A 57,671-nucleotide genomic window follows, 5' to 3' on the forward strand; every position below is an offset into this window, starting at 1 on the left:
AGCGCTCCGACCAGACTGCCACGTTTGCGGTCGTACTGGATCGTCAGGATGCCCTTGCCGCCTCGGCCCTGAACCGTGTACTCGTCGATCGCGGTGCGCTTGGCGTAGCCGCCAGCGGTCGCGACCAGCAGGTACGTGTCCGGTTGGACCACATTGAGGGACAGCAACCGGTCATCCTCGTTGAACCGCATACCCTGCACGCCGGAGGTCGCGCGACCCATCGGACGCAGCGCCTCGTCGGTTGCAGAGAACCGGATCGACTGGCCGTTGGCGCTCACCAGCAGCAGGTCGTCGTCGGCCGAGCACAGCACCGCGCCGACCAGTTCGTCACCTTCGCGCAGGTTGACCGCCACGATGCCGCCGGAGCGGTTCGAATCGAAGTCGACCAGCCTCGACTTCTTCACCAGACCGTTGCGGGTGGCCAGCACCAGGTACGGCGCATCTTCGTAGCTCTTGATCTGGATGACCTGGGCGATGCGCTCCTCCGGCTGGAAGGCCAGCAGGTTCGCCACGTGCTGGCCACGCGCGGTGCGCGAGGTCTCGGGCAGCTCGTAAGCCTTGGCCCGGTACACCCGGCCCTGCGTGGTGAAGAACAGGATCCAGTCGTGGGTGGAGCAGACGAAGAAGTGGTTGACGATGTCGTCGGCCTTGAGCCCCGCACCCTGCACACCCTTGCCGCCGCGCTTCTGGGAGCGGTACAGGTCGGTCTTGGTCCGCTTGGCATACCCGGTCTCGGTGATCGTGACGACCACGTCCTCGCGGGCGATCAGGTCCTCGTCGCTGACCTCACCGTCGGCCGGCATGATGCGGGTCCGACGGTCATCGCCGTGCTTCTCCGCGATCTCGGCGAGCTCGTCACGGACGATCGCGCGCTGTCGTTCCGGTTTGGCCAGAATGTCCTCGAGATCGGCGATCTCGGCTTCGATCTTGGCCAGATCGTCGACGATCTTCTGCCGCTCGAGGGCGGCCAGCCGGCGCAGCTGCATGTCCAGGATGGCCTGGGCCTGGATTTCGTCGATATCGAGCAGCTCGATCAGGCCGGCCCGGGCGATCTCGACCGTCTGCGACGCCCGGATCAAGGCGATCACCTCGTCGAGCGCGTCGAGCGCCTTCACCAAGCCGCGCAGGATGTGGGCCCGCTCATTGGCCTTGCGCAACCGGTAGCGGGTGCGCCGCACGATGACATCGAGTTGGTGTGCGACGTAATGGCGGATCATCTGGTCGAGCCGCAGCGTGCGCGGCACCCCGTCGACGATCGACAGCATGTTGGCGCCGAAGCTGGTCTGCAGCTGGGTGTGCTTGTAGAGGTTGTTCAGCACGACCTTGGCGACGGCATCGCGCTTGAGCTCCACCACAATTCGCAGACCGACGCGGTCGCTGGACTGGTCCTCGATGTTGGAGATGCCGGCCAGCTTGCCGTCGCGCACCTGCTCGGCGATCGAGGTGATGAAATTGTCGTGGTTGACCTGGTACGGCAGTTCGGTGATGACGATGCCGGTACGGCCCCGGCTGTCCTCTTCGATCTCGACCACGCCGCGCATCCGGATGGAACCGCGACCGGTGGTGTAGGCGTCGTGGATGCCCTGTGATCCGACGATCAGGCCGTGGGTGGGGAAATCGGGGCCCTTGACCCGCTCGCAGACCGCGGCCAGCGTGGCCTCTTCATCGGCCTCGTGGTTCTCCAGGCACCAGTACACCGCCTCGGCCAACTCGCGCAGGTTGTGCGGCGGGATGTTGGTGGCCATGCCGACGGCGATACCGCCCGAACCGTTGGCCAGCAGGTTGGGGAACCGGCTCGGCAACACCGTGGGTTCCTGCACCCGGCCGTCGTAGTTGGGGATGAATTCGACTGTCTCCTCGTCGATTTCACGCAACATTTCCATTGCCAGCGGAGTCAGCCGGGCTTCGGTATATCTCATGGCCGCCGCGGGGTCGTTACCCGGCGAACCGAAGTTGCCCTGGCCGTCGACCAGTGGGTAACGCAGTGACCACGGCTGGGCCATCCGGACCAGGGTGTCGTAGATCGAGGAGTCACCGTGGGGGTGATAGTTGCCCATCGTCTCGGCCACCGAACGTGCCGACTTCGCGTGGCTGCGGTCCGGGCGGAAACCGGAGTCGTACATCGCATAGAGCACCCGGCGGTGCACCGGCTTGAGCCCGTCACGCACCTCGGGTAGCGCCCGGCCGACGATGACGCTCATGGCGTAATCGATGTAGCTGCGCTGCATCTCGTGCTGGATGTCGACCGGTTCGATGCGGTCGGAGGCTCCGTCGCCAGGCGGCAGGGTGGTGTCAGTCATGTGATCCTCGGTTGTTTATCTAGCCGGTGGATGTGCTAAACGTCCAGGAACCGAACGTCTTTGGCGTTGCGCGTGATGAAACTGCGGCGGGCTTCGACGTCCTCACCCATCAGAATGGAGAACAGTTCGTCGGCCGCGGCGGCGTCATCGAGCGTCACCTGACGTAAGACCCGCACCGACGGATCCATGGTGGTCTCCCACAGTTCCTTGGCGTCCATCTCGCCCAGACCCTTGTAACGCTGGATACCGTCGTCGACATTGATCCGCTTGCCGGCTGCCTTACCCGCCTCGAGCAAGCCGTCGCGCTCACGGTCGGAGTAGGCGAACTCCGGTTCCTGACGCTGCCACTTGAGTTTGTACAGCGGCGGCTGGGCCAGGAAGATGTGGCCATGTTCGACCAGCGGTTTCATGAAGCGGAACAGCAGGGTCAGCAGCAGGGTGGAGATGTGCTGGCCGTCGACGTCGGCGTCGGCCATCAACACGATCTTGTGATAGCGCAGCTTGCTGATGTCGAACTCGTCGTGAATGCCGGTACCCAGGGCCGTGATGATGGCCTGGACTTCGGTGTTCTTCAAAACCCGGTCGATACGGGCCTTTTCGACGTTGATGATCTTGCCGCGCAGCGGCAGGATCGCCTGGAACATCGAGTCGCGGCCACTCTTGGCCGAACCGCCGGCCGAATCGCCCTCCACCACATACAGTTCGGACTTCGTCGGATCCGTAGAGCGGCAGTCCGCGAGCTTGCCGGGCAGGCCACCGATGTCGGTGGCGCTCTTGCGCCGGACCAGCTCGCGCGCCTTGCGGGCGGCGATACGCGCCTGCGCCGATGAAACTGCTTTGTTCACCACGGTTTTGGCCTCGGCGGGGTTCGCCTCGAACCAGTGGGTCAGCTGCTCGTTGCAGATCTTCTGCACGAACGACTTCACCTCGGTGTTACCGAGCTTGGTCTTGGTCTGGCCTTCGAACTGCGGTTGGGCCACCTTCACCGAGATGACCGCGGCCAGGCCTTCACGGATGTCGTCGCCGGTGAGGTTCGGATCCTTGTCCTTGAGGAGCTTCTTGTCCTTGGCGTACTTGTTCACCACGGTGGTCAGTGCCGAGCGGAAACCCTCTTCGTGGGTACCGCCCTCGTGCGTGTTGATCGTGTTGGCGAACGTGTGGACCGACTCGGAGTAACCGGCATTCCACTGCATCGCGATCTCGACCTCGTGACCGGGGCCCTTGCCGTCGAAATCGATCACGCTGGGCTGGATCGCAGTCTTGGTGCGGTTGATGTGCTTGACGAAGTCGACCAGACCGCCCGGGTAGTGGAAGGTCCGGTGCTTCACCTTGTGGGGCGCGGCGGCCTCGGCCGCCGTCTCCTCCGCGGATTTCGGGGCGGCGGCGGTGTCGGCGACCACCTCGTCGACGACCTCCTCCTGGGACACCCGCTCGTCGGTGAGGTCGATCGTCAGGCCCTTGTTGAGGAAGGCCATCTCCTGCAGACGACGGGCAATGGTCTCGAAGTCGTACACCGTGGTCTCGAAGACATTCGGGTCAGCCCAGAACCGGATGGTGGTACCGGTCTTGGTTGTCTTGTCACCCTGCTTGAGGGTTCCCGGCACCGAGTTGTCGTAGGTCTGGAACCACTCGTAACCGTCCTTGTAGATGTCGGCCTCGAGCCGGGTCGACAGGGCGTTCACCACGGACACACCCACGCCGTGCAGACCGCCGGATACCTGGTAGGCACCTTCTTCGAACTTGCCGCCGGCGTGCAGGACGGTCATCACGACATCAACGGTCGGGATACCGGTCGCGTGCATGGCCACCGGAATACCGCGGCCGTCGTCGGTGACCTGAACGCCGCCATCCTCGAGGATCCGCACGTCGACCTTGCTGGCGAACCCGGCCATCGCCTCGTCTACCGCGTTGTCGACGACCTCCCACACCAGGTGGTGCAGACCCCGCTCACCGGTGGAACCGATGTACATGCCCGGACGTTTACGAACGGCCTCCAGTCCTTCGAGCACCTTGATCGAATCGGCGCCGTACTCGGTTGGAGCATTCTTCTTCTGGGCAGCCACGTCGGACGCGTCTCCTTGGGGTTCGCGGGAAGCGGTTGCGTCGCCGCCCTGCAGATCTCGCCACAGTCTACCGGTCCAGACGGACAGGGCCGACTCTGTAGCGGCGTTTTCACCTACCTAACTGCGCCGTGCGCGGAATTTCGCGGGTCTCGGTGCCTTCGGACGCTTCAGAAGATCGCTTTCGGCCGTCTCGACGCTCTCAGCGCAATACCGCCCGGGCTAGCCGTAGGTATCGCGGGGACCTCGGCCCGGCACGTGATACCGACCTTTCCGCCACGACGGGCCGACCGGACCCACGATCTTCAAGGAGGTCACCACTCCATCCCCGACCGCGGCCGCGATCTTGGCCAGCAGCTGGGACTGCACCATCCGAAGTTGGGTGGCCCACGCAGTCGACTCTGCCGACACGGTCAACACACCCTCGTTCAAGGCCGTCGGATTGGCATGGTCGGCGATCTGGTCACCCACCACGGTCCGCCACCGACCGAATACCGAACCCTCGGCCACCCTCGAGCCCCAGCCTCGAACCTTCGCCAGATCCTGGGTCGCGGACCCGAGCAATTGCGGATCACGGACATCGGGACCCGGACCGGACCAGCTGCGACGCCGGCCGGTGTTTCCTGCCGTCCGCCGGACCGGGGTTCTGCGGCCGCGGCCGACATCCTTACCTTGACTGCGGGCCGCCCCGCGCGCCTCCTCGAGAGTCCGCCGCACCAGGTCCATGCCGCGCATGCGGCTCAGGTCCTCGGGAGAGACGGCGGGGGAGGGGATGGCCGACTGGTCGGTTTCTGCGGGATCGTCCGTCATGACTGCACCACCGATATCCGCCCCTGGTCCCCTTCGGTCATCCTGATCTCGACGCGGTTGACCGCCCAGTCCGGCGGGATGTCCTCACCCACCGCCGCGGTGACCAGAACCTGTTCGGCCTCACCGGCCACCGCGGCCAGCGCCTGCCTCCTCGAGGTGTCGAGTTCGGCGAAGACATCGTCGAGCAGTAGCACCGGATCCACCCCGTCGGAACGCAACAGCTCGTAGGCGCCGAGCCGCAGAGCCAACGCCATCGACCACGATTCACCATGGCTGGCAAAGCCTTTGGCGGGTTGGTCGCCGAGCCACAGCTCGAGATCGTCACGGTGTGGGCCGACCAGACAGACTCCGCGGTCCAACTCTGCATCACGCCGGCGGCTCAGCGCGTCCAAGAGCGCGGCCTCGTAGAACTCGACGGACTCGAGGCCAGGCGCGTTCGCGATGGCCTCCACCCCGGAGCGGTACCGGATTGTCGCGGGGCGGCTCGAGGGCGCCAACAATTGATAGGCCTTCTGCACCTCGGGGTGCAGCTGCTCGACCAGCGCGATGCGTGCGGCAGTCAACGCCGCACCATGGGCGGCCAGGTGCCCATCCCACACATCGAGGGTGTCCAGCACGCTGCGATCACCCCGATAGCGGGCTCCCGCAGCGGTTTTCAACAGCGCGGTGCGCTGCCGGACCACTTTGTCGTAGTCGGCACGGATACCTGCGACGGTCGGCCGGCGGGTGGTCGCCAACTCGTCCAGATAACGCCGCCGGTCTCCTGGATCACCACGGACCAGTGCAAGGTCTTCCGGGCTGAACAGCACGGCCCGTAAGACCCCGAGGATTTCGCGCGGGGACCGCACCGGCGACCGGTTCAACCGGGCCTTGTTCGCCCGGCCATTGGTGATCTCGAGGTCGACCGCGAGTTCCCGGCCTTCGTTGACGACGATGCTCGAGACGATCGCACGTTGCTCGCCGGCCCGGATCAACGGCGCATCAGAAGCCACCCGATGGGAACCCAAAGTGGCGCAATACCACAGTGCCTCAACGAGATTCGTTTTACCGAAGCCGTTCGGTCCGACGAATACGGTCCGGCCGGGCTCCAGCTCGAGCTCGATCTGTGCCCAGGACCGGTAGTCGGTCAGCCCCAGGTGACGGACATACATCGGAATCGCCTAACCGGACTCACTGATCCGGTGCACAGCATGGCCACCGAACTGGTTGCGCAGCGCCGACACTGCCTTCATGGTGGGGGAATCCTCTTGCCTCGAGGCGAACCGGGCGAACAATGATGCGGCGATGACCGGCATCGGAACCCGATGGCTGATGGCCTCTTCCACGGTCCAGCGACCTTCCCCGGAATCCTCGGTGTATCCGCTGATCGCCGCGAATCCGGGGTCTTCCTTGAGCGCTTTCGCCAGCAGCTGCTGCAGCCACGACCGCACCACCGTGCCATTCGTCCAGGCCTGGATCACTGCCTGGGGATCGGTGATCAGGTCTTCGGCCGACAGCAGCTCGTAACCCTCGGCGTAGGCGTGCATCAGGCCGTATTCGATGCCGTTGTGCACCATCTTGGCGTAATGACCGGCGCCCACGGGACCGGCGTGCACGAAGCCGTCGGCCACATCACCCGGCGGACGCAGCGTGTCGAAGATCGGCATGGCTCGAGCCACGTCGGCGTCACTGCCGCCGACCATCAGCCCGTACCCTTCCTTCAGACCCCAGACACCGCCCGATACGCCGGCGTCGATGAAGTTGATTCCCTTGTCGCCCAACAACGTTGCGTGCGGTCCGTCCTCGGTGTACCGAGAGTTTCCGCCGTCGATCACAAGGTCGCCTGCACCCAGCACATCGGCCAGCGCGACAATAGTCTGGTGCGTCACCGTGCCGGACGGGACCATCACCCAGACCACCCGCGGCGCCTCGAGCGCGCCGGCCAGATCGGCCAGGCTCGCCACGTCGCTGACCTCAGGACGTGGGTCGTAGCCGACCACCTCGTGGCCACCGGTGCGCAGGCGCTCGCGCATGTTGAAGCCCATCTTGCCCAGGCCGACCAACCCCAGTTGCATGTGCGCCCTTTCTCGACCGCGCCGGTCAGCCAGGAAGGCGAACCGGCATCAACAGATAGACGTAATCGGTCTTGGCGGCCGGGAACGGGCCCGAACCACCGCCGGTACCACCATCCTCGCTCGTGGGCCGCAACACGGCAGGACGACTCGGCGTGGTGAATCCGAACGTCACCCGGTCCGAGTGCAGCGAGCTCAACCCGTCGGTCAGGTAGGTCGGGTTGAACGCGATGGTCAGCGGGTCGCCGGCGAACTCGACCGGCAGGTCTTCCTCGGCGCGACCCACATCGTCTGCGCCGGCCGAGAGCCGCAGGACGTCATCGCCGAACTCCATGCGGATCTGGGCTCCCCGGTCGGCCACGAGTGCCACGCGCTTGATGGCCTCGGTGAGCTCGGCCACGCCGATGGTCGCCACTGCGGTGTGCTCGTTCGGCAGCAGCTGACGGAACTTCGGGAACTCCGCGTCCAGCAGCCGGGTGGTGCTGCGCTTGCCGTTACTGCGGATACCGAGCAGGCCGTCCTTGCCGACCGATTCGCCGGAACCCAGCGACAGATGCACCTGGTTGCCGTCGGTGCCGGCCTTGGCCGCCTCGGCCAGAGTCTTCGCCGGTACCAGGACCGCGGCCTCCACGTCGGTGGCACTGGTTTCCCAGGTCAGCTCACGCACGGCCAGCCGGAAGCGGTCGGTAGCAGCCAAAACCACTGATTCACCGGAGATCTCGACGCGGATACCGGTCAGCATCGGCAAAGTGTCGTCACGGCCGGCGGCGACGGCGACCTGACCGATGGCCTCGGCGAACAGGTCGGACGACACCACACCCGTCTCGTCGGGCAGCGTCGGCAGCGCGGGGTAATCCTCGACTGCCAGGGTCGGCAGCGAGAACCGGGCGCTGCCACAGGTCAGTGCCACCCGGGTGCCCTCGACGCTGAGCTCCACCGGCTTGGCCGGCAATGCCTTGGTGATGTCCGACAGCAACCGTCCGGATACCAAAACGCTTCCAGGAGACGCGATTTCGGCACTGACACGCACCTCGGCGGAAACTTCGTAGTCGAAGCCGGAGATGGTCAGACCGTCATCCGTGCCGGTCAGCAGGACCCCGGCCAGAACCGGGATGGTGGGCCGGGTCGGCAGATTGCGGGCCACCCAGGCCACCGCGTCCGCGAAGTCCTCACGCACCACGCGGAACTTCAAGTCGGTCAGCCCAGCCGTCGTCGTCGCCACGTGCTATGCGCCCCTTCGATGATCCCCATAACGAGCTCTACCAGCGTCTTCCCAGAACACCGCCACGCAGCATCGCGCTGAATGACAAAGCTGGAACCGCTGTCGTTGAACCACCGTAGAGCTTTCCGCATCAACTTGAAAGCTAATCCACCGGGGTGACACGGGGGCTTGCATGTGCTTCTCGAGCCAGGGCAGAGCCGAGGTTTCGTCCGGTGTCCCCAAGCCCCTTCTTCTAGAAAGAACTCTTAGAAGATATTTGAGTAACAGTATTAGGGACTGTGAAAACTGGGGATGAACGGGTGTTTGCCCAGTACTCCAGGTGTGTCGGAATGTGAGTCGGCTGTGGAGACCGGTGGACGGACCGGCCGCCGAGTGTGGACAAATGACATCGTGTGGATGATTTTGTCATTCATCCCGTGGTTTGCCCGCAGGTTGTCCACAGCCGTATCCACAGCGGTCGGCTGTGACATGTGATGCCTCGCGGGGCGAAAGTTGTTACAAGATTTTTCGCCGGACGGGCCCACGGTGACCACGATGTGAGACGGCGGATACCCCACCACGGCAGCGCTAAACCCCCTCGGAGGTCATCTCGAGGGGGTGGCGGGGAGAGGTTTCAGCGCTTGGCGCGCTGACGAATGCGGGTGGTGAGTTCCTTGACGTGGTCGAAAACCTCACGTCGCTCAGCCATCTCGCCGCGGATTTTCTTCTCCGCATACATGACAGTGGTGTGGTCACGCCCGAACGCCTGGCCGATCTTCGGCAGGGACAGATCGGTGAGCTCACGGCACAGGTACATGGCGATCTGACGGGACTGCGCCAGTGCCCGGGTCTTGCCGGGCCCACGCAGCTCCTCGACCGTGGTCTCGAAGTACTCGGCGGTGGCCGCCATGATCGCTGCGGTACTGATCTGCATGGTTGTGGCGTCGGCGATCAGATCCCGCAACACGACTTCGGCCAGCGCCTTGTCGATCCGGGTCTTGTTGAGCGAGGCGAAGGCCGTCACCCGGATCAACGCACCCTCGAGTTCGCGAATGTTGCGCTCGATGCTGCTGGCGATGAGCTCGAGCACGTCGTCGGGCACGTCCAGGCGATCCATCTGCGCCTTCTTACGCAGGATCGCGATGCGCGTCTCCAGCTCGGGCGGCTGCACATCGGTGATGAGGCCCCACTCGAAACGGGTCCGCAGCCGATCCTCGAGGGTGGCGAGCTGCTTGGGCGGCCGGTCCGACGAGATCACGATCTGCTTGTTGGCGTTGTGCAGGGTGTTGAAGGTATGGAAGAACTCTTCCTGGATACCTTCCTTGCCCTCGATGAACTGGATGTCGTCGACGAGCAGGATGTCGATGTCGCGGTAACTGCGCTTGAACGAGGCCTTGCGGTCGTCACGCAGTGAGTTGATGAAGTCGTTCGTGAATTCCTCGGTGGAGACGTACTTCACGCGCATGCCCGGGAAGAGACGTTGCGCATAGTTCCCCGCGGCGTGCAGCAGATGGGTCTTGCCCAGACCGGATTCACCCCAGATGAACAACGGGTTGTAGGCCCGCGCCGGCGCCTCGGCGATCGCCAGGGTCGCGGCGTGGGCGAAGCGGTTGGACGCACCGATGACGAAGGTGTCGAAGGTATAGCGCCGGTTCAGATTGACCGCGTTGTCGTCGCTGATGGTGGAGTCGCGCTGCGGGCTGCTGAAGTAGCCCGGCCAACTTTCCTCGGCACTGACCTTGGCGGCGCGGTCGTCGTCGATCTCGTCGACGTCGGCGGGCGAGGCAGAAGCGGCCGTGTCGTCCCGGTCGTCGGTGGTGGACCCGGAATCCGACGCGGTGGGGGAGTCCTCGGATTCCTCGGGCGGGGTGGCGATGCGCACGCCCAGCTCGACCCGCTGACCCAGCTTGCGGCTGAGCGCGTTGATGATCGGTTCGCGGAGGTGCCGTTCGATCTCGTTCTGGACGAACGGTGTGGGAACCGACAGCAGAGCAAACCCCTCGGCGATGACGAGGGGTTTCACCAGCTTGAGCCATGCTCTTTGCTGAGGAGTCAGCGGGAGGAGAGCTGGATCGGAGTTTGCGTCCCGGTCGCCGTTGAGTTCGGCGACGACGCTGTTCCAGACTGCGACGAACGGTGGATCGGGGTCAGCTGGCAACGACTGTTCCCCCTTAGAGGTGCATCGAGGTCGACCCGGTGACGACCAAAAAGAACGATGACGAACTGTCCACATATTTATCCACAGCTTGTGGAGAAAGGACAGTCGTCGTCGCTCTGTTGTCTGTTGTGAGAGCGTCGTAGCCGGATACGTCGCATGCTGCGAGGGTGTGCCGCGCCGCGAGCTCTCGTTTCATTTTCCGGGGCCGATCCAGGCTCGGAACGGCATTGCCAGAAGCTAACAGTTTTCTCTCGATGTGCCAACAGTTCTGCAACATCCGATACGCACCATGTAGGCGGGTCGGCGCAGGTTTGACCGAGGGAAATCTCATCAGTACCCTCGAGCAGTCGCCCGCACGTGGCGATACGGCTGCGCCCGGGAGGTTTCCGGAGAACGCGCCGGTTAGTAAAGCACGACGGACGAGCTTAAACAGAGCTTGCAACGGCAACTGTTTTCGGCGGCACTTCGGTGTCGGTGGATGCGGGTGCCAAACGGAACAAGGAGAGATTGCCGTGGCCAAGGGCAAGCGGACCTACCAGCCCAACAACCGCCGCCGTGCGCGCGTGCATGGGTTCCGGCTGCGGATGCGGACGCGCGCCGGCCGCGCCATCGTCGCCAACCGTCGTGGCAAGGGCCGTCGCGCACTCACTGCGTGATACTGCGGCTCTCAGGCAGGATCTAGCGCGGTGCTTCCGGCTCGATACCGGATGAGGCGGTCCGCGGAGTTCAGTGCCACCGTCAGTCGTGGCGTGCGTGCAGTGCAACCTGATGTTGTCGTGCACGCACTCCACGAGGGAACGGACGCAACCGGCCCGCGGGTCGGTCTGATCGTGTCCAAAGCCGTCGGGAATGCCGTGGAGCGTCATCGGGTATCCCGGCGGCTGCGTCATGCCGCCCGTACCGTCATACCGAAACTGGATGCCACGGACCTTGTGGTGATCCGAGCTCGCGCCGGCAGCAGTGAAGCGCCGTCGCCGCGGTTGGAGCAACAGTTGCAGCGCGCTCTCGAGCGCCTGGAGGCACGGCGCAGGACGTCACCATGATCCGCAGGGCGGGTGCCGGTGCAGCCCGCGGTGTGATCTTCCTGATTCAGCTCTACCGCCACACCATCTCTCCGCTTCGACTGCCGTCGTGCCGATTCATGCCGACCTGCAGTCAATACGCGGTCGACGCCCTCACCGAATACGGCTTGTTCCGCGGTGCGTGGCTGACGTTGATCCGACTGCTGAAATGCGGACCATGGCACCCGGGGGGATGGGATCCCATCCCGGACCGGTGCCCACACGATCACGAGTCCGTCAGTTCTGATGAGACCGTTTCTGGCGAGATCGCCGCCGCCGAAAACCTTGTCTGGGATACCCCAGCGAAGCGAGGGGAGAGCAAGTCGCGTGTTTAATTGGTTCAGCCTGGACATCATCTATTACCCGGTGTCGGCGATCATGTGGGTTTGGTACAAGGCATTCGCCTTCCTGCTCGGCCCCGAGAACTTCTTCGCCTGGGCGCTGTCGGTGATGTTCCTGGTCTTCACCCTGCGCGCGATCCTCTACAAGCCCTTCGTCAAGCAGATCCGCACCACGCGGCAGATGCAGGAGTTGCAGCCACAGATCAAGGCGCTGCAGAAGAAGTACGGCAAGGACCGCCAGCGGATGGCGCTGGAGATGCAGAAGCTGCAGCGCGAGCACGGCTTCAACCCGATCCTCGGCTGCCTGCCGATGCTGGCGCAGGTGCCGGTGTTCCTCGGTCTGTACCACGTGTTGATGTCGTTCAACCGGACCCAGACCGGCATCGGCCGGCTGGGGTTGTCGGTGGAGGAGAACCGCAGCCTCGCGAACTATGTGTTCAGCGCGACCGACGTGAGTCACTTCCTCGACGCGAACCTGTTCGGTGCACCGCTGGGCGCGACGATGGTTCAGCAGCACGGCCTCGAGGCGTTCACCGAATTCAACCGGTTGTCCGTGGTCCTGGTCGGCGTTCCGATCATGATCCTGGCCGGTATCGCCACGCACTTCAACAGCCGCGCCTCGGTCGCCCGCCAGAGTGTGGAGGCCGCCGCCAACCCGCAGACCGCGATGATGAACAAGCTCGCGCTCTACGTGTTCCCGCTCGGCGTGGTCGTCGGTGGGCCGTTCCTGCCCCTGGCCGTGATCATCTACTGGCTGTCCAACAACATCTGGACCTACGGTCAGCAGCACTATGTGTTCGGGATGATCGAGAAGGAAGAAGAGGCCAAGAAGGCCGAGGCGATCGAACGACGTTCGGCCAACGCACCGGCACCCGGGGCGAAACCGAACCGCGCGCGTAAGGCCGAAGCCGCGAGTGCGGCGGCCGCTACGGAAGACGCTGAACCTGAGTCGGATGCGGCGCAGACCAAAGACCAGAAGGACGCGGCAGGTGAATCGGCAGCCCCGAGCGTGAACCGCACGCCCAAGCCCGGTGCACGCCCCAAGAAGCGGAAACGGTGACCAGTTCTCACGCTGGCTACAAGTAGGGAGAAGACGGATATGACGGACGCACAGACGACCGAGCCCGGCGCGGAGCTGGAGGAGGACATCCAGTCCGCGCCCAAGAGCGAGGACGACCTGGAGGAGCGATTGGTCGCGGAAGGCGAGATCGCCGGCGACTACCTCGAGGAGTTGCTCGACCTGCTGGACTTCGACGGCGATATCGATCTCGATGTCGAAGGCGATCGGGCAGTGGTGAGCATCGACGGCGGGGGCGATCTGAGCAAGCTGGTCGGGCGCAAGGGTGAGGTGCTCGACGCTCTCCAGGAGTTGACCCGACTGGCCGTGCACCAGAAGACCGGCGAGCGCAGCCGGCTGATGCTGGACATCGCGCGGTGGCGCCGCCGTCGCCGCGACGAGCTGGCGGCGCTGGGCGACAAGGTGGCCCGACGGGTGCTGGAGTCGGGTGAGCGTGAGGAGCTGGCTCCCATGACGCCGTTCGAGCGCAAGATCGTGCACGACGCTGTAGCCGCGGTCGATGGTGTCCGCAGCGAGAGCGAGGGCGTGGAGCCGTCGCGACGCGTCGTCGTTCTGCTTGGCTGAGTTCTAGTTACAAGGGTGTAGTTCGTTTTGCGGCGACGGTGCCGTAGGGAGTGCGGAGGATGTTTCACGTGAAACATGGACCGGTCCCCGCGGCACCGGACGCCGCGGCGGAGGTCTTCGGAGAGCGTCTGGAGACCGCCGAACGGTACGCGGCGATTCTTGCCGGTGCCGGTGTCGAGTGGGGTCTGATCGGTCCGCGAGAAGTGGACCGGCTCTGGGATCGACACATTCTCAACAGCTCGGCTCTCGGAGAGCTTCTGGCTCCCGATGAGCGCGTCGCCGACATCGGCAGCGGCGCCGGCCTCCCGGGTATCCCGTTGGCCCTGGCGCGCCCCGATGTTCATGTCACGTTGATCGAGCCGCTGCTGCGCCGCAGCGAGTTCCTCCGTGAGGCGGTCGACGAATTGGGACTCGACATCGCGGTGGTCCGTGGTCGGGCCGAAGACTCAGACGTTCGTAAATCGGTGGGCGAGTTGGATGTGGTGACTTCCCGTGCGGTCGCCTCACTGGACAAGTTGACGCGGTGGAGCATGCCGCTCCTTCGCGTCGACGGAAGGATGCTCGCCCTCAAAGGTGAGCGCGCTGAGGCTGAGATCGAAGAGCACCGGCGTGGGATGGCTTCCCTGGGTGCAGTCGATGCCAGGGTGGTGAAATGTGGCGTGAACTATTTGAACCCGCCCGTAACCGTCGTCGCCGTGCGACGCGTGGCGGTAAGACCGGGCACCCGGTCAACGGGCAGAGCCTCCGGGTCGCGGGGGAGATCGGGCAGGAGATGAGGATGGGTTCTGATCGGCAAGCAACCGCTGGCGCGGGTGCTACGCCCGCCGTTTCACGTGAAACGGTTTCACGTGAAACATGGAACAACAGTGGCGGCGCCGCGTGGTCCACGGACGCCAGCATGGACACCCCGATAGCGGCAGAGGCGGAGCAGGCGACCCGCGTGCTCCACACCTCGCATGGACAGCTTCCCCGGCCATCGCGTCAGCGGGTGTTCACCATCGCGAATCAGAAGGGGGGCGTCGGTAAGACGACGACTGCGGTGAATGTCGCGGCCGCGCTCGCACTGCAGGGGTTGCGCACGTTGGTGATCGACCTCGATCCCCAGGGCAATGCCAGCACCGCGCTGGGCATCGAACACCGCCCCGGAACCCCGTCGTCGTATGAGGTCCTCATCGGAGACATTCCGGTGGAGGAGGCCCTGCAGCAGAGCCCGCACAGCGACCGGTTGTTCTGCATTCCCGCGACGATCGACCTGGCCGGCGCAGAGATCGAGTTGGTCAGCATGGTGGCTCGTGAGGGGCGGCTGCGGTCGGCGCTCGCCGCACTCGCCAACCACAACTTCGACTACGTGTTCATCGACTGCCCACCGTCTCTCGGACTGCTGACGATCAACGCTTTGGTGGCGGCCCCCGAGGTGCTCATCCCGATCCAGTGCGAGTACTACGCGCTGGAGGGTGTGGGACAGCTGCTGCGCAACATCGAGATGGTGAAGGCGCATCTCAACCCGGAGCTGTCGGTGTCCACCGTGATACTGACGATGTACGACGGGCGGACCAAGCTGGCGGATCAGGTGGCCGAGGATGTGCGCGAGCACTTCGGCGACAAGGTGTTGCGCACGGTCATCCCGCGGAGCGTGAAGGTGTCGGAAGCCCCGGGCTACGGGATGACGATTCTCGATTACGATCCGGGTTCCCGTGGTGCGTTGAGCTACCTCGACGCGAGCCGCGAGATCGCCGAGCGCGGGGCACCGCCCCGCGCCCAGTAGGCGCTAGCACCACGCCAGTGACCACCCAGTAGACAGACAGCGGACGGCAGCGATGAGCAGGAGACGACCATGAATCAGCCGGCACGGAAGCGGAGTGGTTTGGGCAGGGGACTGGCAGCCCTCATTCCGACCGGTCCCGCTGAGGACGGTACCGACGTCCTGAGCCCCAAGATCGGCGCAACGGCGGCCGACGTTCTGCTCGGCCCGTCGTCCGGCTCGGGAGACGCGGGGACGACGGCTCCGACGTCCGCTGCACCCGATGGGTCCGACCCGGTCCTCGCCAGCGATGTGGGCGCCACCTATCGGGAGATCGATCCCAGCCTGATCCAGCCCAATCCCCGTCAGCCCCGCCAGGTGTTCGACGAGGAGGCGCTGAGCGAGCTGGTGCACTCGATCCGTGAATTCGGACTGATGCAGCCGATCGTCGTCCGCGCTGTCGAGGAGAACGGTGAATCCCGCTACCAGTTGGTGATGGGGGAGCGGCGTTGGCGGGCCGCCCAGGAAGCCGGCCTGGAAGCCATCCCGGCGATCGTCCGCGAGACCGGTGACGACAGCATGCTGCGTGACGCACTGCTGGAGAACATCCACCGGGTACAGCTCAACCCGCTGGAGGAGGCCGCCGCCTACCAACAGCTGCTCGACGAATTCGAAGTCACCCACGATGAACTCGCCGCGCGCATCGGCCGCTCGCGGCCACTGATCTCCAACATGATCCGTCTGTTGCGCCTGCCGATCGCCGTGCAGCGCCGCGTCGCGGCCGGAGTGCTGTCCGCGGGGCACGCACGTGCACTGCTCGCCCTGGAAGGGGGAGCGGAGAAGCAGGAAGAACTGGCCGCGCGCATCATCGCCGAGGGCATGTCGGTGCGCGCCACCGAGGAGGCCGTGACGCTGGCCAACCGCGACGGCAACACCACGCCACCGGCGCCGCGACGCAAGCCGATCCAGATGCCGGGCTTGCAAGACGTTGCTGAACGGCTCTCGTCAGCGTTCGATACCCGGGTCACCGTGAGCCTTGGCAAACGAAAAGGCAAGATTGTGGTCGAGTTCGGATCGGTGGATGATCTCCAGCGCATTGTCGAAATTATGAGCGCCGAAGACCACTGAGAACCCACGACCTACGACACCAGGTTGTTCCGTCACTGTGACACATCAGTGATCAGAGCCTGCAGTCGCGAGCGCCACATGGCGCAAAGCTTCTGTGCGGCATAGGATTTCACTTCGGAGGCGGAACTCGATGAGATTTTCAGGGCGCAGTGGTCCGACTCCGGCGGACTCTCCTATCCTTGAGGGGCAGCCACGCACACAGTGTGAAAGCCAGGGACCTCAGTGACCGCACGAATAACGCCGCTTCGGCTCGAGGGCTTCGAGCAGCTGCCCAAGCATGCGCGGCGCTGTGTGTTCTGGGAAGTCGATCCGTCGACCGTCGGTGACGACCACCTGACCGATCCCGAATTCGAGAAAGAAGCGTGGCTTTCGATGGTCATGCTCGAGTGGGGGTCGTGCGGCCAACTGGCCGTGACAGCTCGCGCGGACGGACCGGACCAGGATCCAGGTGCTGGGTCAGATGCCGGTTCCGCTACCGCGTTCGATTTGGTGATACCCGCCGATGCAGCAGACTTGGTGGTGCCGGCGGGGGAGGACTGGTCGGCTCCGGCTGTCGTGGACGATCCGTGTCTGGGCTTCGCGTTCTATGCGCCTCCCGGCGCCGTTCCGCGGGCCCGGCTTTTTCCGACCGCTCCCGTCAGCGCTGATGCGATTCTGTTGACGGCGATCGGCGTGGAGTGTGCCGAAGACCGCGGGCTGTTGTCGCAGAGTCTGCTGGCTGCGGTGGTCAATGATCTGGTGCGGCGCGGTGTTCGGGCCCTCGAGGCGTTCGGTTACACCTCGGCCATGACCGAATTGGCCGACGGCGGCAAGCTTCCCGATGAGTTGTCTCCGGTAGTTGCGGTGCTGGGGGACTGTTCCGTCGACGACTGCATGCTGACGTCGGACTTCCTCGAAGACGTCGGCTTCACCGTCGTAGCGCCGCACCCGTACTTCCCCCGGCTGCGCTTGGAACTCGACAAGGGACTCGGTTGGAAGGCTGAAGTAGAGGCCGCCCTCGAGCGCCTCTTGGAGAACGCGCGGATCGAGCTGCCGATCGGCGCCGGGATGTCCGGAGCCGGCATCGGGGCGAAAAGTGTTGTCCGACAGGACAGTCTGACGTAGACCGCCAACTGCAGACCATGCCGCCGGCCTCAGCTAGCTCGGCGGTCGGCGGCGCGGGCAGCTCGAGCACTGGCAACACGGATCGCGATTGCGACGAGGAGCTGGCTGCCAGGAATAACGGTGGAGAAGCTGATCTCCGTGGAGATCCGGCTTCCACCGTCGTGGGGCTCGACGGTGATCTGACCGGTGTAACCACGGAACGGTAGCCCGGAGAGCAGTTCATATCGCAGGGTCGTCGGGACGTCGAACGTCGTAATGCGTTCGCGGATAACCGTTCCGAACGAATGAATGGCGCGGATCGCGCCCACTCCGTCCCGATCAGGACTGCCGGCCGCCTCGAGGATGACCTTGCGTGCAGGCATCCACTCCGCCATCCGGTCGTGATCGGTCAGCACTTGCCAGGCGACGAGGGGGTCGACGGCCACTTCGCGGCTGTCGGTGTAACGGTAATGCCGGGCCATCTCGTCAGGTAAGCACGCCGTGGCCCTGACGTCGAGAGGTCTCGACCCAATCCGCGCGATGACGAGACGTATCCGGCTCGCCGGCGACTGTCGGGCCTCGGACAACCGAGTGGTCGATCTGACCACTCAGATTTCACCAGATATGTGGTGTCACATGACGAAACGACCATCGCATGGCCCGGTGGTCAGTTGCAGGGCTGAATTGGCGCTCACGCGCTCAAGCTGAACTGGCGCTCACGCGCTCAAGTCAATCGGCGCTCACGCGCCGCGGCTCGCCTGTTCCACCGAAAGCTCATGCGCCAACAACTCGGCAAAGGTGAATGTCCCTGTCGGCCGGTCGTTCTTGCCCAGCAGATACAGTCGCTTGACCGCCGCGAGGATGCCCTCGGCGATCGCGTCGCGGGTTTGGGTGGACAGCAGCAGACCGCGATCATGGGGATTGGTGATGTAGCCGATGTCCACCTCGACGGTGGGCATCCGGGTCAGCCGGAGCAGATCCCAGGTGCGGCCGTGGGACCGGCAGTCACGTAATCCGGTGCGGGCCACCACTTCCCGCTGTATGAAGTCGGCGAGGTTACGACCGATGGTCGACACCGACCCATGAGAATTCCCGAAGTGGAACGAGGCCACACCGTTTGCGGAGGGGGAGCGCTGACTCTCACAACGCAGGCTGATCATCAGATCCGCACCGACGCGGTTGGCGGTCGCGGCACGTTCGGCGTCCAGCGGGCTGCGGTTGGCCGGCCGTGAGATGAATGTCTCCATGCCGATCGCCGTCATCCGGCCCTCCAGCCGACTTGCCAAGTCCCACAGGATGTCTGCTTCGCTGATCGGGCCGTCGGGCCCGTTCATGATCATCCCGTGATCGGATCCGCCGCGGCCCGGGTCGATGATGACGTGTTTACCGGAGAGCTGCGGACCTGAGCGCCGTACCAGCTCTTCTTCGCGGATCGCGTGCGGAGACCCACCGGTCACCCGCGAACCCAGGAAGTACAACGAGCGCAACGTTTCCGGGCCACAGATACCGTCGGGGTACAGCCCGTACTCACGCTGGTAGGACGACAACGCGTTGTGGGTCTGCAGGCCGAAATGCCCGTCGACCATGCCGGTATAGAAGCCGAGGTCCTGCAGGCGGGCCTGCAGGGTGGCCACGTCGTCGCCGTACATCGGCGCACCGAACTGGTGGGTCAGGGTGCGGGCACCGAGCCGGTAGGAGGCCTCACGCAGGGCGCGATAGGTGGCCTCCCCGACGATGCCGTCCACCAACAGGCCCCGGTGCTGCTGAAATGCCCGGACGGCGCTGTCGAGCTCGTCATCGAATGCGTCGAGCGCAACATGTCTGCCGGTGCTCAGGTCGGCGTCAGGGTTGTCGATCAGACCTAACGCGGCCAAGGCTGCCCGGATCTCGGTGACTGCTCCGCCACGATCACCGCGACGCAGACTCGACATTCGGCCCCTCCATGCTGGTTTCCGGCGATCTGCCAGGCTAGCTAGCCAGCATTGTCTCAGATTTCGGCCACAATCCGGAAAACGCCAGGCGTATCCGGGGTGTGTGGGGTGTGAGTGAACTCAGAGTGCGTCGGCAAGTTCCCGCAGCAGCGCGGCCTTGCCCTTGGCGCCGACGATGCGCTTGACCGGTGCGCCGTCCTTGAACAGGATCAGCGTCGGGATCGACACCACCTGGAAGTCACGCGCAGTGGCTGGGTTGGCGTCCACGTCGATCTTGGCGACCCGCAACTCGCCGGCCTTCTCGCTCGCGATCTCCTCGAGCACCGGGGCCACCATCTTGCACGGGCCGCACCAGGTGGCCCAGAAATCAACCAATACCGGTGTGCTGCTGGTCAGGACGTCGTTGGAGAACGAATCGTCGGTGACCGTTACTGTTGCGCTGTCCGCACTCATGGAGCTCTCCTGTCGGGTCGAAATCTGTTGAGGGTCAGTCGTTGTCGGCGAGCCAGCGCTCGGTGTCGATGGCAGCCGAACAGCCGCTGCCCGCGGCGGTGATGGCCTGGCGGTACGTGTGGTCGACGAGATCGCCCGCGGCGAACACCCCGTCGAGCGTGGTCGCGGTGGTGCGGCCGGCGACCTTCACGTAACCCTCGTCGTCGAGATCGATCTGGCCGCGCACGAGTTCCGAGCGCGGGTCGTGACCGATCGCCACGAACACGCCGGTGACCTGGAGCTTGGACTCCTCGCCGGTGACGGTGTCGCGCAGGCGCACGCCGGTGACCTTCGGATCGCCCTCGATCTGGGTGATCTCGGTGTTGGTCAGGAACGTGATCTTTTCGTTGGCCCGGGCGCGTTCCAGCATGATCCTGGAGGCGCGGAACTCGTTGCGGCGGTGGATCAGGGTGACCGAACGCGCGAACCGGGTGAGGAACGTCGCTTCTTCCATCGCCGAATCGCCGCCGCCGACCACGATGATGTCCTCGTCGCGGAAGAAGAAGCCGTCGCAGGTGGCGCAGGTGCTCACACCCATGCCGGTCAGTGCTTCCTCACCGGGCACGCCGAGGTGGCGCGCGGCGGCACCCATGGCCAGGATGACCGAGCGCGCCTGGTGGGTCTCGTCGCCGACGGTGACCGTCTTCACGGGACCGGTGAGGTCGACGGCGTCGACGTCCTCCATGCGGAGATCCGCACCGAAGCGCAGGGCCTGCTCACGCATCTCGTCCATGAGTTCGGGGCCGGTGATGCCCTCACGGAACCCGGGGTAGTTCTCCACCTCGGTGGTGGTCATCAGCGCGCCGCCGAACTGCGTTCCCTCGAACACCAGCGGCTTGAGCTGGGCGCGGGCAGCGTAGATGGCTGCGGTATATCCGGCGGGGCCGGAACCGATGATGATGACGTCGTGGACCGTCGCTGAGGAGGACATGTAGGCCTTTCTGCCGTACTCGGCACGGGTTGCAACGTCAGCCTAGGCCGGATGTGTTCCCACCTGGCTCGCAGGACACATTACGGACGTTTCACCGGGTGTTTGACCACGGTGTCTGCCAACGATCCGGCATGAGTGGCGTCGCAGTCCGCGGGGACCACGACCCCGACGACGGAGTCCGGGTCGGTGGGGGCATTCGGTGGCATCAACAACAGCACTCCGTGGCGACCCGCCACGTCCATCGGGCGAGCGCCGACAACCTCGACGCCGGCGGGGTAGCCCAGTGCGGACAGGCACGCGTTGCGTCGTTGCGGGTCGGTCAGCGGACCCAGATCGGGCGGGACCGACAGCAGCCCTTGGATCTGGGTTTCGGAAAGACCGATCGCTCCACGCGGCGGTGTCACGGTGATCCGGCCGAAGCTGGTCAGTGTCGACGGCGCCTGGCCCGCCGGGCGCATCAGCACCACCCCGCCCACCACTGCGGCGGCCACGGCGGCGCTCGCCCCGGTGACGGCGGCGATCGCCTTCCAGCGTCGGCCGGGCGCCGCCGGGGCAGGCTCGGCCCGCAACACTTCGGAAAGCCGGTCACTCACCTCGGCAGGCACCGGGGGAGCAGTGGAGGGGTCCTGGCCGAGCTGGGCCAGATCGCGACGCACCCGATCGAGGGCCGCCAGGGTGTTCCTGGCATCCGGTCCGGCGATCGGGTCGGTGCGTACCCGTCGGCGAAGCTGTGCGGCCGTGTCATCGTCGAGCAACCCGGCCTGCAGATCGGCGAGCAGCTCAGCAGGAATCGGGCCGTCCGACGGCACTGGGGGTGTGCTGCCGTTCATCGCCTTCAAAGTACTGGAGCAGGCCTGCGAGCTTGTTCCTGGCGCGCGAGCACCGGCTCTTCACGGTGCCCTCCGCCACCCCGAGGAGCAGTGCGGTCTCGGCCACCGAATAGCCCTGCATGTCGACGGCCACCACGGCGGCGCGCTGCTCGAGCGGAAGCTGCATGAGTGCCCGCTCCACCACGATCGCGGTGGCAACCCGGGGCGCTGGGTCGCCGGCCGGGTCGCGCAGGTGCAGCAGGTGGTCGAGCTCCTGTTCGGACGAGGTGGGCTGGTGGCGTGACCGGCGGACCCGGTCCAGGCAGGCATTCACCACGATCCGGTACAGCCAGCTGCTGACCGCCGAATCGTGGCGGAACGACGCGGCCGTGCGATGGGCCGACAACAACGCATCCTGCACGGCGTCGTCGGCGTCTTCGTGGTGATGGCTGGTCAGAAACGCCAACCGGCGCAGCTGACCGTGGTGCCGGTGAACGAGTTCCTCGAACGCGTAGCGATCCCCGGCGACGTGGGCGGCCAGCAGTTCGGCATCAGTACGCGTGGCGGTGTCATGCCCCCGCAGCTGCGTCGTCGCCGGCTTCCTGGTCCCCCCGAACCTTCCCACACGCTGAACTTAAACGCTGTCCGGGAGCCGCCCGGACACTTGTTTGCCCGGAACGGCGTTACGCCAGGTCAAGAAGCCATCGCTGTTGTGGATGACGTCTCAGGAGGCCGCTTTGAGGGTGATCTCGGAGATGTCGGTGCGGCTCTTGCCGTCCACGGTGCCCAGCGTCGAGATCCACACCAGCACGTAGGAGGTGGACGACGCCTTGTTCACCGAAATGGTGTTGGAGCCGGGCTTCAGCGGGGTCGTGGGCGTCAGCTCGGTGGTGTCGGACAGGGATGACGGGTTGGCCGACTGCGACGACCGGATCTGCACCGAGGTGCCGGTGCTGGTCACGTTGAGGGTGACCGCGCCGATCGTGGTGGGCTGCGGCAGTTGCAGCATCAGGCCGACGCCGTTCTTGAAGCCGGGGAACGGGGCCGGGTCCGAATACGTGTCGGTGGACCAGGCCGTGCTGGTGTTGCCGTCGATGGCCTGCCCGGCCGTTGCCGGCGAATCGGCTTCACCTTCGGGTGAGAACACAGTTGCCCGAACGGGTTTCACCGTGCTGCCGGTGGCGGCCGACGAATTGTCCTGGGTTTGTTCGCTGTTCTCCGACGGGGCGTTCAGGCCGAGCTCGTCGCGGTTGAGGCCGCCACCGACGTCGCCGAAGATGCTGTTGAGGACGGAAGCCAGCACCAGCAGTGCCACCAGGATGATGGCAGCACCCACGCTGACCCCGATGATGACGCCCTTGCGGCGCCGGGCCTCGGCGGCTTCGTGTTCTTCGGGGGTCTCGTGCGCGCGGACGGGAGCTGCCGGGGCGGGCGTCTCCTCGACCGAACCCGCCATCAGCTCGGTCCGATCGGCGATGGCGGTGGCCTGTTGTAGCAGGTTCAAAAGGGTTGGAGCGCTTCGGATCCCGCCACCGGGCTGGACGGCACGGGCGGCCGCTGCCGAGATCTGGAACGGAATATCGCGGTCGACGGCGCGCGGTTCGACCGGCTGTCCGGCCGGGTCCAGGGCGGCGGGCTCCAGCCCGCTGCGCGATCCGGATTCCGGCAGCGGCCAGCGGTTGATCAGCAGCGCGTAGAGCGCCGCGCCGATGCCGCGGATGTCGTCGTCAGGCGTGGCGTCGGGCATGGTGGCCGGGAACGCCAGCGCCACATCACCTTCGATGCTCACTCGCACCCGGCTGGGATGGTCGATCGACAGTGCCACTCCGGCGCGGTGGGCCGCCTCGGCGGCGGCGGCCAGCGACTGGATGGCGCGAGCCCCGCCGATCGGGGACGGCGAGGTATCGGCGACCTCGGCCAGCGAGCCGCCGCGAATCCACTCCGAGACGATCAGGCCGCCCGATCCGCTGTGCGCCACGTCGAGCACCCGGGCGATACCGGGAACGTCGAGGCGGCTGAGTTTGAGGGTGCGAGAGAGGATCTCCTGCACCTGCGCGTCGGGCATGGTGGCGTCCGGGTCGACGAAGGTCAGCGCCACCTGACGGTCCAGCGCCGTGTCGAGGGCCTGCCAGAACTGCAGGTGCGGCGGACCACCGTGGGGGACCAGGAGCCGGTAGCGGCCGTCCGCGATGGTCGCCCCGGGGATGAGGTGCACATCGTCGTCCGCCGATTCCAACGCGGCATCGTGCGGCGGTGCGAACGAGATCGGCTCACGGGTCGGGTCACCGCCGTAGTCGGTGAGCGGACGCGTCGCCCCGTTCGACCGGCTCGCGGCGGGTTCGCCGGAACCGGTGCCTTCGTCCGACGGGATGGTTGCCGAACCGGCAGGCGCCACATCCGGTTGGAACTCGTCGGCGGCCGGACGCGGCAACTTCGTCGTATCCGTTGTCATCCCGGAACTCGAGGTGGCGTCCAGTGCCGCGTCGTCCGCAGATTCGTCGGTCACCGGTGATCCTTTCCACATCCCCGCTCCGGCAACGTGTGCCGGAGTCCCGCCTCCGGCGGCTGCCGGGCTTGACGGCCACCCAGTGGGAGAAGAATTCCTCTGATCAGGGTACGTGACGGGCGCTGCAGGTTGAGGCCCGACGGGCGGCGCAATTGTTTGCATGGCTACCTGTCCGGCCCCCGGTACCGGGGCGGGACGCCCTCGCCCGAGCCGGCGGCGGACCATTGCCAGCGCCGACTGCGCCTCCGGAACCCGGGCGGCGATCATCACCCCGGCGATGATCGGGACCATGATCACGCCGAGGGCGAGCAGTCGCAGCAGCGAACCCGCGGCGCCCGCGTGCTCGGTCAGTGAGTCCAGGCCCAGCAGCCGGTCGGCGGTATGGGCCACCAGGCTTGCCACCAACGACGCCGCGATGGTGACCAGAATGGTGCGGATCACCGTGTCGCGCAGTAACCGGCCGCCGCGCGGACGCAGGTTGGACTTCAGGAGCACGTAACCCATGACGGCCCCGGCGACGAAGCCCAAGCCGTTGGCCAGCCCCAGGTAGCCGGCCACCATGTTGGGGTCGTCGGTCAGGTGCGGGGCGATGATCGAGCCGATGATCTTGACGGCGGTGATCACGATGATGATGGCGATCGGCGTCCAGGGCTTCTCGCGCGCGTAGAACACCCGCAGCTGCAGCAGCACCAGCGCGTAAGGGATGAGCGTGAAGGCCGACAGGGTGATCGCCATGCCGAGGTAGCCGGCGTCGGAGGCGCTGAAGTTGCCGTACGCGAACAGTGCGCTGCCGATGGCGGGCCCGCCGACGGTCATCATCGCTACCACCGGGATGAGCGTCACCATGGTGAGCCGGGTGGCCAGGGAGTAGTCGTCGAGCACGGCCGGAATGTTGTCGGCGGCCGCGTTGCGGCTCAGGCGCGGCATCACCACGGTGAGCACCGTGACGCCGATCATCCCGAACGGCAGCATCAACACAAGCCAGGTGTAGTTGTAGATCGCGGGCCCGGTGTCGGCCGCCCCGCTGGCGATCTGATTGCCGACGATCAGGCCGATCTGGCTGATCAGCACGTACAGCACCATGGCGGCGGCCATGGTGCCGAATTTCTTGAGCCGGTCGTCGATGCCCCACAGTGGCCGCAGGCTGACTCGCTCGGCGCGGATCGCCACGAGCAGCACGGCAGCCTGCGCAACCACGCCCAGGGTGGTGCCGATTCCCAGGACCAGCAGCTTGGCCGTGCCCATGTGGGGCGGATCGATCGAGAATTCACCGGGCACCAGGACGAACACGCCCAGCGTCACGATCGCCACCACGTTGTTGACGACGGGGGCCCAGGCCGGCGGACCGAAGACGTTGCGGGTGTTGAGGATTGCCATGAAGACAGACGAGAGCCCGTAGAACAGCACCTGCGGCAACAACAGGTACGCGAACGCGGTGGTCAGCGGATTGTTGACCTTCGGATCACTGCCCAGCATCAGTCGCACCAGCAGTGGCGCGCACAGCACCGAGAGCACTGTGGTGACCAGCAGCAGCGTCGTGGCCAGGGTCACCAGCCGCCGCACGAACGCGGTGCCGCCATCGGCGTCGTCGCGTTCGGCACGGGCCAGGACCGGCACGAAGATCGCCGTGAAGGTGGCCTCCAGCACCAGTGCGGCCACCATGTTGGGCAGCTGGTTGGCCACGGAGAACGAACTGGTCAACGCGCCGCCGAGCATGGCCATGAGGAGCACGAACCGGAAGAACCCGGTGATGCGCGAGATCAGTGTCGCGAAGGCCATCCCCCACGAGCGCGAGACGACCGCGGCATCGGAAAGCTCGGCACGCCCGGCGGGCCGGATCGGGCCGGTGGCATGCGGAATCCTCGGCGGACCCGGTGGGCGGGCCGCTGGTTGGTCGGGCGAGGTCATCGGGGTCGGTCCGGACTCGTCGCAGGCGCCGGCGGGGACGGCGGGGTGGCAGGCGTCTTGTCAGCCTCGTCAGCGCCGGCGTCGTTGTTGAACGCCATCGCGACGTCGAGCGGGTCGGGATGCTCGCCCGGCGGGATGAGGTCGGCACGGTCGGGTTGGCCGCGGAAGCGGTGCCACAACCGGCGTCCGGCGAGCGCCACCAGCACGGCCCCGGCCGACAGGGTGATGAAGAACAGGACCTTGCCGTAGGCATTGGAGTGCACCGACAACCGGACTGGCTCACCGAGTGTCAGTCCCTCGGTGGTCTGCAGGCTGACGTCGACGGCGACCCGCTGGGTGAAGTGCACCTCGATCGGCACCCGCAGCGGCAGATAGCCGGGCGGCAGTTCGATCTCGCCCATGTCGGTCACGGTCATCCCGGGCGGTGCGTCGACGTGCAGCCGGACCCTGACCGGAACCGGCAGGTCGTTGCGCAGGGCCAGGGGCAGCGGACTGCGCTCGGTGGCCAGTGTGTAGGCCCCGCCGGGGTTGACGATCGTGACCGCGCCGAACATGTCGTTCACACTGCGGCCGACGGTCTGCAACCGCTGCTCGGCCAACCCTTCGCGGGCCTCCGGCGGCACCGACTGGCTCAGCGCCCGCAGCATGTCCTCCCGCAGCGGCGCGGTGTACTGCATGCCGGTCAGCCCGGTGCGCTCATCGGTGGTCAGCGCCGCGGTCAGTCCCCACAGCCGGCTGACCGCCGCCGCGATGCCGCTGCTGATGTTCTCGTCGATGGCGCTGCGCGGGTTGCCGAGGGAATCCGGCGGCGGGGGTTGCACGGGTTCGGGCGGCGCGGCGTTGCCCTCGGCGATCACCATGGGCAGAGGGCGCGGTACGGCCAGCCCGGCGTGGATCGTGGTGGCCACCGAGGTCAGGATGGCCTGCGCATCGTCGGCGTCGAGCGACCACACGAGCGGCGGCATCAGGATCTGGGTCCGGGGCTCCTCGGTGGGGGTGAGGCCCCGCCACAGCAGCGCGCCCAGCGCGTCCTGGCGCCGCGCGGTCTGCGAGTCGTGACGAACCGGGATCTCCAGCGACGGATCCAGGTAGGACGGCGCCACCGGATCGGTACCCGCACCGGCCAGGGCGGCACCGACCGCCGGGTCGAATCCGGCCGCGACGACCTCCGGCCGGTACCGCTGCGGGGTCACGTCGGCGGTCTCGGGGGCGCCGGTCGCCGAATCCTGGGCGGCGATCTGGGTGGCCGAGATGGCGACCGTCTGACCCTGGGCTGCCAGCAGGTCCAGCGCGGGGCGGGTGAGCGGACCGTCACCCAGGATGCTGGCACCCCGGACCGAGGTGACACCCAGGATCTGATCGACGATGTCGCCGGCGCCGTTGGTCGCGATCGCGCTCAAACCCGGATCGCCGACCCGTTGCAGTGCGGTCAGATCGGCCTGCGCGTAGTTGGTCGGTGCCACGCAGAGCCGCCCGGCCAGCCCGCGCAATCGGTTCAGCCAGTTGACGGCGGCTTCCTGGCCGGCGCCGGGTCGCGTCGGGGTGGCTGCCCCGGCGTCGGGACCGTCGTTGACGACGTAGCCGCCAGTCATCGCGTTGACCGTGACGAGCAGGTCCGGGTCGACGGCAAGGCACAAGGTGGCGCGCAGCTGGCCACCGGAGTCGACGGTCGGCCCGGTCGCGAAGTCGGCTGCCGACAGCAGGGTGTCGAGGCGCCCGCCGGGGGCCAGGGACGCGGCGAGGCTGTCGTCGACCAACCGCACCGGCGTGGTGCCGCCGGGGGCTCCGGGGGCCAGTCGTGGCCGGTCGGCCAGCGGCCAGAGCATGGTCATTCGCACCGGGTGGGAGGTGTCGGGCGGCACCACCGAGTTGAGGGTGTCGGCGGCCGACATCGATTCGGGTGCGTTGTCGGCGGCCTGGTCGGGCGGCACCCCGAGGACCGGCAACAGGAAGCGGGCGTCGTCGAGTTTGGCCGGGGCACCGTAATCCGGTGTCCCGTTGACGTTGATCAGGACGGGGTAGACGCCGGGTTCGCTGATGTGCAGTGACCCGGGGCCTTCGGAGCGCAAGGGATAGGAGAGGGTGAAGCCCACCGACTGGCCGCGATCCATCTCGGGTGCCACGGTGACGAAGTCGGCTACCGGCTCGAACCGGTCGACATCTCCGGTGAGGTCGGTGCGCAGCTGGCTCGATGAGGTCACCGCGCGCGCGTGCTCCATCCGGATGTCCACATCGCGCACCGGCCGGTCTCCGACGTTCAGCACGGCCCCGGTCACCGTCAGCACCGATTCACTCGTGGTGGTGACGACGTTGGGGGTGACGCGGTCGATGCGGATCTGGAGAAACGGCATCGCTCCCGGTTCACTGGCGCTCGCGCGCGGCAGCAGCACCGGCAGCGCGGCGGTGGACCACACCGAGAACAACAACACCACCGCCACAAGCACCACTGTGTGCGCCAGGAGGGAGAACCCTCGGCGCACCGCCGGGGCGGCGGTCACGGCCCCTGTCCGCATCCGTTCGTGCGCCGGCGGGGCTGGGGTTGGGGTTGGGCAGAGTCGTCGCGGCGGTGGGTGCGGGCGTGCGAGTGGGTCTGGGGACGCCGCCGGGGCGCGCTGCGGGGCAGTGGCGGCAGGGCGCCCGGCCCGTCGGTGTGCAGCTTGTCGATCAGCTCTCCGGCCACCTCGGCGAGCTTGCGCTCGTCGGCGTAGGCCAGCCGGGACGCCAGATCCCGCAGCGGGACCCAGGCGACCTCCGTCACCTCGACGTCGTCGTCGGACAGTTCGCCGCCCTGGAAGCGCAGGAGGTAGTGGTGCACGGTCTTGTGCACCCGGCGGCCCTCGGTGACGAACCAGTAGTCGATGCTGCCGAGCGCGGCCAGCACGTCGCCGCGGATACCGGTCTCTTCGGCGACCTCGCGGATCGCGGTCTGTTCGGCCGTCTCGCCGAGCTCGATGTGCCCCTTGGGCAGGGACCACAGCATCCGGCCGCGCCGGTCGACCCGGCCGATCAACGCCGCCACCTGGGTGTCCTTTGGTCCGTCGATTCCGTCGATGACCAGGCCGCCTGCCGACGTCTCGTGGACGGTGCGCAGCCGTTCCGGTGGTCGACGAGGACGCGACTTGCGTTGCTTGGACTGGTCACGCGGGGTCGGGGCGGAATTTGCGGTGCTGACGGGAGCTTCGCCCGGGCCGTCGGTGTGGCGTTCGGCATCGTTGCCCTGATCACCGGCCGGTGGCCCCGCCGCCCTTTGTGCACGACGACGGCCACGACGCCGGCTGCGGCGCCGTCGTGGTTTGGCCTGTTCGCCGTCCGACACCCAAGCGATAGTAGCTGCCATGGGGTTGGCCTCCTGCCGCACTCGCCGGTTGTGACCACACCGCGAGCATTAGGCTCATCGAACGTGTCCGACGCTGTTGTTACTGATGCCGAATTGCTGGCCGGCGCGCTGGTCGCGCTGAACCACCGCGCCGAGGTGCTGCGCGCGCTCGGTGCGGTGTTCGCCGAGGCGGGCCACGAGCTGTATCTGGTCGGCGGCAGTGTGCGCGATGCGCTGCTGGGCCGGTTGACCGGTCACAGTGATCTCGATTTCACCACTGACGCCCGCCCCGAGCAGATGCTGAAGGTCCTGCGTCCGTGGGCCGACGCGCTGTGGGAGACCGGGATCGAGTTCGGCACGGTCGGCGTGGGCAAGCGGGTGGGCGGGGTGGAGCACCGGCTCGAGATCACCACGTTCCGGGCTGACAGCTATGACCAGGTGTCAAGGAACCCGACGGTCGAATTCGGCGACAACCTGGATGACGACCTGGTGCGCCGCGACTTCACCGTGAACGCCATGGCGGTGCGCATCACGGCCGACGGTCCGGCCGAATTCCATGATCCCCTGGGCGGTCTGGCGGCCATTCAGGCCAAGGTCCTCGACACCCCGTCGGCGCCGGAGGTGTCGTTCGGGGATGATCCGCTGCGGATGCTGCGTGCGGCCCGGTTCGTGTCGCAGCTCGGGTTCGGGGTGGCGCCGCGGGTGCTCGAGGCGCTGCTGGAGATGGCTCCGCAGTTGGAACGCATCACCGTCGAGCGGGTCGCCGCCGAACTGGACAAGCTGCTGCTCGGTGCCGACCCGGTGGCCGGCGTCGATCTGATGGTGCAGACCGGGCTGGGCGAGGTTGTTTTGCCCGAGGTCGGCAAGATGCGGATGGCCATCGACGAACACCATCAGCACAAGGATGTGTACTGGCATTCGCTGACGGTGCTGCGGCAGGCGGTGGATCTCGAGGATCAGGGTCCGGATCTCGTATTACGTTGGGCTGCACTGCTTCACGACATCGGCAAGCCCGCGACCCGCAAGCACGAATCCGACGGCGGCGTGAGTTTTCACCACCACGAGGTGGTCGGCGCCAAGATGACCCGCAAGCGGATGCGCGCGCTCAAGTACTCCAAGCAGATGGTCGACGACGTGTCGCAGCTCGTTTACCTGCATCTGCGGTTCCACGGCTACGCCGACGACAAGGGGACCGGGAAGTGGACCGATTCGGCGGTGCGGCGTTACGTCACCGATGCCGGCCCGCTGCTGAGCCGGCTGCACAAACTGGTCCGCGCGGACTGCACCACCAGGAACAAGCGTCGGGCGGCGCGGTTGCAGGCCAACTACGACGATCTGGAGAACCGGATCGACGAGCTGGCGGCAAAAGAAGATCTGCAGCGGGTCCGGCCGGATCTCGACGGCAACGAGATCATGGAGATCCTCGGCATCCCCGCTGGCCCGCAGGTCGGCGAGGCCTGGAAGTACCTCAAGGAGCTCCGGCTCGACCATGGACCGCTGTCGCGTGAGCAGGCCATCGACGAATTGTTGAAATGGTGGAACGCCAGGAGCTGATCATGCGTCTGATCAGACATGGACTACTGCCTGGGTGAGCCCGACGGAACCGCGACCATCTTCACCGGTGCGCCGGATATGGATGTGGACGGGGACGGGAGCCCCGACGGCATCGGGCTCGATTTCGACGGGGACGGCCGGATCGACGACGTGATGGCCGATTTCGACGGGGACGGCATCGCCGAGCGGATGGTGCTCGACACCGATGACGACGGACAGGCCGAGACCCATTTCTCCGACGACGGTTCGGGTATCTGGGCGGTGAGGGTGGACCGGTCCGGGCAGGTGCGCTGGTTCGGTTTGGACGGGGTCGAACAGACGGGTGGGCCGGTGGTCGATTTCGATGGCGACGGCGCTATGGACGACCGGTTGATCGACGTCGACGGGGACGGCCTGGCCGATCGGGCGTTGGCCGGGAACCTGGCATACGTCGACACCGACGGGGACGGGCGCTGGGACCTGAAGTTGGCGGACACCGACGGCGACGGCCGCGCCGATTCGGTGTCCTGAGCGCCGACTCTGCGGTGAGGGCTTGGGCCACTCGCACTTTCACGCCCCGAGCGCAGAGTCGATTGCTGACGACGAGCTTCAGCCGCGCCCGGCGCCCGGAGGCCCAGCGAAGGCCTGCGCGATCGTCAACCACTTGGCGGCGTCGTCGCCGACGGCGGTCACGTCGAGTTCGGCCGGCGCTCGGCGCTGGGTGACCAGCATGCAGAAGTCTTCGGCAGATCCCGTCACGCGCTGCTGTGCGTCGGCCGGTCCCCACTCCCACAGCGAGCCGTCGGGCGCGGTCAGCTCGACCCGGAACGGCTCGGCGGGCGGGGTCAGCCCGTGGACCGTGAACGCGAAATCCCTTGTGCGCACCCCGATATGGGCGATCGAGCGCAGGCGGGCGGTGGCGGGCCGGTGCGCCCCGAGCGCGTCGGCGACGTCGAGACCGTGCGCCCAGGTCTCCATCATCCGGGCGGTGGCCATCGAGGTGGCGCTCATCGGCGGACCGAACCAGGGCAGCTTGCGACCCTCTTCCACGTTCACGAGTTCGGTGTGCAGCCGGGCTCGGGTCGCACGCCAGTCCGCGAGCAGCTGCTGGGGCGGAGTCAGCGCGAGTTCCTCGGCGCCGGCGTCGACGAACCCCGTCGGGTCCTGCATCGCTTCGGCCAAGATGGCATCGAAGCCGGCCTGGTCGGTGATCGCGATGACCGACACCCGGTCGGTCCACAACAGGTGGGCGATCTGATGGGCAATGGTCCAGCCTTCGGACGGCGTGGCGGTGGCCCAGCGCTCGGGCGGCAGATCGGCCACCAGGGCGTCGAGTACATCGCTCTCGGCAGACAAGTCGGCCACGATCGGCCCGGCGCTCACCATGGCGGTCAGCCTAGACCGGGGGATGACGCCCGCTTCGGGGATGCCACCGCGGCATGCAGACCGAGCCCGACCAGATAGGCCACAGCTCCGGCGGCCACCAGGGCAGGCGAGTGCCCGCCGGGGGGGATCACCGCGGCAGCGGCCGCGATCGCCGCGACGAACGACATCCAGAACAACGCATCCTGCACCGTGAACACGTGCCCGCGCAGCGCGTCGTCGACGTCGATCTGGATCGCCGAATCCGCGCACAACTTCACCAGCTGCCCGGCCGCGCCGAGCAGCAGACCACAAGTCAGCATCACCGGGATGTGCAGGCCGAGCGCCAAGAGCTGGATGGCCGCGGCGAAGCAGAGCGCGCCATTGGCGGTCGCATAGCGCCCGAACCGGCCGATCACCACGGGGGCGGCCACGGTGGCCAGGAACTGGCCGATACCGCCGGCCGCCAGGAACAGAAACGCGCTACCCAGGCCCAGCCCGGTCATATCGGGGTTGTCGGTGTGCCGCACGATCACCAGCACCAGCAGGGAATTGATCCCGAAGGCCATCCGATGCGCGGCCAGCCCGGCCAGGGTGCCCGCGACCGGACGCACGGTCAGCACCGTGCGCAGGCCATGCACCCAGCCGGTGGACACCGCGTAGGCCACCGAGCCGTGGATGGTGCGCTTGCTTTCGTGCGGCCCCAACACGTGCGGGCCGAAGCGCACCGACAGCCACAACGCGAGCGCCACCGGGAGCGCCACGATGAACATGACCGCCGAGGCGCCCACGTCGTCGGCGCCGACCACCGTACGCGGCACCAACATGAAGAGGGCGCCGAGGAAGGCGGCGAGCGCTCCGATCGCGGTGGCCACCGAGTTCATCGTGACGACCCGGTCGGCGGGCACCACATCGGGCAGCGACGCCGACAGACCTGACGACACGAACCGGGTGAACCCGTTGATGATCAACGCCCCGCACAGGATCGGCAGATCCCCGACACCGAACGCCAGCAGCCCACCCACCAGGAGCACCAGCAGCAGTCGGCCCAGGTTGGCACCGATCATCACCATCCGCCGGTCCCAGCGGTCCAGCAGTGCCCCGGCGAACGGACCGAGCACCGAGTACGGGAGATACAGGACGGCGAACGCACCGGCGATGGCCCACGGCTCGGCCTCCCGGTCGGGATTGAACAGAAGTCCGCCGGCCAGGCCGGCCTGGAACAGGCCATCGGCGAACTGACTGACCGCACGCAACTCCAGCAGGCGGCGGAATTCGTTCATGCCACGCAAGGAGTGCCAGAGGGCACGGAGCGCGCGCCAGAGGGCACGGAGCGCGTGAGCATGAACCACCCGATCAACAGTACAAAGCTGCGCCGAAATCCGACCGCGCCCGGGCTTGTTCGCCACGTCTTGGCTATCGCGGTGCCATGATGTAACCGTGGCGCAGTCAGAAGACCCGGAGGATTTCATCGCGCCTGCGGCGCACCGGGTACGTCCGGGCACGCTCCTGCTGGCCAATACCGATCTGCTCGAGCCGACCTTCCGGCGCAGCGTCATCTACATCGTCGAGCACAACGCCGGCGGGACCCTCGGTGTGGTGTTGAACCGCCCCAGTGAGACGGCGGTCTACAACGTGCTGCCGCAGTGGGCGAAGCTCACCCACAAACCCAAGACGATGTTCATCGGCGGCCCGGTCAAGCGGGACTCGGCGTTGTGCCTGGCGACGCTGCGGGTCGGCATGCAGGCCGACGGCGTTCCGGGACTGCGGCACGTGCAGGGCCGTGTGGTGATGGTCGACCTGGACGCCGACCCGGACACGCTGGCGCCGGTGATCGAGGGTGTGCGGATCTTCGCCGGATACTCCGGCTGGACCATCGGCCAACTCGACGGCGAGATCGAGCGTGACGATTGGATCGTGCTCTCGGCGCTGCCGTCGGATGTTCTGATCGAGCCGCGGGTCGATCTGTGGGGCCGGGTGTTGCGCCGTCAGCCGTTGCCGATGTCGTTATTAGCCACGCATCCGATCGACGTGAGCCGCAACTAGTCTCGGGACTACTTGCAGGACAGGGTGCAGCTGGCGCACGAGCCGGCGCAGTCCGCGCCCGAGCCGGCGCCCGCCTCCGCCGCCGCGACGGCCTTGGCGCTCTGCCAGCAGCCGGCGGCGACCGTGGCGACGGCCCCGATGATGCACACCATGACGACCATCAGGCCGGTGTGGGGCGCGGCAGCCAGGGCGGCGGCACCCCCGGCGGCGAGCATGACCGCGGCGGCCAGTTGCGTCGGGGCCACAGCCCTCAGGACCGAGCGCACCGGATCACCGGTACGGGGTCTGGTCAACAACCACAGCCCGAGCACACCGACGATGACGGCGGCGCTCAAACACAGCAGCGCGGCGATCAGCATGCGCCACACAATACGAGGCGCCGGTCGGTATTGCGAGGTCGGGGCGGGTTCCGGTGCCTCAGCCCTGCAGGCCCAGGAGCTGGGGCAAACCCGGCTGTGGCGCCGGGGCGGCTGGGGCGGGAGTAGCTGGCGGAGCGGGAGCCGCCGGGGCCGGCGCGCTGACCTTGAACCCGGAAACTATCGCGTCGGCGGCGTCGGCAGCCGCGGAAACACCCTGGTTGGCGGCCGAGGAGTTCACCGACAACGACACCAGGTAATGGTCGGGGCCCGCGGTGGCCAGGATGTGCCTGCGTGACGTGTTGAGCACCTGGCTGCCGGACAGGTAGCTACCTTCGATAAATGCCGACGGGAAGCCGTTGAAGTCACCCATGGCCATGTCGGTGGGGCGCCAGTTCTGCAGCTGCTGGGTGTCGACGAAGCCGTGGCTGGCCGCTTCGACCGGATCGAAATTGCCGACGAGCTTGTAGACCACGACCTGCGCGTTGGGGGTGTAGAGGTCGGTGCTGGCGCGGTCGGCGATCACCGCGAAGGCGTCGGGGACGTTGGGGTCGGGCACTTTGGTCCACCCCGACGGCAGCGGCAGGACGATGCTGAGCGCCTTGAAGTCGTGGCTGACCTGAGGCTCCATTTTCACGCCCTTGCTCTTGAAGAATTCGGCAAGGGTGCCGGAGGAGGCCGGGGTGATGGTCTGCGCCGGTGGGACAGGTGCCGCGACCGCGGGCGCGGCGTTGGCTGCCGCACCCGGGACGCCGGGGGTTGCTGCGGCAGCGGGGACCGCGGCGGCGGGGGCCGCCGGGGCGGCGGGCGCTGCGGCAGGGGCGACCGTGACGGTCTGGGTCACCGTCACCGGGCCGGGAACGCTTGGAACCGGAAGGAGGGGTTCGGCAGAGGCGGTCTGACCGGTGAAACCGACAACCCCGGCCACGCCGATGGCCGTGCCCGCTGCCAGTACCCGCCACCGGCGGGTCAACTCGATCATTGCTTGATTCCTCCCGCAAACCGTGCCCCACCTGGGGACCTCTCCACTGAGCGCCGAGACTATCCAGGGATGACCGCCCACCACCAGCAACTCAACCGACCTGGAATCAACCCCTGACAGAGCCGCGACGTAACCGATACCAACCTGTGGCCTGCGTCATCGGAAGACGGGCGGTGAGCTGCTCAAACCGTGGCCTTATACCCTGAACGGCGTGATCGAACCTGCCGCCGCCGCCCAGTCAGGGCAGTCAGAGGACACCCCGCAGCACCGTTACACCGCGGAGCTGGCGGGTCAGATCGAGCAGTCCTGGCAGCAGACCTGGGCCGAGCTTGGCACGTTCAACGTGGCCAATCCGGTGGGCTCGCTGGCACCGGCGGACGGCTCGCCGGTGCCAGCCGACAAGATGTTCGTCCAGGACATGTTCCCGTATCCATCCGGTGACGGCCTGCACGTCGGGCACCCGTTGGGTTACATCGCCACCGACGTCTACGCCCGGTACTACCGGATGACCGGGCACAACGTGCTGCACGCACTGGGCTTCGACGCGTTCGGTCTGCCTGCCGAGCAGTACGCCGTGCAGACCGGGACGCACCCACGCACCCGTACCGAGGCCAACATCGTCAACTTCCGCCGCCAGCTGGGCCGGCTGGGTCTGGGCCACGATTCGCGCCGCAGCTTCGCCACCACCGACGTCGACTTCTACAAGTGGACGCAGTGGATCTTCCTGCAGATCTACAACGCCTGGTTCGACACGGCGGCCGAGAAGGCCCGACCCATCACCGAGCTGGTCGCCGAATTCGAGTCCGGGACACGTACTCTGGACGATGGCCGGGTCTGGACGGAGTTGTCGGCAGCCGAGCGCGCCGATGTGGTGGACGATTACCGGCTGGTGTACCACGCCGATTCGATGGTGAACTGGTGCCCGGGTCTGGGCACGGTGCTGGCCAACGAGGAAGTCACGGCCGACGGGCGTAGCGATCGCGGTAATTTCCCGGTGTTCCGGAAGCGCTTGCGGCAGTGGATGATGCGCATCACCGCCTATTCGGACCGGCTGCTCGATGATCTGGAGCTGCTGGAATGGCCGGACAAGGTCAAGGCCATGCAGCGCAACTGGATCGGCCGCTCCACGGGGGCATCGGTGGAGTTCGGCACCGCGGCCGGCGATGTCGAGGTCTTCACGACCCGCCCGGACACCCTGTTCGGCGCGACCTACCTGGTGCTGGCTCCCGAGCACGATCTGGTGGACGCGCTGACCGCCGGCGCCTGGCCCGAGAGCACCGACTCTCGGTGGACCTTCGGTGCGGCGACCCCGACGGAGGCCGTCGCCGCCTACCGCGCCGGGATCGCGGCCAAGTCGGATCTGGAGCGCCAGGAGAACAAGACCAAGACCGGTGTGTTCCTGGGTGCGTACGCCACCAATCCGGTCAACGGGCAACAGGTTCCAGTGTTCATCGCGGACTACGTGCTGGCCGGATACGGCACCGGCGCGATCATGGCGGTGCCCGGCGGCGACCAGCGTGACTGGGACTTCGCCACCGAGTTCGGCCTGCCCATCATCGAGGTGGTCTCCGGCGGTGACATCACCGAGGCGGCCTACAACGGCGACGGCGCCATGGTCAATTCCGACTATCTGAACGGGCTGTCGGTGGCCGAGGCCAAGCAGGCCGTCATCGAGCACCTGGAGGCCGACGGCCGCGGCCGGGCCCGCATCGAGTACAAGCTGCGGGACTGGCTGTTCGCCCGGCAGCGGTACTGGGGTGAGCCGTTCCCCATCGTGTACGACGCCGACGGCCGCGCCCATGCGCTGCCGGAATCGGCTCTGCCGGTGGAACTTCCGGACATCCCGGACTATGCCCCGGTCTCGTTCGACCCCGACGACGCCGACAGCGAACCGTCGCCGCCGCTGGGCAAGGCCACCGAGTGGGTACACGTCGAGCTGGATCTCGGCGACGGGCTGCAGACCTACACCCGCGACACCAATGTGATGCCGCAGTGGGCGGGCAGCTCCTGGTATGAGCTGCGCTACACCGACCCGCAGAACTCGGAAGAGCTGTGCGCCAAGGAGAACGAGGCCTACTGGATGGGCCCGCGTCCGGCCGAGCACGGTCCGAACGATCCGGGCGGTGTGGACCTGTACGTCGGCGGCGTCGAGCATGCGGTGCTGCACCTGCTGTACTCGCGGTTCTGGCACAAGGTGCTGTTCGACCTCGGCTTCGTCAGTTCGAAGGAGCCCTACCGCCGCCTGGTCAACCAGGGTTACATCCAGGCCTTCGCCTACACCGACTCCAGGGGCAGCTATGTGCCTGCGGCCGAAGTCGTTGAGCGCGAAGGGAAGTTCTTCTGGCCGGGCCCAGATGGTGAGATCGAGGTCAACCAGGAGTTCGGCAAGATCGGCAAGAGCCTGAAGAACTCCGTCTCACCCGACGAGATCTGCGACGAGTACGGCGCGGACACCCTTCGGGTCTACGAGATGTCGATGGGCCCGCTGGAGGCGTCGCGGCCGTGGGCCACCAAGGATGTCGTCGGTGCGCATCGCTTCCTGCAACGGGTGTGGCGTGTGGTGGTCTCCGAAGAAACCGGAGCGACCGACGTCAACGAGCACGAGGCACTCGACACCGACACGCTCAAGATCCTGCACCGCACCATCGCCGGCGTGACCGAAGACTATGCGGCACTTCGGAACAACACCGCCGCGGCCAAGCTGATCGAGTACACCAACCACCTCACCAAGGAGGGCGTCTCGGCTCGCGCCGCGATCGAGCCGCTGGTGCTCATGGTGGCCCCGCTGGCGCCGCACCTGGCCGAGGAGTTGTGGAAGCGGTTGGGCCACGACACCTCACTGGCGCACGGTCCGTTCCCGGTCGCCGATCCGCAGTACCTGGTGGACGACACCATCGAGTTCCCGGTTCAGGTCAACGGCAAGGTCCGCGGCAAGATCACGGTCGCTGCCGACGCCGAAGCCGCGGCCATCCAGGCGGCGGCGCTGGCCGACGAGAAGGTGCAGGCCTTCCTGGATGGTGCCACCCCCAAGAAGGTGATCGTGGTCCCGGGCCGGCTGGTCAACCTCGTCGTCTAGTGCGATTTCGGTGCGTCTGGTAACGCTGACCGTTACTGGACGCACCGAAATCACCCGGGGCGGACCACGATTTCGTGGACGTGGCCGTCGGGCGGGGTGGTGACGGCGGTCGCCACCAGCCCTGCCACGGTCTCGGGTTTGAGGAACTTCGTGGCGTCGTATTCACCGACGCCGTCGCTTACTGCAGTCTCGTAGGCCACCAGATCGCGCTGCATCTCGGTGTCGGTGCGCCCGGGGAAGATCGAGGTGACCCGCAGTGACGGTTCATCGGCGCGCAGTGAGTCGGCGAATGCCCGCAGCGCGAACTTGCTGGCCGAGTACGAGGCCATACCGGTCGAAACCTTCTGCCCGGCACCGGAATTGATGAAGACCACATGCCCGCGGGCGGCGCGCAGGGCCGGCAGCAGGGCCAGCGTGAGGGCCACCGCACCGGTGACGTTCACTTCGAACGACGCCCGCCACTGTTCGGCGATCGACTCGGAAACCCGGCCGGGGTAGAGGACGCCGGCGTTGTGGACCAGTACATCGAGTTCGGCGAGTACCTCGGTGGCCGATTCGATCGAGTCCGCGTCGGTCAGATCCAGCGGCCAGGTCGGCGCGCCGAGCTGTTCGGCGAGCGCGTCGAGGCGGCGTGACGGGCGACCGGCCAGCAGCAGTGTGTGGGTGGGAGCAAGGGCGGCGGCGATGGCCGAGCCGATGCCGCCAGAGGCTCCGGTGATCAATGCAGTCGGCACGACTGCAACGTTACTGTGATGCCGAATGCCACGGGGCCGACCTGCAGACCGGGGCGCGGCGTCGCATCATGGTAGGGATGCCACCGGATCCGAGCTTCGCTCCCACCCAACTCGCCGCGCGCGCCGCCTACCTGCTGCGCGGCAACGACCTGGGTGTGATGACCACTGCCGCACCGTTGCTGTATCCGCACATGTGGAGCTGGGATGCGGCGTTCGTGGCGATCGGGCTGGCGCCGCTGAGTGTGGAGCGTGCCGTGGTCGAACTCGACACGCTGCTCTCGGCGCAGTGGCGTAACGGGATGATTCCCCACATCGTGTTCGCCAACGGCGTCGACGGCTACTTTCCGGGTCCGGCCCGGTGGGCGACCTCGGCGCTGGCCGCCAATGCGCCGCGGGTCCGGCACACCTCGGGGATCACGCAGCCGCCCGTGCATGCGATCGCGGTGCAGCGCATCCTCGACCACGCCCGCAGCCGGGGCCGGTCCACCCGGGCGGTCGCGGAGACCTTCCTCGATCGACGGTGGGCCGATCTGGTGCGGTGGCACCGCTGGCTGGCCGAGTCGCGGGATCAGGACGGCCACGGCCGCATCACGCTGTACCACGGGTGGGAGTCCGGCATGGACAACTCACCGCGCTGGGACAGCGCCTACGCCAACGTGGTTCCCGGCGCCGTGCCGGAGTATCAGCGCGAGGACAACGCGATCATCACCGACGCCACCCAGCGGCCGAGCGACCTCGAGTACGACAGGTACCTGTGGCTGCTCGAGGAGATGAAATCCGTTCGCTACGACGATGATCTGCTTCCGAAGGTGATGAGCTTCGCGGTCGAGGACGTGTTCGTCTCGGCGATCTTCTCGGTCGCCTGCCAGGTGCTCGCCGAGATCGGGGAGGACTACAAACGCCCGAACGCCGATGTCCGCGATCTCTACTCGTGGGCCGAGCGCTTCCGGGTCGGCGTCGTCGAGACCGCCGACGAACGAAGCGGTGCGGCAAGGGATTACGACGTCCGGGCAAAGAGGTGGGTGGCCACCGAGACCGTCGCGCAGTTCGCCCCGCTGCTGTGCGGCGGGCTGCCGCACGAGCGGGAACGCGCCCTGCTGCGGCTGCTGGAAGGCCCGAGGTTCTGCGGGCATCCGGATCTGAAGTACGCGCTCATCCCGTCGACGTCGCCGGTGTCGCGGGATTTCCGGTCGCGCGAGTATTGGCGTGGTCCGGTGTGGCCGGTGATGACGTGGCTGTTCTCGTGGTGTTTCGCGCGGCGCGGCTGGGCCGAGCGGGCCACGACACTGCGCAGGGAAGGGTTGCGTCAGGCCAGCGACGGCACGTTCGCCGAGTACTACGAGCCGTTCACCGGGGAACCGCTGGGCAGCATGCAGCAGTCGTGGACCGCGGCCGCGGTGCTGGACTGGTTGGGGTAGCCCGGCTACTCGGACTTGGCGTGGGCGGCGGTGGCCTGATCGTTCTGGCCGGCCAGCCGCTCCAGCGGGGCCAGTGCGGTGGCCAGCGTCGCGAGATCGTCGGAGCTCAGGTTGGCCAACCGGGCGGCCAGATCAGCTCGCCGGGCGGCCAGCGATTCGCGGTGCTGCACGAGGCCGCGCGGGGTGACCTCGACGAGGACGGCCCGCAGGTCGGAGGGGTCCCGGGAGCGCTTGACCAGCCCGAGCTTCTCGAGCCGGCGGATCGCCACGGTGGTGGTGGGGGTGCGCACGCGCTCACGGGCAGCCAGCTCGGTCATCCGGATCGGGCCCTGGTCGAGCAGGGTGAGCAGGATCGAGAGCTGGGCCAGCGTGAGCTCCCCGGCGGTGCCCTTGTTGGTGTCACCGCGGCGCAGCACCGAGAAAACCTTGGAGAGTACGCGTTGCAACTCTCCGGCCAGCTCAGTGACCTGCGGTTCGGGCTCTCCCATAATTCGCTAGTCTAACCTGTCTGACGCTGCCAGGTTGTCAGCTTGTTCCGTTTGAGCCAGGGGTTTCACGGCAATCTCACAGCACCTGGGACAGGAAGCGGCGCAGCCGATCTGTCTCGGCCGCTTCGAAGATCTGGTCGGGGGTGCCCGACTCGACCACCTTTCCGTGATCCATGAACACCACCGAGTCAGCGGTGGAACGGGCGAAGCCCATCTCGTGGGTGACCGCCAGGATGGTCATACCTTCGGCGGCCAGGTCGGCGATCAACTCCAGAATCCCCTTGACCAGCTCCGGGTCCAGCGCCGAGGTGGCCTCGTCGAAGAACATGACCTGCGGGGTCATGGCGAGCGCACGTGCGATGGCGACACGCTGCTGTTGGCCGCCCGACAGGGTTGCCGGACGTACATCGGCCTTGTGCCGCAGGCCAACCCGGTCCAGCTGCTCCAGCCCGACGGTGCGGGCATGTTCGGGGCTGAGCCGCTTGAGCTTTCGCGGACCCAGCGTGACGTTGTCGAGAACGGTCTTGTGGGGGAACAGGTTGAACTGCTGGAACACCATGCCGATGCGTTGGCGCAGTTGGTCGGGATTGTCGGTCAGCACCGAGCGTCCGTCGAGCAGGATGTCCCCGCGGTCGGGTTCGTACAGGCGGTTGAGGGTGCGCAGCAGCGTCGATTTTCCGGACCCGGACGGGCCGATGATGGCTGTCGTCGTGCCGGCGGGCACGTCCAGGTCCACCCCGCGTAGCACCGCGTTCGGTCCGAACGACAGGTGAATGTCGTTGGCGGCCAGCGCGACCGGCTGTGGTGCCGACATCAGATCATCTCCTGGGTGGTCGCCGGGGAGAGGGGATCTTCCTCGGCCGGGGGACGGCCTTTGCGCAGGCGGTTGTCGACGAAGTTCACCAGATGGGTCAGCGGGATGGTCAGCAGCAGGTAGAAGAGCCCGGCCGCGACCAGCGGTGACAGATTGCCGGTCTGCGCGTTGAGATCTCGGCCCACCTGGAACAGTTCACGCTGGCTGGCGACCAGGCCGAGAAAGTACACCAGCGACGAGGCCTTCAGGAGCGAGATGAACTGGTTCATCAGCGCAGGCAGCACCCGCCGGATCCCCTGTGGAACGACCACCAGTCGCATCGACGAGGCGTAGCTGAAGCCCAGCGCGCGTGAGGCTTCCAGCTGTCCGGGCTCGACGCTCTGGATGCCCGAGCGGAAGATCTCTCCGACGTACGCCGCTGCCATGAGCCCGAGCGCGGCGATGCCCAGCGGGTAAGGGCTGTTGCCGGTGAGCGATCCGACCACGGGCCCGATGCCCAACCCGATCAGCAGGATGATCACCACTTCGGGCAGGCCGCGGAAGATGTCCGTGTACACCCGGGCGGGCCAGCGCAGCCATCGCGACCGCGAGATGCCCGCCACCGCCAGAACCATGCCGAGGACGAGTCCGATGATGCTGGCGCATACGGTCAGGATGAGCGTGTTGGGTAGGCCGGTGCGCAGCAGGTCGGGGATCGCCTGCTTGTAGAGGTCCCAGTCCAGGAACGAGTCCGCGAGTTGCGCGAGTGTCGATTTGGGCGCCACCGGGCCCCCGGCGGCGGGTTTCTCGTTGGCGGCGGCGATCGCGGCGAAATCGGGCAGCTTGGGTTCGGGGGCGGCTTTGGAGCCCGGTTTCCAGCCGGGTGGCAGAGCCCGTGGCACCCAGTCGGAGTACAGCTGGGCCCAGGTCCCGTCGGCGATGACGGCGTCGAGTCCGGAGTTCAGCGCGTCGATCAGCGGCTGGTTCTCCTTGGCGACCGCCCACGCCACGAAATTGTCCAGGCTGAAGGTGTTTTCGATGATCTGTGCCGGGTCGCCGGGCTGCACGGTGCCTGAGGCCTGTTGTGAGGGTGCCACCCAGGCGTCGATCTGGCGGGTCTTGAGGCTGGCGTAGACGGTGTTGTAATCGGGGAACTTCACCGGCTGCAGGTGCAGCGTGTCGATGACGTAGGCCTCCTGCACGGTGCCCTGCACGACGCCGATGCGCTGCCCGGCGGCGAGCTGGCCGAACCCCTTGATCGGTGAGCCGGAGGGCACCACGAGCGAGAAGTAGCCGAAGTCGTAGCCGTTGGTGAAGCCGACGGTCCGTCGCCGGGCGTCGGTCGTGGTGATCGAGCTGGACGCGACGTCGAAGCGGCGGGAGGCGGTCTGGGCCAGCAGGCCGGAGAAGTCGGTGCCGACGAAGTTGACCTGAAGGCCGAGCTTGCCTGCGATGGCGCGCAGCAACTCGTTGTCGAAACCGGTGAACTGTCCGGCCGAGTTGATGCAGATGCTGGGCGGCGCGTCCGACAGCGTGCCGACGGTCAGGACGCCGGGCGTGCCCAGTCCGAGGTTCTCGGGCCGGACCGTGTCCAGGGGTATGACGGTGGCGGTCGTGTACTTGTCGGCGCCGGGTCCGGTGGCCGCGGCGGCAAGGTTGGTGGGCAGTGCGCTCGCGCTGTCGACACCGGGTGGGGCGCACTGGTCGACGTCTGCCCCGGCCGGCGCTGCGCACACCAGCCCGAACAGCATCAGGACCGTGGTCAGCAGCGCGGCCGATCGTCTGGCGTCCATCTGATGCAACCTAGTGGGCGGGCGCCCCGTGATGAGTGATTCCGCTCAAGGGGACCGCAAGTCGCCGAACACTCCGCGCCGGGTCAGCTCGCCGATCATGATCTGGGCCATCCGGTCGGCGCGGTCGGTGCAGGCCTTGCGGGCTCGCTCGGGATCGCGGGCCTGGATCGCCGCCATCTCCTCCTCATAGCCTTCGAGAAAATCGGCCTTCGCCTTCGGGTAGCTGATCCAGAACTCCGCGGGCGCGAAGCTCTTACCGGCACGGATGGTGGCGTGCAGGCGCGGCCCGGCGTACTCGTCGTTGATCGAGTCGCGGAACACCCAACAGGCTTCCTGGAAGCTCTTGGTGTCCTTTGCTGAACGCATCATGCGCAACGTGTCATCGAGATGCGCGACGATGCGCGGAGTCGGGTTGGTGGCGCAGCGGGCGGAGGCGATGCCGTTGAGAATTCCGTACAACTCGTGGTGCTCGGCCACAGTGGCCTCGTCGAAGCGGGAGACGAATGCGCCGCGGTGATATCGCGTCGAGAGAATTCCGTCGTGCTCGAGCTGAACCACTGCTTCCTGGATCGGAACGCGGCTGAGCCCGAGGTCACGGACGATCTCGTTGCGGTCGATGCGGTCGCCGGAGCGCAGCTTGCCCGTCATCACCAAATTGATGATGTGCGTGACAACCTGGTCCTTCTCCTTGACCCCGTAATTCTTCGGCACCCTGGTTTATCTCCCCCTATGGCGATTATGTTTCGCCAGTTTCTCACGTGCCCGCCAGTTCGGAGACCTGAGTCGGTTCAGCTCAGTCGCTAAACTTTGCGAGCTCGGTCGTCGCGCCAGCGGCACAGGGCCTCGGCGCCCGTCAGGTCGTAGTCCGGACCGTTGACCCCCACGGTCAGGATGCTGACCCCCAGATCGGCCAGTGCGTCGGCCTCGGCGAGCATCGCGTCGATTCCGCCGGTCTCCTGCACCCCTGCCGAGCGCTGCACGGTCGCCGGGTCGCGGCCGGTGATGCCGCAGTGTTCGGCGAGAACCTCCGCCTTGCCCGGGTAGGTATTGCGGTCGACGAATGCGTGCCAGATGTCGGCGTGCTCGGCCACCAGACGCAGGGTCTTGCGTTCCCCCTGACCGCCGATCAGGATCGGGATCTCGCGGACGGGCGCCGGGTTGAGTTTGGCCAGTCGGGCCTCGATGCGCGGCAGGGCTACGGCCAGATCGTCCAGGCGACTGCCTGCGGTGCCGAACTCATACCCGTACTCGTCGTAATCCTTTTGTTTCCAACCACTTCCGATGCCGAGGATGAGCCGGCCGCCGGAGATGTGGTCGACGGTGCGGGCCATGTCTGCCAACAGCTCCGGATTGCGGTAGGAGTTGCAGCTGACCAGTGCGCCGATCTCGATGCGTGAGGTCTGCTCGGCCCAGGCGCCGAGCATCGTCCAGCATTCGTAGTGCGCGCCTTCGGGGTCCCCGTAGAGCGGGAAGAAGTGATCCCAGTTGAAGGCGATGTCGACGCCGATGTCCTCACAGCGGCGCACCGCGTCGCGGATGTGGCTGTAGGTGGGGGAGTGCTGCGGCTGCAGTTGCACGCCGATGCGGATGGGATGGCTCACATTGGTGAGCGTACCCACGAGGACTGCTCTTTGAACCCCGCACAGCGCTGCCTGATGTGAGGCACGGGGCGCCGGATCAGCCCAGCAGGCCGCGCAGGATTTCGACCAGCCTGGCCGGCTGATCGCCCTGCACCGAGTGGCCCGAGTCGGCGACCACGTGGGTGCGCTGGAAACCTGGTGCGCTATTTGCGAACTGCTCGGCGTCGTCGTCGTTGACGAAGAACGAGTTGGCGCCGCGGATCAGCGTGGTGGGCATGGTGATCGACGGGACGTCGTCCCACAGGCCGCTGAAGCTTGAGTAGCCGTCGTCGCTTCTAAACGTGTCGTAGCGCCACGTCCAGGTGCCGTCCTCGAGCTGTTTGGAGTTGTGGAAGACGCCGCGCCGCAAGGAATTCCGATCCCGGTTGGGGGCCGCGTCGACGGTCAGGTCGAGCATGGCCTGGAACGTCGGGAAGGTGCGGTGTTCCTGCACCAGGGCCACGGTGCCCATCTGTGCCTTGGTCATTTCGTTGTGCCGCTCTGGCGCTGACGGCGTGACGTCGACGAGTGCGAGTTCGGGTACCAGCCGGGGCTCGGTGGCCGCGATCCGTAGCGCGGTCAATCCGCCCAGCGACATTCCGACGACCAGGCGTGGATTGGGCGCATGATCTTCGAGAACCGGAATCAGGCTGGCCGCATTGAGTTTCGGGCCGTAATCGCCGTCCTCGCGCCAGGCCGAGCGGCCGTGGCCGGGCAGATCCACGGCCAGCGCGGGCTCGCCGAGTCCGAGAATCACGGTGTCCCAGGTGTGGGCGTTCTGGCCGCCGCCGTGCAGGAACACGATTCGCGGGGCTGCGGTGCCGAACTTCAGCGCGCTGATCGGCCCCTGCTCGATGCGTTCGACCGGTGGTATCGCGGTTGCGCCGATCTGTTCAGCGTTCTCGTGCAGGAGGCCGAACTCGTCGAGGTCGGTCAATGCGTCGTCGCTCACCACGCCGCCGACCTTACTTCCAAAACGACTCTGCGCCCAGGGCGTAGATGTGCGAGAAGCACACGCCCTGAGCGCAGAGTGAAAACGAAGTGGATCAGCCCTCGATGAAGGTCTCCAGCTCGATGCGCGCGACGTCGTCGGCGATCTGCTTGGGCGGGCTCTTCATCAGGTAGGCCGAGGCTGCCTCGATGGGGCCGCCGATGCCGCGGTCCTTGGCGATCTTGGCGGCACGCACCGCGTCGATGATCACACCGGCCGAGTTCGGCGAGTCCCACACCTCGAGCTTGTACTCCAGGTTCAGCGGCACGTCACCGAAGGCGCGGCCTTCCAGGCGCACGTAGGCCCACTTGCGGTCGTCGAGCCACGCGACATGGTCGGACGGGCCGATGTGGACGTTCTTGTCCTCGACCTTGCCGGCCAGCGAGCCGGTCAGGTTGGAGGTGACGGCCTGGGTCTTGGAGACCTTCTTGGACTCCAGCCGCGAGCGCTCCAGCATGTTCAGGAAGTCCATGTTGCCGCCGACGTTGAGCTGGTAGGTGCGGTCCAGGGTGACACCGCGGTCCTCGAACAGCTTGGCCATGACGCGGTGGGTGATGGTCGCGCCGACCTGGCTCTTGATGTCGTCGCCGACGATCGGGACACCGGCGTCCTCGAACTTCTTGGCCCACACCGGGTCGGAGGCGATGAACACCGGCAGCGCGTTGACGAAGGCCACGCCGGCGTCGATGGCGCACTGGGCGTAGAACTTGTCGGCCTCTTCGGAGCCCACCGGAAGGTAGGAGACCAGGACGTCGACCTTGGCGTCCTTGAGCGCCTTGACCACGTCGACGGGCTCGAAGTCGGAGACCTCGATGGTGTCGGCGTAGTACTTGCCGATGCCGTCGAGGGTCGGGCCGCGCTGCACCGTGACGTTGGTGGGCGGCACGTCGGCGATCTTGATGGTGTTGTTCTCCGAGGCGAAGATGGCCTCGGACAGGTCGAAGCCGACCTTCTTGGCGTCCACGTCGAACGCGGCCACGAACTTGACGTCACGCACGTGGTACGGGCCGAACTTCACGTGCATCAGGCCCGGCACGGACGCGTTCTCATCGGCGTTGTGGTAGTACTGCACGCCCTGGACCAGGGATGATGCGCAGTTACCGACGCCGACGATGGCGACCCGGATTTCTCCTGCGTGCTCAGACATGGACGATCTCCTTACTCGTTCTGTGTGCTCGGCCTGGGGCCTTGTGCGGGTCTGTGCTCATATGTTTTCCGAGCGCCCCTGTGCCGTACGTTCGGCCGCGATCAACTCGTTGAGCCATTTGACTTCTCGTTCGCTGGACTCGAGGCCCAGCTGGTGCAGCTGACGGGTGTAGCGGTCGAATGAACTGCTGGCCCGCGCCACGGCTTCGCGAAGACCTTCCCGACGTTCCTCGACCTGACGACGCCGGCCCTCGAGGATTCGCATCCTGGCTTCGGCCGGGGTGCGGTTGAAGAAGGCCAGGTGGACACCGAACCCGTCGTCGGAGAAGTTCTGTGGCCCCGTGTCGGCGACCAACTCGGTGAATCGCTGCTTGCCGGCATCGGTCAGCTGATAAACCCGCCGAGCGCGACGCACCTTGGTCGGTCCCAAGGGTGCGGCGTCCTCGACGATCAGGCCGTCGGCCTGCATGCGCCGTAATGCCGGGTAGAGCGACCCATACGAGAACGCCCTGAACGCCCCCAACAGACCCGTCAATCGCTTGCGCAGCTCGTAGCCGTGCATGGGTGATTCGAGCAGAAGGCCCAGGACTGCGAGCTCCAGCATCGAAAACACCCCTTTCGACAGATCAGATGGAATTGATCGCTACGACGGATCAACACCTCGCCAAACTGTATCGCGCCGATATATTTGGTGCCAAGTAGTCACTCAGATTGGTGCGTCTGCTGGTGCGCGCGGGGACATAGGTTTTCACCGTGATCGTTCCCGACTATCTAGCCGAACACTTCGCCGATCTGGTCGACACGCATCTTGGTTCCGAGCTCGGGCCGGCCTACCTGGACTCCGGACAGCCGGCGCTGCACTTCGAGTTGGGTGGCGCGGTGCCGGGTCCTGTTATCGGGTCGAGGATCGGTGGCGAGCCAGTCCTTCCGCGAGGAATGCCCTGGCCGTCGTCGGTCGACGACGTGGCTGGAGATGAGCGGCACCTGGTGTGTATGGCGGTGCTCGAGCTCTGGCTGCTGGCTCCCTATGCCGATGTGACGGGGCTTCCGATCGACGGCACCCTGACGTTCTTCTATGCCGACGACGCGGAGCTGCCGCCGTGGGGAGAGCCCTACCAGGCCGGAGGTTGGAAGGTGGTCTACACGCCTCCGGGAGCCGAGGTCGAGCCGGAACCGCCTGTGGGAGTGACGGTTTGGGCGCCGCGGTTGCTGATTCCGGTGCGGGCGATGAGCTATCCGGTGATCGAGGAGTCCTACTTCGACGAACGCCGGCCGTTCAGTGCACTGCACCAAGCGTGGAACGCGGTCCGGTATGACGACGAACTTGCCCCGACGGGTGTGCAGATCGGGGGTATACCTGAGGCGGTCCAGTGGGACCCGCGCTTTGACGCGACCCGACACCGCGGCGTCGAACCGGGTTCCGACTGGTGCTTGTTGCTCCAACTCACAGCCGATGCACGGATCACCGAGAAACTCAGCGTGCGTCCGAGCCGTGGCTTCGATGACTGGCTGGGCGGCGATTTCACCGTCTACTTCTTGACCAGGGACCGAGATCTGCGGGACGGTGATTTTTCCCAGACTTGGCTGATCGCCCAGCGCTGACCGATCTCACCCGTTGTTGCGGTGCATCCCCTTGACGGTGCCGTCGGGGTAGAGGTCGATGGTTCCGCCGCCGAAATCGCTGTTGACGATGACCGCGATGTTGATGGCCTCGGGTGTCGAGGGGTCTTCGGACGGCGTGATGCGCAGCCACGTGCTCTTCACGTCGGCACGTTTGGTGTTGAGCGTGTCGGGGGCGCCCCGCATGATCCCGAGAACCCGCTCGTAATCGAATGCCCCGAGGTCGACGAGGCGATCTTTGTCGGTAGTGCGCGGATCCGGGCTCGGGTCGCCCCAACCGCCGGTGTACCGGTAATAGACCTTCCTGCGGCTGTCCTGCGGATCAGGTCGGTACAGCATGGCCGAGTCCGGGTCGATGTGCAGTTCGAAGCCCGTGGTGTTGCCGAACTTCTGGCGCATCTGCTCGAAGAGTCCTTTGACTCCGTTGAGCGATTGCAGCTGTGTCGGCGGGGTCAGCACGACGGGGTCGATGCCGTCGGGCACCGCCCCTGGGTCGGGGTTGAAACTCAACGGTGACGGGGTGTTTCCGTACAGACCCCAGCCGATGCCGATACCGAGCACGACCAGGACGCCGGCCGAGGCCACCCTCAACCCCCACCCGGAACCGGCGGGTTTGCGAATGCGGGGCAGGCGGGCCTCGGTCAGCGTCGGCATCTTCACCGGTGCATTGGAGTTCTGTAGATCGTCGACCAGACGGGCCAGGTCTCCCAGGGTCGTGGCATTGGTGGCCGCGGATACCCGCTGACGGTGTTCTTCCATGGACAACTGGCCTTCGCCAAGCGCGCTGTCGAGCACCTTGCAGGTGTCGTTGCGATCGCTGTCCTTGGCCCGGGTGGTCGAGGTCTGCCGAGTTGCCACGGAAGATGATCGTAGGAGGTGTGACGCGGTCGCGCCTCGGTGTCCAGGGGGTCGACGTACTCTGGTCATCGTGCGATTGCAGAGACAGGTGGTGGATTACGCGCTTCGGCGGCGGTCCCTGCTGGCTGAGGTCTATTCGGGGCGCACCGGCGTCTCGGAGGTCTGTGATGCCAATCCGTACCTGCTGCGCGCGGCAAAGTTTCACGGCAAGCAAAGTTCGGTGATGTGTCCGATCTGCCGTAAAGAGCAGCTCACGCTGGTGTCGTGGGTTTTCGGTGATCATCTGGGCCCGGTTTCGGGCTCAGCGCGCACCGCGGAGGAGCTGGTGATGTTGGCAACTCGTTACGACGAGTTCGCAGTCCATGTGGTTGAGGTATGCCGCACCTGCAGTTGGAATCATTTGGTCAAGTCATATGTCCTGGGCGCGCCTCGGCCGCCGAAGGCACGTGGCACTCGAGGCACGCGCAAGTCGGCGCGTACGGCCAGTGAATAACGAAGGGCGCCATAGCCGGTCAGCCAACGACATCCGTAGTGCGGCTGACCGCCTTGGCGCGCGAGAAAACCGGCCGCCGGCCCGGGAGAAGCCTCCGGTGCGGGAGAACCCGCCCGCGCGGGAGAAGCCCCCGATGCTCGATAAGCCCCCGGTGCGGGAGAACCGCCCGCCGGCTCGTGAGAATGCGTCCACGGGACGGCCGAACGGTCCCACGGGCCGTCCCGGTCGTCCGGCGGTGCCGCCCGACGATCGGCTCACCACGGTGCTGCCGCCGGTGCGCGACGGTGGGCCTGCCCCACTCGACGTCGTCAGGGCGGCGATGGACGGCACTCCGCCGCCGAAACCGCCGCCACCCAAATCTCCGCCTCCCCCGCCGGGAGGCGGCCGCGGGACCGGGCCTTCGGGTCCGTCGGGGTCGGGTCCCAAGGCGACCCGGCAGTTCCACATCAACTGGAAGCTGGTCCGACGGCTGTCGATAGCCGCGGTGGTGGCGATGATCCTGCTTCCGCTGGTGACCTTCGGGATGGCGTACATGATTGTCGACGTCCCGCAGCCCGGTGACATCCGCACCAACCAGGTGTCGACGATCCTGGCCAGCGACGGCAGCGAGATCGCCAAGATCGTGCCGCCCGAAGGCAACCGTGTCGACGTCGGCATCGACAAGATCCCGGAGCACGTCCGCAATGCGGTGATGGCCGCCGAGGACCGCGACTTCTACACCAATCCGGGCTTCTCGTTCACCGCGCTGTTGCGTGCGATCAAGAACAACCTGGTCGGCGGTGATCTGCAGGGCGGGTCGACCATCACCCAGCAGTACGTCAAGAACGCGCTCGTCGGTGACGAGCGGTCCGGCATCGGCGGTCTGATCCGTAAGGCCAAGGAGCTGGTCATCTCGACCAAGATGGCCAGCGAATGGTCCAAAGACGCTGTGATGCAGGCGTATCTGAACATGATCTATTTCGGCCGCGGCTCGTACGGGATCGCGGCGGCGGCCAAGGCGTACTTCGACAAGCCGGTCGAGCAGCTCACCGTCGCCGAAGGTGCCCTGATGGCCGCGCTGATCCAGCGCCCCTCGACGCTGGACCCCGCGGTGGATCCGGAAGGCGCTGCCGAGCGGTGGAACTGGGTGCTCGACGGCATGGTGGACATGGGCGCGTTGTCGGCCCAGGAACGCGCCGGCCAGGTGTTTCCGCCGACCGTTCCGCCGGATCAGGCCCGTCAGGCCAACCAGACCACCGGTCCCAACGGACTGATCGAGCGGCAGGTCACCAAGGAACTGCTGGATCTGTTCGATATCAGTGAGCAGGCGCTGAACACCGAAGGTCTGCAGGTCACCACCACGATCGACCCGCAGGCCCAGCAGGCCGCCGAGAACGCGGTGTCCAAGTACATGGACGGGCAAGACTCCGACATGCGGACCGCGGTGGTCTCGATCGATCCGCACGACGGCGCGGTCAAGGCCTACTACGGCGGCTCGGATGCCAATGGCTTCGACTTCGCCCAGGCAGGTCTGCCGACAGGCTCGTCCTTCAAGGTGTTCGCGCTCGTCGCCGCCCTGCAGCAGGGCATCGGCCTGGGCTATCAGGTCGACAGCGGCCCAGTCGAGGTCAACGGCATCAAGATCAGCAACGTCGAAGGTGAAGGGTGTGGCACCTGCTCGATCGCCGAGGCGCTCAAGCGGTCGCTGAACACCAGCTACTACCGGCTGATGCTGAAGCTGGAGCACGGTCCCGAGGACGTCGCCAAGGCGGCCCACGATGCCGGCGTGGCCGAGAGCTTCCCCGGCGTCGAGCACACGCTGTCGGAGGACGGCAAGGGCGGTCCGCCCAACAACGGCGTGGTGCTGGGCCAATACCAGTCCCGGGTGATCGACATGGCCTCGGCGTACGCGACGCTCGCGAACTCCGGCGTCTACCACAAGCCGCACTTCGTCCAGAAGGTCGTGAACTCGTCGGGACAGGTGCTGTTCGACGCGTCCAGCCAGGACAACGGTGAACAGCGGATCGACAAGGCGGTGGCCGACAACGTCTCGTCGGCGATGCAGCCGATCGCCGGCTGGTCGCGCGGGCACAACCTGGCCGGCGGGCGGGCCTCGGCCGCCAAGACGGGCACCAATCAGCTCGGCGACACCGGTGACAACCGTGACGCCTGGATGGTGGGCTACACGCCGTCGCTTTCGACTGCGGTGTGGGTGGGTACCTCTGACGGTGTGAAGCCGTTGAAGACTCCGTCGGGTGGGCCGGTCTATGGATCCGGTCTGCCGTCGGACATCTGGAAATCCACGATGGACGGCGCGTTGAAGGGCACCGACAACGAGAAGTTCCCGAAGCCGACCGAGATCGGCGGCTATGCGGGTGTGCCGCAGGCCCCGCCGCCCCCGCCTGCACCGGGTACTCCGGGTGGTCCACCGATCGTGATGCCTTCGGAGACCGTGATTCAGCCGACCATCGAAGTGGCCCCGGGCATTACGATCCCGATCGGGCCTCCGACGACCGTGCCGATCGGTCCGCCGCCGGGAGCTCCCGTTGTGCCTGGCGTGCCGGGCGAGCCGGTGCCACCGCCGCCTCCGTGACGGACCGGGTAGCCCCGGCCGCGCCGGCTGGACTGGATTCGCCGGCCCCGCCGGCAGAAGACCGGCGGAGCGCCGACGACCGCGACCTCCCCAGCCGCAATGACCCGCTGGCCGAGGCGCTGTCGCAGACGGTGGGCGGACCCGTCGGCCGACATGCGTTGATCGGCCGGTCACGCTTCATGACCCCACTGCGGGTGATGTTCATCATCGCCGTGGTGTTCCTGGCATTGGGATATACGTCCAAGGCCGCGTGCCTGCAGACGACCGGAAGCGGGACGGCCGGGCAGCGGGTGGCCAACTGGGAGAACAACCGGGCCTATTACGAGCTGTGCTATTCCGACACGGTTCCGCTCTACACCGCAGAGTTGTTGAACCAGGGCAAGTTTCCCTACAAGTCCAGTTGGGTCGAGAACGACGCCACCGGCAAGCCGCGCATGCAGTACGACGGCAGCCCGGCGATCCGCTACATGGAATACCCGGTGCTGACGGGGCTGTACCAGTACGCGTCGATGTCACTGGCCAAGACCTATACCGCGCTGACGAAGCTGGTGTCGGTCCCGCTCATCGCCGAAGTGGTGATGTTCTTCAACATTGCCGCGTTCGGTTTGGCGCTGGCCTGGTTGGCGACGATCTGGGCCACCTCACGACTGGCCGGCCGGCGGGTGTGGGATGCCGCGCTGGTGGCCGGCTCACCGATCGTGATCTTCCAGGTGTTCACCAATTTCGATGCCCTCGCCACCGCCTCCGCAGCAGGCGCGATGCTGGCGTGGGCCCGGCGAAAACCGGTGTGGGCCGGGGCGCTGATCGGAATCGGTGTGGCGGCCAAGCTGTATCCGTTGCTGTTGTTCGTTCCACTCGTGCTGCTCGGGTTGCGCACCGGGCGTCTGCGCGAGGTCGGCAAGGCGGCGTTGACAGCGGTGGTGACCTGGCTGGTCATCAACCTGCCGATCATGGTGATGTTCCCGCGCGGGTGGTCAGAGTTCTTCCGGCTCAATACCCGTCGTGGTGACGACATGGATTCGCTGTACAACGTGGTGAAGTCGTTCAGCGACTGGCAGGGCTTCGATCCGGACCTGGGTTTCTGGCAGCCGCCGACGGTGTTGAACACCGTCACCGCAGTGTTGTTCGCGGCGTGCTGCATTGCGATCGGCTACATCGCGCTGACGGCGCCGCAGCGGCCGCGGTTGGCGCAACTGGCGTTCCTGGTGGTCGCCACCTTCCTGCTGACCAACAAGGTGTGGAGCCCGCAGTTCTCGCTGTGGCTGGTGCCGCTGGCGGTGCTCGCTCTGCCGCACCGCCGGATCCTGTTGGCGTGGATGACCATCGATGCCCTGGTGTGGGTACCGCGCATGCTCTATCTGTACGGCGAGGCCAACAAGGGCCTCCCCGAGCAGTGGTTCACCACCACGGTGTTGCTGCGTGATCTCGCGGTGATCATGTTGTGCGCGTTGGTCGTTCGCCAGATCTATCGCCCGGATCTCGACCTTGTCCGGCACGGCGGCCGCATCGACGACCCCACCGGTGGGGTGTTCGACAAAGCACCCGACAACCCGCCGCGGTGGCTGCCGGACTGGCTGCGACCGTCAGCTGACCGGGTGCGTATCGAACCGAAGCGGGAACCCGCGTTGGTGACGACGGGCGGCGTCAGCGGTGATATGGCGGATACCCCGGGTACTGCGTCGGATACCCCTGGGATGGTGGAAACACCTGAGGCGGGGCTTCCGTAGGTACAGACGGAGGCTCGTTCGCGCGGATCCAGGCACCGGTCGACGGCAGCGTGGCCAGTACGAACGTGGCGAGCACATAAATGAGAACCAGGATCCAGAGCAGGAAGCCGGCAGGGTGGCCATCGCGGGTAGCGTCGGTGTAGGTCGCGGCTATGCCGATGACGGGGGCCGGGGTGGCCAGCAGGGCGCCCACGATAACCATCCGGCGGCCGGTCCTCTTGGCCTTGTAGAGCTTTCTCGCGCCGGTGAGCATGAGCAGTCCGTACCCGCCGAGCACCAGAGATGCGATGGCGATCGTTATCAGCGCCTCGCCGAGGTTCCACGTGGGTCTGCTCAGATCCACGAGCGTCCCGACTATCCCCACCAGGAGGAGAACGAGGGCCACCACTGCGGCGACGCCCGCCAGGATGGCGGCGCAGGTCCCGGTGACCCGGCTGGTCGGGGCGGTCGGCCCAGGTTGTTGCGGCCGGGGTTGTCCGGAGCCGGGCTGGTGCGAGTAGATCGGCGGCTGGACTCCGAAACCGGGCTGTTGTGAGAAACCGGGCTGTTGTGAAAAGGCCGGCTGTTCCGGAAAACCCTGATCGTTGGGCCCACTGGGAAAGGTCATCGATCCCCCTGTTTCTCGAAGATTTGACCGTCGTCTTACGGCGGCCTGCGCTCCGCTCAGTGGTGGTAGGGCGGATAGTACTGGGCTGCAACCGGACTGGGCTTTGCTTGGATCCATCGCGCGGTCGAAGGGACCAGCGTCAGGACGACTGTCAAGATCGGAAAGAAGAGGCCCGCGATGAGGAAGGTATCGACTGAATCGAAATCACGACGGGGCCGGTCTGAGATGCCGAAGACGATGTCGGCGAGGGCGGTGATTGCAAACAGGATGACCAGGGCGCATCCGATGACGATCAACCGGCGGCCGTACGTCCTGCGTCGAAACAGAAAGATCGCCCCGACGACGAGCAACAGCCCGAACCCGAAGCCGATCAACGGTAACGAGTACATCCGGGCGTCGCGTTCCTCTTGCCCTGAGATGAAGATCGCGACGATCCCGGCCGATCCGAGGATGATCCCGACCAGTCCCCCCAGTAACGCCAGGATGCCGGCGATCATCGCCGTGGCTCGGCTCGGGCCGCGGGGCGGCGTCGGTTGATTCCCGCCGGGGTAGCCGGGTTGCTGTGGCCACCCGGGAGGTTGTTGTCCGAATCCGGGTTGGTGCGAGTAGATCGGCGGTTGGATCCCGAAACTGGGCTGTTGTGAGAAATCCGGCTGCTCCGGAAATCCAGGACCTGATGGTCCGCTGGGAAAGGTCACAGTTCCCCCTGATCTTTCGAGATTGACCGACTGCGGACCATGTTCTCAGTGCTCGTACGGTGGATAGTTCTGGGCTGCAACAGGACTCGACTTCGCTCGGATCCAACGCGCTGTCGAGGGCGCGAGGGCCGTTACCAGAGCCACGGTGGGGATGGCAGCCAGGATCACGCCGGCAAGGACCGGTCCGACATCGGGGTTGGGGGTTTGTCGGTCGTGGACAACGAAGGCGCCGACGGCCACCAGGATGGCAGCGGTGCTCGAAGCGCAGCCGCCGACGAGGAGCCAGCGCCCGATCATCATGCGTCGAAACAGCAGGATCGCCCCGGCGCAGAGGGGCAGACTCAAGGCGAGGCCGAAAAGCAGCCATACGAGCGCCATGTCGTCACCGTTGCCGGTCACCAGTTCGGATGTGGGTATCACTGTGAGGGCGAGACCGAACAGGCCGAGTAGCAGCGCCAGGGCTCCGGCGATGATCGCCGTGGCTCGGCTCGGGCCGCGGGGCGACGTCGGTTGATTCCCGCCGGGGTAGCCGGGTTGCTGTGGCCACCCCGGTTGCGGATAGCCGGGTTGTTGTTCGAAGACGGGTTGATGCGAGTAGATCGGCGGCTGGATCCCGAAACTCGGCTGTTGTGAATAGCTCGGCTGTTCCGGAAACCCCTGATCGTGGGGTCCACTGGGAAAGGTCACAGGTCCCCCCGGAGTCTCGAAAGTTGACGGGCCCACTGTATCCGGCCAGCCGAGAGCAAAGTGGTACCGGCGGTAGGAGACGCTAGGTAGCTGCGACCAGTTCCTGTTTCGCCCGGATCCACGCCGCGGTCGACGGGAGCAGCGCCACCACGAGCGTGGCGACCGGGAGCACCAGACTCAAGATTGCCAGTCCGCTGATGGCGTAGGAGCCGTAGCGGGCTGTCGTGGCCAGACTGAGTCCGAGGCTGATCAGGCTGCCGAGGATGATCAGTGCGCAGCCGATGACGATGAGCCGACGGCCGGTCATCTTGCGTCGCAGCAGCGCCACCGTGCCGGCCAGGAGCAAGAGTCCGCAGGCGACGCTCAGCAGGGTGGCGAGGACCGTCATCGTCAGTGCCCCAGGGGTTCTGAGGGCCAGAGTTCGCAAGCCCGCGTCACCGGCCAGTGCGGCGAGGCCGGACAGCCCGGCGATGCCGTTGCCGAGGGTCAGCAGGGCGCCGATCCCGGCGAGGACAGCCGTGATGATCGCCGTGATCCCGTGCGCCGAAACCCTCGGCGCGGCCGTTGGTTCCACCGGTTGGGATTCGTCGAGCGGGTTCTCGG

At 66.5% G+C, this 57,671-nt stretch carries 52 protein-coding genes (2 of these 52 running past the window's edge); 18 read left to right on the forward strand and 34 right to left on the reverse strand.

Annotation, left to right across the window (positions count from 1 at the left end; all coding sequences use genetic code 11):
- From gyrA to dnaA, 7 genes are all read right to left on the reverse strand, one after another.
- Positions 1-2,300: the 5' portion of a DNA gyrase subunit A gene (gene gyrA, locus AB0876_RS07670; protein ID WP_491839993.1), read on the reverse strand. The gene continues 205 nt to the left of window position 1, outside the view; only the first 2,300 of its 2,505 coding nucleotides appear in the window; its start codon is at positions 2,298-2,300; its stop codon lies beyond the left edge, outside the window.
- Between the two features lie 35 nt (positions 2,301-2,335).
- Positions 2,336-4,363, reverse strand: coding sequence for a DNA topoisomerase (ATP-hydrolyzing) subunit B (gene gyrB / locus AB0876_RS07675; protein ID WP_064882390.1), 2,028 nt, complete (start codon positions 4,361-4,363; stop codon positions 2,336-2,338).
- A gap of 219 nt (positions 4,364-4,582) precedes the next feature.
- A complete protein-coding gene (locus AB0876_RS07680; RefSeq protein ID WP_064882392.1) occupies positions 4,583-5,170 on the reverse strand; it encodes a DUF721 family protein in 588 nt (195 codons plus the stop codon).
- Complete coding sequence (gene recF, locus AB0876_RS07685; protein ID WP_064957517.1) at positions 5,167-6,321, reverse strand: DNA replication/repair protein RecF; 1,155 nt, start codon at positions 6,319-6,321, stop codon at positions 5,167-5,169. The genes AB0876_RS07680 and recF overlap by 4 nt, the downstream gene beginning before the upstream one ends.
- A gap of 9 nt (positions 6,322-6,330) precedes the next feature.
- Entirely contained in the window at positions 6,331-7,257 is a 927-nt protein-coding gene (gene gnd / locus AB0876_RS07690; RefSeq protein WP_526041924.1) for a phosphogluconate dehydrogenase (NAD(+)-dependent, decarboxylating), read from the reverse strand.
- Positions 7,250-8,443 (reverse strand): DNA polymerase III subunit beta, encoded by a 1,194-nt coding sequence (dnaN, locus tag AB0876_RS07695; RefSeq protein WP_064957515.1) that lies wholly within the window; start codon positions 8,441-8,443, stop codon positions 7,250-7,252. The genes gnd and dnaN overlap by 8 nt, the downstream gene beginning before the upstream one ends.
- Positions 8,444-9,056: 613 nt before the next feature.
- Positions 9,057-10,580, reverse strand: coding sequence for a chromosomal replication initiator protein DnaA (gene dnaA / locus AB0876_RS07700; RefSeq protein ID WP_064957514.1), 1,524 nt, complete (start codon positions 10,578-10,580; stop codon positions 9,057-9,059).
- A gap of 512 nt (positions 10,581-11,092) precedes the next feature.
- Between dnaA and rpmH the strand changes: the two genes are divergently transcribed.
- The 9 genes from rpmH to AB0876_RS07745 all read left to right on the forward strand — a co-directional run bounded on the left by rpmH (position 11,093) and on the right by AB0876_RS07745 (position 17,597).
- The gene (gene rpmH / locus AB0876_RS07705) at positions 11,093-11,236 is read left to right on the forward strand and encodes a 50S ribosomal protein L34 (protein ID WP_055119217.1); all 144 of its coding nucleotides are present in this window, start codon (positions 11,093-11,095) and stop codon (positions 11,234-11,236) included.
- Positions 11,237-11,266: 30 nt separating this feature from the next.
- Positions 11,267-11,623 (forward strand): ribonuclease P protein component, encoded by a 357-nt coding sequence (gene rnpA, locus AB0876_RS07710; protein WP_064882403.1) that lies wholly within the window; start codon positions 11,267-11,269, stop codon positions 11,621-11,623.
- Positions 11,620-11,976 (forward strand): membrane protein insertion efficiency factor YidD, encoded by a 357-nt coding sequence (gene yidD / locus AB0876_RS07715; RefSeq protein ID WP_064932194.1) that lies wholly within the window; start codon positions 11,620-11,622, stop codon positions 11,974-11,976. The genes rnpA and yidD overlap by 4 nt, the downstream gene beginning before the upstream one ends.
- A 43-nt stretch (positions 11,977-12,019) precedes the next feature.
- On the forward strand, positions 12,020-13,042 hold the full coding sequence (gene yidC / locus AB0876_RS07720; protein ID WP_498885035.1) for a membrane protein insertase YidC: 1,023 nt from the start codon (positions 12,020-12,022) through the stop codon (positions 13,040-13,042).
- Between the two features lie 39 nt (positions 13,043-13,081).
- Positions 13,082-13,624 (forward strand): Jag family protein, encoded by a 543-nt coding sequence (locus AB0876_RS07725; RefSeq protein ID WP_064882410.1) that lies wholly within the window; start codon positions 13,082-13,084, stop codon positions 13,622-13,624.
- A 59-nt stretch (positions 13,625-13,683) separates the two neighbouring features.
- Complete coding sequence (gene rsmG / locus AB0876_RS07730) at positions 13,684-14,400, forward strand: 16S rRNA (guanine(527)-N(7))-methyltransferase RsmG (RefSeq protein WP_463791663.1); 717 nt, start codon at positions 13,684-13,686, stop codon at positions 14,398-14,400.
- A gap of 2 nt (positions 14,401-14,402) precedes the next feature.
- Positions 14,403-15,389, forward strand: a complete 987-nt coding sequence (locus AB0876_RS07735) for a ParA family protein (protein ID WP_491839983.1) — start codon at positions 14,403-14,405, stop codon at positions 15,387-15,389.
- Between the two features lie 69 nt (positions 15,390-15,458).
- Positions 15,459-16,493: a ParB/RepB/Spo0J family partition protein gene (locus tag AB0876_RS07740; protein ID WP_491839982.1), complete on the forward strand. Its 1,035-nt coding sequence runs from the start codon at positions 15,459-15,461 to the stop codon at positions 16,491-16,493.
- A gap of 222 nt (positions 16,494-16,715) precedes the next feature.
- Entirely contained in the window at positions 16,716-17,597 is an 882-nt protein-coding gene (locus tag AB0876_RS07745; protein ID WP_526041653.1) for an acetyltransferase, read from the forward strand.
- A 29-nt stretch (positions 17,598-17,626) separates the two neighbouring features.
- On the opposite strand, the gene AB0876_RS07750 is transcribed toward AB0876_RS07745, so the two are convergent.
- The 9 genes from AB0876_RS07750 to AB0876_RS07790 form a co-directional block, all read right to left on the reverse strand.
- Complete coding sequence (locus AB0876_RS07750; protein WP_491839980.1) at positions 17,627-18,058, reverse strand: SRPBCC family protein; 432 nt, start codon at positions 18,056-18,058, stop codon at positions 17,627-17,629.
- Between the two features lie 258 nt (positions 18,059-18,316).
- Entirely contained in the window at positions 18,317-19,507 is a 1,191-nt protein-coding gene (locus tag AB0876_RS07755; RefSeq protein WP_491839979.1) for an N-acetylmuramoyl-L-alanine amidase, read from the reverse strand.
- Positions 19,508-19,627: 120 nt separating this feature from the next.
- Positions 19,628-19,960: a thioredoxin gene (trxA, locus tag AB0876_RS07760; RefSeq protein ID WP_055119196.1), complete on the reverse strand. Its 333-nt coding sequence runs from the start codon at positions 19,958-19,960 to the stop codon at positions 19,628-19,630.
- 34 nt (positions 19,961-19,994) lie between these two features.
- Complete coding sequence (gene trxB, locus AB0876_RS07765) at positions 19,995-20,930, reverse strand: thioredoxin-disulfide reductase (protein ID WP_526041654.1); 936 nt, start codon at positions 20,928-20,930, stop codon at positions 19,995-19,997.
- Between the two features lie 80 nt (positions 20,931-21,010).
- Complete coding sequence (locus AB0876_RS07770; RefSeq protein ID WP_491839977.1) at positions 21,011-21,760, reverse strand: RsmA family anti-sigma factor; 750 nt, start codon at positions 21,758-21,760, stop codon at positions 21,011-21,013.
- Complete coding sequence (sigM, locus tag AB0876_RS07775) at positions 21,711-22,364, reverse strand: RNA polymerase sigma factor SigM (RefSeq protein ID WP_491839976.1); 654 nt, start codon at positions 22,362-22,364, stop codon at positions 21,711-21,713. Before sigM ends, AB0876_RS07770 begins: the two co-directional genes overlap by 50 nt.
- Positions 22,365-22,463: 99 nt before the next feature.
- The gene (gene murJ, locus AB0876_RS07780) at positions 22,464-26,153 is read right to left on the reverse strand and encodes a murein biosynthesis integral membrane protein MurJ (protein WP_491839975.1); all 3,690 of its coding nucleotides are present in this window, start codon (positions 26,151-26,153) and stop codon (positions 22,464-22,466) included.
- Positions 26,150-28,651 (reverse strand): DUF6049 family protein, encoded by a 2,502-nt coding sequence (locus AB0876_RS07785; protein ID WP_491839974.1) that lies wholly within the window; start codon positions 28,649-28,651, stop codon positions 26,150-26,152. The genes murJ and AB0876_RS07785 overlap by 4 nt, the downstream gene beginning before the upstream one ends.
- Positions 28,648-29,469: an NUDIX hydrolase gene (locus AB0876_RS07790; RefSeq protein ID WP_491839973.1), complete on the reverse strand. Its 822-nt coding sequence runs from the start codon at positions 29,467-29,469 to the stop codon at positions 28,648-28,650. The genes AB0876_RS07785 and AB0876_RS07790 overlap by 4 nt, the downstream gene beginning before the upstream one ends.
- An 84-nt stretch (positions 29,470-29,553) precedes the next feature.
- Here AB0876_RS07790 and AB0876_RS07795 point away from each other — a divergent pair, with 84 nt between their 5' ends.
- Together AB0876_RS07795 and AB0876_RS07800 are read left to right on the forward strand one after the other, a co-directional pair.
- Positions 29,554-31,023 carry a CCA tRNA nucleotidyltransferase gene (locus AB0876_RS07795; RefSeq protein ID WP_491839972.1) on the forward strand — a complete coding sequence of 490 codons (1,470 nt, stop codon included), beginning with the start codon at positions 29,554-29,556 and terminating at the stop codon, positions 31,021-31,023.
- An 18-nt stretch (positions 31,024-31,041) separates the two neighbouring features.
- Complete coding sequence (locus AB0876_RS07800; RefSeq protein ID WP_491839971.1) at positions 31,042-31,533, forward strand: pullulanase; 492 nt, start codon at positions 31,042-31,044, stop codon at positions 31,531-31,533.
- Between the two features lie 78 nt (positions 31,534-31,611).
- Here AB0876_RS07800 and AB0876_RS07805 read toward each other — a convergent pair whose 3' ends face one another.
- The gene (locus AB0876_RS07805; RefSeq protein WP_491839970.1) at positions 31,612-32,388 is read right to left on the reverse strand and encodes a TIGR03084 family metal-binding protein; all 777 of its coding nucleotides are present in this window, start codon (positions 32,386-32,388) and stop codon (positions 31,612-31,614) included.
- Between the two features lie 5 nt (positions 32,389-32,393).
- Entirely contained in the window at positions 32,394-33,647 is a 1,254-nt protein-coding gene (locus AB0876_RS07810; protein WP_526041655.1) for an MFS transporter, read from the reverse strand.
- Positions 33,648-33,804: 157 nt separating this feature from the next.
- Here AB0876_RS07810 and AB0876_RS07815 point away from each other — a divergent pair, with 157 nt between their 5' ends.
- A complete protein-coding gene (locus AB0876_RS07815) occupies positions 33,805-34,410 on the forward strand; it encodes a YqgE/AlgH family protein (protein WP_491839968.1) in 606 nt (201 codons plus the stop codon).
- A gap of 8 nt (positions 34,411-34,418) precedes the next feature.
- Here the strand turns inward: AB0876_RS07815 and AB0876_RS07820 are convergent, their stop codons facing one another.
- Together AB0876_RS07820 and AB0876_RS07825 are read right to left on the reverse strand one after the other, a co-directional pair.
- Positions 34,419-34,769 (reverse strand): hypothetical protein, encoded by a 351-nt coding sequence (locus AB0876_RS07820; RefSeq protein WP_055119179.1) that lies wholly within the window; start codon positions 34,767-34,769, stop codon positions 34,419-34,421.
- A gap of 58 nt (positions 34,770-34,827) precedes the next feature.
- A complete protein-coding gene (locus AB0876_RS07825; protein WP_491839967.1) occupies positions 34,828-35,748 on the reverse strand; it encodes an LpqN/LpqT family lipoprotein in 921 nt (306 codons plus the stop codon).
- A 214-nt stretch (positions 35,749-35,962) separates the two neighbouring features.
- Here AB0876_RS07825 and leuS point away from each other — a divergent pair, with 214 nt between their 5' ends.
- Positions 35,963-38,824 carry a leucine--tRNA ligase gene (gene leuS / locus AB0876_RS07830; RefSeq protein ID WP_526041925.1) on the forward strand — a complete coding sequence of 954 codons (2,862 nt, stop codon included), beginning with the start codon at positions 35,963-35,965 and terminating at the stop codon, positions 38,822-38,824.
- 50 nt (positions 38,825-38,874) lie between these two features.
- On the opposite strand, the gene AB0876_RS07835 is transcribed toward leuS, so the two are convergent.
- On the reverse strand, positions 38,875-39,558 hold the full coding sequence (locus tag AB0876_RS07835; RefSeq protein ID WP_491839966.1) for an SDR family oxidoreductase: 684 nt from the start codon (positions 39,556-39,558) through the stop codon (positions 38,875-38,877).
- Positions 39,559-39,635: 77 nt separating this feature from the next.
- Between AB0876_RS07835 and ggh the strand changes: the two genes are divergently transcribed.
- Positions 39,636-40,976, forward strand: coding sequence for a glucosylglycerate hydrolase (gene ggh / locus AB0876_RS07840; protein WP_526041656.1), 1,341 nt, complete (start codon positions 39,636-39,638; stop codon positions 40,974-40,976).
- Positions 40,977-40,981: 5 nt separating this feature from the next.
- Here ggh and AB0876_RS07845 read toward each other — a convergent pair whose 3' ends face one another.
- From AB0876_RS07845 to AB0876_RS07880, 8 genes are all read right to left on the reverse strand, one after another.
- Positions 40,982-41,464 (reverse strand): MarR family winged helix-turn-helix transcriptional regulator, encoded by a 483-nt coding sequence (locus AB0876_RS07845; RefSeq protein ID WP_064880265.1) that lies wholly within the window; start codon positions 41,462-41,464, stop codon positions 40,982-40,984.
- Positions 41,465-41,540: 76 nt separating this feature from the next.
- Positions 41,541-42,278: an amino acid ABC transporter ATP-binding protein gene (locus AB0876_RS07850; RefSeq protein WP_491839964.1), complete on the reverse strand. Its 738-nt coding sequence runs from the start codon at positions 42,276-42,278 to the stop codon at positions 41,541-41,543.
- Positions 42,278-44,050 (reverse strand): ABC transporter substrate-binding protein/permease, encoded by a 1,773-nt coding sequence (locus AB0876_RS07855; RefSeq protein ID WP_526041657.1) that lies wholly within the window; start codon positions 44,048-44,050, stop codon positions 42,278-42,280. Before AB0876_RS07855 ends, AB0876_RS07850 begins: the two co-directional genes overlap by 1 nt.
- A 45-nt stretch (positions 44,051-44,095) precedes the next feature.
- The gene (locus AB0876_RS07860; protein ID WP_135358692.1) at positions 44,096-44,761 is read right to left on the reverse strand and encodes a GntR family transcriptional regulator; all 666 of its coding nucleotides are present in this window, start codon (positions 44,759-44,761) and stop codon (positions 44,096-44,098) included.
- Between the two features lie 89 nt (positions 44,762-44,850).
- The gene (locus AB0876_RS07865) at positions 44,851-45,669 is read right to left on the reverse strand and encodes an LLM class F420-dependent oxidoreductase (RefSeq protein ID WP_526041658.1); all 819 of its coding nucleotides are present in this window, start codon (positions 45,667-45,669) and stop codon (positions 44,851-44,853) included.
- A 58-nt stretch (positions 45,670-45,727) separates the two neighbouring features.
- A complete protein-coding gene (locus tag AB0876_RS07870; protein WP_526041659.1) occupies positions 45,728-46,624 on the reverse strand; it encodes an Rv0045c family esterase in 897 nt (298 codons plus the stop codon).
- Positions 46,625-46,715: 91 nt separating this feature from the next.
- A complete protein-coding gene (locus AB0876_RS07875) occupies positions 46,716-47,807 on the reverse strand; it encodes an inositol-3-phosphate synthase (protein ID WP_491839960.1) in 1,092 nt (363 codons plus the stop codon).
- 57 nt (positions 47,808-47,864) lie between these two features.
- Entirely contained in the window at positions 47,865-48,410 is a 546-nt protein-coding gene (locus tag AB0876_RS07880; RefSeq protein WP_055120968.1) for a PadR family transcriptional regulator, read from the reverse strand.
- A gap of 149 nt (positions 48,411-48,559) precedes the next feature.
- Here AB0876_RS07880 and AB0876_RS07885 point away from each other — a divergent pair, with 149 nt between their 5' ends.
- Positions 48,560-49,408, forward strand: a complete 849-nt coding sequence (locus AB0876_RS07885; RefSeq protein WP_526041660.1) for a DUF1963 domain-containing protein — start codon at positions 48,560-48,562, stop codon at positions 49,406-49,408.
- Positions 49,409-49,414: 6 nt separating this feature from the next.
- Here AB0876_RS07885 and AB0876_RS07890 read toward each other — a convergent pair whose 3' ends face one another.
- The gene (locus tag AB0876_RS07890; protein WP_526041661.1) at positions 49,415-50,284 is read right to left on the reverse strand and encodes a DUF1707 domain-containing protein; all 870 of its coding nucleotides are present in this window, start codon (positions 50,282-50,284) and stop codon (positions 49,415-49,417) included.
- A 70-nt stretch (positions 50,285-50,354) separates the two neighbouring features.
- Between AB0876_RS07890 and AB0876_RS07895 the strand changes: the two genes are divergently transcribed.
- From AB0876_RS07895 to AB0876_RS07905, 3 genes are all read left to right on the forward strand, one after another.
- Positions 50,355-50,777 (forward strand): DUF5318 domain-containing protein, encoded by a 423-nt coding sequence (locus tag AB0876_RS07895; protein WP_036443617.1) that lies wholly within the window; start codon positions 50,355-50,357, stop codon positions 50,775-50,777.
- Positions 50,778-51,012: 235 nt separating this feature from the next.
- Positions 51,013-53,349: a transglycosylase domain-containing protein gene (locus AB0876_RS07900; protein WP_491840033.1), complete on the forward strand. Its 2,337-nt coding sequence runs from the start codon at positions 51,013-51,015 to the stop codon at positions 53,347-53,349.
- Complete coding sequence (locus AB0876_RS07905; protein WP_526041662.1) at positions 53,346-55,076, forward strand: glycosyltransferase family 87 protein; 1,731 nt, start codon at positions 53,346-53,348, stop codon at positions 55,074-55,076. Before AB0876_RS07900 ends, AB0876_RS07905 begins: the two co-directional genes overlap by 4 nt.
- Here AB0876_RS07905 and AB0876_RS07910 read toward each other — a convergent pair.
- The 4 genes from AB0876_RS07910 to AB0876_RS07925 all read right to left on the reverse strand — a co-directional run.
- Entirely contained in the window at positions 54,994-55,683 is a 690-nt protein-coding gene (locus AB0876_RS07910; protein WP_526041663.1) for a hypothetical protein, read from the reverse strand. The two genes, AB0876_RS07905 and AB0876_RS07910, sit on opposite strands and share 83 nt — an antisense overlap.
- A 56-nt stretch (positions 55,684-55,739) precedes the next feature.
- Complete coding sequence (locus tag AB0876_RS07915; protein WP_526041664.1) at positions 55,740-56,180, reverse strand: hypothetical protein; 441 nt, start codon at positions 56,178-56,180, stop codon at positions 55,740-55,742.
- 246 nt (positions 56,181-56,426) lie between these two features.
- The gene (locus tag AB0876_RS07920; RefSeq protein ID WP_526041665.1) at positions 56,427-57,068 is read right to left on the reverse strand and encodes a hypothetical protein; all 642 of its coding nucleotides are present in this window, start codon (positions 57,066-57,068) and stop codon (positions 56,427-56,429) included.
- Positions 57,069-57,150: 82 nt separating this feature from the next.
- On the reverse strand, positions 57,151-57,671 hold the 3' portion of the coding sequence (locus tag AB0876_RS07925; protein WP_491839954.1) for a hypothetical protein. 34 nt of this gene lie beyond the right edge of the window; the window shows 521 of its 555 coding nt (coding positions 35-555); its start codon lies beyond the right edge, outside the window; its stop codon occupies positions 57,151-57,153.

Origin of the sequence: Mycobacterium sp. NPDC049093 (genome assembly GCF_040704635.1) — a bacterium.
GTDB lineage: Bacteria > Actinomycetota > Actinomycetes > Mycobacteriales > Mycobacteriaceae > Mycobacterium.

What these genes read in the sequence shown, in the direction of transcription:
- AB0876_RS07680 (WP_064882392.1), bottom strand. Translation starts at nt 5,170, where the DNA reads ATGACGGACGATCCCGCAGAAACCGACCAGTCGGCCATCCCCTCCCCC.
- recF (WP_064957517.1), bottom strand. Translation starts at nt 6,321, where the DNA reads ATGTATGTCCGTCACCTGGGGCTGACCGACTACCGGTCCTGGGCACAG.
- yidD (WP_064932194.1), top strand. Translation starts at nt 11,620, where the DNA reads ATGATCCGCAGGGCGGGTGCCGGTGCAGCCCGCGGTGTGATCTTCCTG.
- yidC (WP_498885035.1), top strand. Translation starts at nt 12,020, where the DNA reads ATGTGGGTTTGGTACAAGGCATTCGCCTTCCTGCTCGGCCCCGAGAAC.
- AB0876_RS07725 (WP_064882410.1), top strand. Translation starts at nt 13,082, where the DNA reads ATGACGGACGCACAGACGACCGAGCCCGGCGCGGAGCTGGAGGAGGAC.
- rsmG (WP_463791663.1), top strand. Translation starts at nt 13,684, where the DNA reads ATGTTTCACGTGAAACATGGACCGGTCCCCGCGGCACCGGACGCCGCG.
- AB0876_RS07735 (WP_491839983.1), top strand. Translation starts at nt 14,403, where the DNA reads ATGGGTTCTGATCGGCAAGCAACCGCTGGCGCGGGTGCTACGCCCGCC.
- AB0876_RS07740 (WP_491839982.1), top strand. Translation starts at nt 15,459, where the DNA reads ATGAATCAGCCGGCACGGAAGCGGAGTGGTTTGGGCAGGGGACTGGCA.
- AB0876_RS07750 (WP_491839980.1), bottom strand. Translation starts at nt 18,058, where the DNA reads ATGGCCCGGCATTACCGTTACACCGACAGCCGCGAAGTGGCCGTCGAC.
- AB0876_RS07755 (WP_491839979.1), bottom strand. Translation starts at nt 19,507, where the DNA reads ATGTCGAGTCTGCGTCGCGGTGATCGTGGCGGAGCAGTCACCGAGATC.
- trxA (WP_055119196.1), bottom strand. Translation starts at nt 19,960, where the DNA reads ATGAGTGCGGACAGCGCAACAGTAACGGTCACCGACGATTCGTTCTCC.
- trxB (WP_526041654.1), bottom strand. Translation starts at nt 20,930, where the DNA reads ATGTCCTCCTCAGCGACGGTCCACGACGTCATCATCATCGGTTCCGGC.
- AB0876_RS07770 (WP_491839977.1), bottom strand. Translation starts at nt 21,760, where the DNA reads ATGAACGGCAGCACACCCCCAGTGCCGTCGGACGGCCCGATTCCTGCT.
- murJ (WP_491839975.1), bottom strand. Translation starts at nt 26,153, where the DNA reads ATGACCTCGCCCGACCAACCAGCGGCCCGCCCACCGGGTCCGCCGAGG.
- AB0876_RS07800 (WP_491839971.1), top strand. Translation starts at nt 31,042, where the DNA reads ATGGACTACTGCCTGGGTGAGCCCGACGGAACCGCGACCATCTTCACC.
- AB0876_RS07805 (WP_491839970.1), bottom strand. Translation starts at nt 32,388, where the DNA reads ATGGTGAGCGCCGGGCCGATCGTGGCCGACTTGTCTGCCGAGAGCGAT.
- AB0876_RS07810 (WP_526041655.1), bottom strand. Translation starts at nt 33,647, where the DNA reads ATGAACGAATTCCGCCGCCTGCTGGAGTTGCGTGCGGTCAGTCAGTTC.
- AB0876_RS07820 (WP_055119179.1), bottom strand. Translation starts at nt 34,769, where the DNA reads ATGCTGATCGCCGCGCTGCTGTGTTTGAGCGCCGCCGTCATCGTCGGT.
- AB0876_RS07825 (WP_491839967.1), bottom strand. Translation starts at nt 35,748, where the DNA reads ATGATCGAGTTGACCCGCCGGTGGCGGGTACTGGCAGCGGGCACGGCC.
- ggh (WP_526041656.1), top strand. Translation starts at nt 39,636, where the DNA reads ATGCCACCGGATCCGAGCTTCGCTCCCACCCAACTCGCCGCGCGCGCC.
- AB0876_RS07845 (WP_064880265.1), bottom strand. Translation starts at nt 41,464, where the DNA reads ATGGGAGAGCCCGAACCGCAGGTCACTGAGCTGGCCGGAGAGTTGCAA.
- AB0876_RS07850 (WP_491839964.1), bottom strand. Translation starts at nt 42,278, where the DNA reads ATGTCGGCACCACAGCCGGTCGCGCTGGCCGCCAACGACATTCACCTG.
- AB0876_RS07855 (WP_526041657.1), bottom strand. Translation starts at nt 44,050, where the DNA reads ATGGACGCCAGACGATCGGCCGCGCTGCTGACCACGGTCCTGATGCTG.
- AB0876_RS07875 (WP_491839960.1), bottom strand. Translation starts at nt 47,807, where the DNA reads ATGTCTGAGCACGCAGGAGAAATCCGGGTCGCCATCGTCGGCGTCGGT.
- AB0876_RS07880 (WP_055120968.1), bottom strand. Translation starts at nt 48,410, where the DNA reads ATGCTGGAGCTCGCAGTCCTGGGCCTTCTGCTCGAATCACCCATGCAC.
- AB0876_RS07910 (WP_526041663.1), bottom strand. Translation starts at nt 55,683, where the DNA reads ATGACCTTTCCCAGTGGGCCCAACGATCAGGGTTTTCCGGAACAGCCG.
- AB0876_RS07915 (WP_526041664.1), bottom strand. Translation starts at nt 56,180, where the DNA reads ATGATCGCCGGCATCCTGGCGTTACTGGGGGGACTGGTCGGGATCATC.